The 57,671-nt window shown below is 55.7% G+C and carries 50 protein-coding genes (2 of these 50 running past the window's edge); 26 read left to right on the top strand and 24 right to left on the bottom strand.

The annotated features are described in order from the left end of the window. A protein-coding gene (locus QLG21_RS03975; protein ID WP_282483923.1) for an FdhF/YdeP family oxidoreductase crosses the window boundary here: on the bottom strand, positions 1-1,609 show its 5' portion. Its footprint begins 683 nt before the window's first position; the window shows 1,609 of its 2,292 coding nt (coding positions 1-1,609); it begins with the start codon at positions 1,607-1,609; its stop codon lies off the left edge, out of view. A 306-nt stretch (positions 1,610-1,915) separates the two neighbouring features. Between QLG21_RS03975 and QLG21_RS03970 the strand changes: the two genes are divergently transcribed. Further along, a complete protein-coding gene (locus QLG21_RS03970; RefSeq protein ID WP_006173625.1) occupies positions 1,916-2,305 on the top strand; it encodes a DUF3461 family protein in 390 nt (129 codons plus the stop codon). A gap of 66 nt (positions 2,306-2,371) precedes the next feature. Here the strand turns inward: QLG21_RS03970 and cdaR are convergent, their stop codons facing one another. The 3 genes from cdaR to dgt all read right to left on the bottom strand — a co-directional run bounded on the left by cdaR (position 2,372) and on the right by dgt (position 6,769). Continuing rightward, complete coding sequence (gene cdaR, locus QLG21_RS03965) at positions 2,372-3,529, bottom strand: DNA-binding transcriptional regulator CdaR (RefSeq protein ID WP_042319217.1); 1,158 nt, start codon at positions 3,527-3,529, stop codon at positions 2,372-2,374. A 154-nt stretch (positions 3,530-3,683) separates the two neighbouring features. Beyond that, a complete protein-coding gene (gene degP, locus QLG21_RS03960) occupies positions 3,684-5,123 on the bottom strand; it encodes a serine endoprotease DegP (RefSeq protein ID WP_006173627.1) in 1,440 nt (479 codons plus the stop codon). Between the two features lie 131 nt (positions 5,124-5,254). Then, positions 5,255-6,769 (bottom strand): dGTPase, encoded by a 1,515-nt coding sequence (gene dgt, locus QLG21_RS03955; RefSeq protein WP_006173628.1) that lies wholly within the window; start codon positions 6,767-6,769, stop codon positions 5,255-5,257. An 82-nt stretch (positions 6,770-6,851) separates the two neighbouring features. Between dgt and mtnN the strand changes: the two genes are divergently transcribed. From mtnN to QLG21_RS03940, 3 genes are read left to right on the top strand one after another with little or no spacing between them, the layout of a single operon-like run. Then, positions 6,852-7,550, top strand: coding sequence for a 5'-methylthioadenosine/S-adenosylhomocysteine nucleosidase (gene mtnN / locus QLG21_RS03950; RefSeq protein ID WP_058609716.1), 699 nt, complete (start codon positions 6,852-6,854; stop codon positions 7,548-7,550). Then, on the top strand, positions 7,543-8,343 hold the full coding sequence (btuF, locus tag QLG21_RS03945; RefSeq protein ID WP_282483922.1) for a vitamin B12 ABC transporter substrate-binding protein BtuF: 801 nt from the start codon (positions 7,543-7,545) through the stop codon (positions 8,341-8,343). The genes mtnN and btuF overlap by 8 nt, the downstream gene beginning before the upstream one ends. Positions 8,344-8,376: 33 nt before the next feature. Then, positions 8,377-9,000, top strand: a complete 624-nt coding sequence (locus tag QLG21_RS03940) for a TRIC cation channel family protein (RefSeq protein ID WP_006173631.1) — start codon at positions 8,377-8,379, stop codon at positions 8,998-9,000. Between the two features lie 57 nt (positions 9,001-9,057). On the opposite strand, the gene erpA is transcribed toward QLG21_RS03940, so the two are convergent. Together erpA and clcA are read right to left on the bottom strand one after the other, a co-directional pair. After that, positions 9,058-9,402: an iron-sulfur cluster insertion protein ErpA gene (gene erpA, locus QLG21_RS03935; protein WP_006173633.1), complete on the bottom strand. Its 345-nt coding sequence runs from the start codon at positions 9,400-9,402 to the stop codon at positions 9,058-9,060. An 86-nt stretch (positions 9,403-9,488) separates the two neighbouring features. Beyond that, positions 9,489-10,889, bottom strand: a complete 1,401-nt coding sequence (gene clcA / locus QLG21_RS03930) for a H(+)/Cl(-) exchange transporter ClcA (RefSeq protein ID WP_042320453.1) — start codon at positions 10,887-10,889, stop codon at positions 9,489-9,491. A gap of 178 nt (positions 10,890-11,067) precedes the next feature. Between clcA and hemL the strand changes: the two genes are divergently transcribed. Next, complete coding sequence (gene hemL / locus QLG21_RS03925) at positions 11,068-12,348, top strand: glutamate-1-semialdehyde 2,1-aminomutase (protein WP_282483921.1); 1,281 nt, start codon at positions 11,068-11,070, stop codon at positions 12,346-12,348. Positions 12,349-12,446: 98 nt separating this feature from the next. Here the strand turns inward: hemL and fhuB are convergent, their stop codons facing one another. The 10 genes from fhuB to hrpB all read right to left on the bottom strand — a co-directional run bounded on the left by fhuB (position 12,447) and on the right by hrpB (position 28,918). Further along, complete coding sequence (gene fhuB, locus QLG21_RS03920) at positions 12,447-14,429, bottom strand: Fe(3+)-hydroxamate ABC transporter permease FhuB (protein ID WP_282483920.1); 1,983 nt, start codon at positions 14,427-14,429, stop codon at positions 12,447-12,449. After that, positions 14,426-15,316 (bottom strand): Fe(3+)-hydroxamate ABC transporter substrate-binding protein FhuD, encoded by an 891-nt coding sequence (gene fhuD / locus QLG21_RS03915; RefSeq protein WP_282483919.1) that lies wholly within the window; start codon positions 15,314-15,316, stop codon positions 14,426-14,428. Before fhuD ends, fhuB begins: the two co-directional genes overlap by 4 nt. Then, positions 15,316-16,113, bottom strand: a complete 798-nt coding sequence (fhuC, locus tag QLG21_RS03910) for a Fe3+-hydroxamate ABC transporter ATP-binding protein FhuC (protein ID WP_006173646.1) — start codon at positions 16,111-16,113, stop codon at positions 15,316-15,318. Before fhuC ends, fhuD begins: the two co-directional genes overlap by 1 nt. Before the next feature lie 50 nt (positions 16,114-16,163). Further along, positions 16,164-18,419, bottom strand: coding sequence for a ferrichrome porin FhuA (fhuA, locus tag QLG21_RS03905; protein ID WP_282483918.1), 2,256 nt, complete (start codon positions 18,417-18,419; stop codon positions 16,164-16,166). 206 nt (positions 18,420-18,625) lie between these two features. Beyond that, the gene (locus QLG21_RS03900) at positions 18,626-19,606 is read right to left on the bottom strand and encodes a fimbrial protein (protein ID WP_282483917.1); all 981 of its coding nucleotides are present in this window, start codon (positions 19,604-19,606) and stop codon (positions 18,626-18,628) included. Positions 19,607-19,649: 43 nt separating this feature from the next. After that, positions 19,650-22,127: a fimbria/pilus outer membrane usher protein gene (locus tag QLG21_RS03895; RefSeq protein ID WP_282483916.1), complete on the bottom strand. Its 2,478-nt coding sequence runs from the start codon at positions 22,125-22,127 to the stop codon at positions 19,650-19,652. Between the two features lie 19 nt (positions 22,128-22,146). Further along, a complete protein-coding gene (locus QLG21_RS03890) occupies positions 22,147-22,860 on the bottom strand; it encodes a molecular chaperone (protein ID WP_137272821.1) in 714 nt (237 codons plus the stop codon). A 49-nt stretch (positions 22,861-22,909) separates the two neighbouring features. Beyond that, positions 22,910-23,479: a fimbrial protein gene (locus tag QLG21_RS03885; protein ID WP_282483915.1), complete on the bottom strand. Its 570-nt coding sequence runs from the start codon at positions 23,477-23,479 to the stop codon at positions 22,910-22,912. Positions 23,480-23,820: 341 nt separating this feature from the next. After that, the gene (mrcB, locus tag QLG21_RS03880) at positions 23,821-26,343 is read right to left on the bottom strand and encodes a bifunctional glycosyl transferase/transpeptidase (protein ID WP_042319225.1); all 2,523 of its coding nucleotides are present in this window, start codon (positions 26,341-26,343) and stop codon (positions 23,821-23,823) included. Positions 26,344-26,488: 145 nt separating this feature from the next. Beyond that, on the bottom strand, positions 26,489-28,918 hold the full coding sequence (hrpB, locus tag QLG21_RS03875; RefSeq protein WP_282483914.1) for an ATP-dependent helicase HrpB: 2,430 nt from the start codon (positions 28,916-28,918) through the stop codon (positions 26,489-26,491). Between the two features lie 73 nt (positions 28,919-28,991). Between hrpB and thpR the strand changes: the two genes are divergently transcribed. From thpR to QLG21_RS03795, 16 genes are all read left to right on the top strand, one after another. Beyond that, the gene (thpR, locus tag QLG21_RS03870) at positions 28,992-29,546 is read left to right on the top strand and encodes an RNA 2',3'-cyclic phosphodiesterase (protein WP_058609704.1); all 555 of its coding nucleotides are present in this window, start codon (positions 28,992-28,994) and stop codon (positions 29,544-29,546) included. Further along, the gene (gene sfsA, locus QLG21_RS03865) at positions 29,536-30,240 is read left to right on the top strand and encodes a DNA/RNA nuclease SfsA (protein ID WP_282483913.1); all 705 of its coding nucleotides are present in this window, start codon (positions 29,536-29,538) and stop codon (positions 30,238-30,240) included. Before thpR ends, sfsA begins: the two co-directional genes overlap by 11 nt. A 176-nt stretch (positions 30,241-30,416) precedes the next feature. Next, the gene (gene dksA, locus QLG21_RS03860) at positions 30,417-30,872 is read left to right on the top strand and encodes an RNA polymerase-binding protein DksA (protein ID WP_001155232.1); all 456 of its coding nucleotides are present in this window, start codon (positions 30,417-30,419) and stop codon (positions 30,870-30,872) included. 55 nt (positions 30,873-30,927) lie between these two features. Then, positions 30,928-31,818 (top strand): tRNA glutamyl-Q(34) synthetase GluQRS, encoded by an 891-nt coding sequence (gene gluQRS, locus QLG21_RS03855; protein ID WP_282483912.1) that lies wholly within the window; start codon positions 30,928-30,930, stop codon positions 31,816-31,818. A gap of 42 nt (positions 31,819-31,860) precedes the next feature. Next, complete coding sequence (pcnB, locus tag QLG21_RS03850) at positions 31,861-33,258, top strand: polynucleotide adenylyltransferase PcnB (protein ID WP_072208804.1); 1,398 nt, start codon at positions 31,861-31,863, stop codon at positions 33,256-33,258. Then, positions 33,255-33,734, top strand: a complete 480-nt coding sequence (gene folK, locus QLG21_RS03845; protein WP_006173746.1) for a 2-amino-4-hydroxy-6-hydroxymethyldihydropteridine diphosphokinase — start codon at positions 33,255-33,257, stop codon at positions 33,732-33,734. Before pcnB ends, folK begins: the two co-directional genes overlap by 4 nt. Before the next feature lie 122 nt (positions 33,735-33,856). Next, positions 33,857-34,648 (top strand): 3-methyl-2-oxobutanoate hydroxymethyltransferase, encoded by a 792-nt coding sequence (gene panB, locus QLG21_RS03840; RefSeq protein ID WP_282483911.1) that lies wholly within the window; start codon positions 33,857-33,859, stop codon positions 34,646-34,648. An 11-nt stretch (positions 34,649-34,659) separates the two neighbouring features. Further along, positions 34,660-35,511, top strand: a complete 852-nt coding sequence (panC, locus tag QLG21_RS03835) for a pantoate--beta-alanine ligase (RefSeq protein ID WP_282483910.1) — start codon at positions 34,660-34,662, stop codon at positions 35,509-35,511. A 58-nt stretch (positions 35,512-35,569) separates the two neighbouring features. Beyond that, positions 35,570-35,950, top strand: a complete 381-nt coding sequence (gene panD, locus QLG21_RS03830; RefSeq protein ID WP_006173750.1) for an aspartate 1-decarboxylase — start codon at positions 35,570-35,572, stop codon at positions 35,948-35,950. 398 nt (positions 35,951-36,348) lie between these two features. Next, positions 36,349-36,936, top strand: a complete 588-nt coding sequence (locus QLG21_RS03825; RefSeq protein WP_137849564.1) for a fimbrial protein — start codon at positions 36,349-36,351, stop codon at positions 36,934-36,936. A gap of 62 nt (positions 36,937-36,998) precedes the next feature. Further along, positions 36,999-37,736, top strand: a complete 738-nt coding sequence (locus QLG21_RS03820) for a fimbrial chaperone (RefSeq protein WP_137849565.1) — start codon at positions 36,999-37,001, stop codon at positions 37,734-37,736. Positions 37,737-37,801: 65 nt separating this feature from the next. Next, complete coding sequence (locus QLG21_RS03815; RefSeq protein ID WP_282483909.1) at positions 37,802-40,381, top strand: outer membrane usher protein; 2,580 nt, start codon at positions 37,802-37,804, stop codon at positions 40,379-40,381. 13 nt (positions 40,382-40,394) lie between these two features. Continuing rightward, a complete protein-coding gene (locus tag QLG21_RS03810) occupies positions 40,395-40,973 on the top strand; it encodes a fimbrial protein (RefSeq protein ID WP_282483908.1) in 579 nt (192 codons plus the stop codon). A 23-nt stretch (positions 40,974-40,996) separates the two neighbouring features. Further along, positions 40,997-41,554, top strand: coding sequence for a fimbrial protein (locus QLG21_RS03805; protein ID WP_282483907.1), 558 nt, complete (start codon positions 40,997-40,999; stop codon positions 41,552-41,554). Continuing rightward, on the top strand, positions 41,554-42,186 hold the full coding sequence (locus QLG21_RS03800) for a fimbrial-like protein (protein ID WP_348994629.1): 633 nt from the start codon (positions 41,554-41,556) through the stop codon (positions 42,184-42,186). Before QLG21_RS03805 ends, QLG21_RS03800 begins: the two co-directional genes overlap by 1 nt. Positions 42,187-42,219: 33 nt before the next feature. Continuing rightward, positions 42,220-43,302 (top strand): fimbrial protein StkG, encoded by a 1,083-nt coding sequence (locus tag QLG21_RS03795; protein ID WP_282483906.1) that lies wholly within the window; start codon positions 42,220-42,222, stop codon positions 43,300-43,302. On the opposite strand, the gene QLG21_RS03790 is transcribed toward QLG21_RS03795, so the two are convergent. The 4 genes from QLG21_RS03790 to QLG21_RS03775 form a co-directional block, all read right to left on the bottom strand. Beyond that, positions 43,303-44,550 carry a polysaccharide deacetylase family protein gene (locus tag QLG21_RS03790; protein ID WP_282483905.1) on the bottom strand — a complete coding sequence of 416 codons (1,248 nt, stop codon included), beginning with the start codon at positions 44,548-44,550 and terminating at the stop codon, positions 43,303-43,305. Positions 44,551-44,613: 63 nt separating this feature from the next. Then, complete coding sequence (locus tag QLG21_RS03785; protein WP_282483904.1) at positions 44,614-45,054, bottom strand: PTS sugar transporter subunit IIA; 441 nt, start codon at positions 45,052-45,054, stop codon at positions 44,614-44,616. A 107-nt stretch (positions 45,055-45,161) separates the two neighbouring features. Next, positions 45,162-45,932, bottom strand: coding sequence for an ABC transporter permease (locus QLG21_RS03780; RefSeq protein ID WP_137849571.1), 771 nt, complete (start codon positions 45,930-45,932; stop codon positions 45,162-45,164). Continuing rightward, positions 45,929-46,855 (bottom strand): ABC transporter ATP-binding protein, encoded by a 927-nt coding sequence (locus QLG21_RS03775; protein ID WP_006173776.1) that lies wholly within the window; start codon positions 46,853-46,855, stop codon positions 45,929-45,931. Before QLG21_RS03775 ends, QLG21_RS03780 begins: the two co-directional genes overlap by 4 nt. 107 nt (positions 46,856-46,962) lie before the next feature. Here QLG21_RS03775 and can point away from each other — a divergent pair, with 107 nt between their 5' ends. After that, entirely contained in the window at positions 46,963-47,625 is a 663-nt protein-coding gene (gene can / locus QLG21_RS03770; RefSeq protein WP_006173783.1) for a carbonate dehydratase, read from the top strand. A 102-nt stretch (positions 47,626-47,727) separates the two neighbouring features. On the opposite strand, the gene hpt is transcribed toward can, so the two are convergent. Then, entirely contained in the window at positions 47,728-48,264 is a 537-nt protein-coding gene (gene hpt / locus QLG21_RS03765; protein WP_058609693.1) for a hypoxanthine phosphoribosyltransferase, read from the bottom strand. Positions 48,265-48,470: 206 nt separating this feature from the next. Between hpt and QLG21_RS03760 the strand changes: the two genes are divergently transcribed. Continuing rightward, positions 48,471-50,861: a glucose/quinate/shikimate family membrane-bound PQQ-dependent dehydrogenase gene (locus tag QLG21_RS03760; protein WP_282483903.1), complete on the top strand. Its 2,391-nt coding sequence runs from the start codon at positions 48,471-48,473 to the stop codon at positions 50,859-50,861. 123 nt (positions 50,862-50,984) lie between these two features. Here the strand turns inward: QLG21_RS03760 and cueO are convergent, their stop codons facing one another. Further along, entirely contained in the window at positions 50,985-52,544 is a 1,560-nt protein-coding gene (gene cueO / locus QLG21_RS03755; RefSeq protein WP_282483902.1) for a multicopper oxidase CueO, read from the bottom strand. A 145-nt stretch (positions 52,545-52,689) separates the two neighbouring features. Here cueO and QLG21_RS03750 point away from each other — a divergent pair, with 145 nt between their 5' ends. From QLG21_RS03750 to speD, 3 genes are all read left to right on the top strand, one after another. Further along, positions 52,690-53,037, top strand: a complete 348-nt coding sequence (locus tag QLG21_RS03750; RefSeq protein WP_042320459.1) for a YacC family pilotin-like protein — start codon at positions 52,690-52,692, stop codon at positions 53,035-53,037. Between the two features lie 101 nt (positions 53,038-53,138). After that, entirely contained in the window at positions 53,139-54,008 is an 870-nt protein-coding gene (gene speE / locus QLG21_RS03745) for a polyamine aminopropyltransferase (protein ID WP_282483901.1), read from the top strand. Beyond that, complete coding sequence (gene speD / locus QLG21_RS03740; protein WP_006173795.1) at positions 54,009-54,803, top strand: adenosylmethionine decarboxylase; 795 nt, start codon at positions 54,009-54,011, stop codon at positions 54,801-54,803. It begins immediately after the preceding gene. Positions 54,804-54,831: 28 nt separating this feature from the next. Here speD and yacL read toward each other — a convergent pair whose 3' ends face one another. After that, a complete protein-coding gene (gene yacL / locus QLG21_RS03735; protein ID WP_006173797.1) occupies positions 54,832-55,194 on the bottom strand; it encodes a protein YacL in 363 nt (120 codons plus the stop codon). Positions 55,195-55,383: 189 nt separating this feature from the next. Then, positions 55,384-57,671: the 3' portion of a bifunctional aconitate hydratase 2/2-methylisocitrate dehydratase gene (gene acnB / locus QLG21_RS03730; protein WP_042319239.1), read on the bottom strand. 310 nt of this gene lie beyond the right edge of the window; the window shows 2,288 of its 2,598 coding nt (coding positions 311-2,598); its start codon lies off the right edge, out of view — the gene reads right to left on this strand; its stop codon occupies positions 55,384-55,386.

The raw sequence follows: 57,671 nt of genomic DNA, 5'->3' as shown, positions 1-57,671 counted from the left end.
CCATCGACATAGAATCTTCGACGGTCACGGACTGGATGCCCGTCGCCTGCATATCACGCTCGGTTCTGCCCAGCGCAGGTAACAGGTAGTTATGCTTCGCCAGCAGCAGGTGCGAGCGGTTAAGCTTTGTGGCTATGTGGACCTGCATATCCAGCTTTTTCATTGCCGCAAAGGTGCGCTGTGGTTCCGGCATGGCCACCGCCAGGTTGCCGCCCATGCAGATAAGCGATTTGGCATCGCCACGCTCGATCGCCCGGATACTCTCCACGCTGGAACGCCCGTGCTTGCGCGAAACCTGAATGGAAAAATGCTCTTCCAGGCGCTGCAGGAACGCTTCCGGCGCGGCTTCGTTGATCCCGACCGACCGGTCGCCCTGCACGTTAGAGTGACCGCGCAGCGGGCAGATCCCCGCGCCGGGTTTACCTATGTTTCCCTTGAGCAACAAAAGGTTAACGAGCTGCTGGACGTTTTCCGTGCCGTTTTTATGCTGGGTGATCCCAAGCCCATAACAGACGATCGTCGCGCGCGACTTGTTGTAGCTTTCCGCCAGGTCTTCCATCTGGCTGCGCGTCAGCCCGCTTGCCTGCTCCAGTTCAGCCCATTTGCACTGGCGCAAATCCTGATACAGCGCCGGATAGCCGTCGGTATGTTCTGCGATAAACGCATGGTCAAGGCAGGGCGACTGGTTAAGCAAGGCCCGGGCTTCATCCCTCTCAATGAGGGCTTTCATTATCCCTTTAAGCAGCGCCGCATCGCCGCCCATTTTGACCTGGTAATAACGATGGCTCAGCGTCGTTGCCTGCCCGGTAAGCATCTCTTTCGGGCTTTGCGGGAAACTGAAACGCTCAAGTCCCCGCTCAGTCAGCGGATTAATCGAGATAATTTTGGCGCCGCGTTTAGCCACCTCCCGCAGGGTAGTCAGCATTCTCGGATGGTTAGTCCCGGGGTTGTGCCCGATGCAGATCACCAGATCGCAGTGCTCAAAGTCGTCCAGTTCCACCGTCCCTTTTCCCAGGCCAATCGAGCGCGTCAGGCCTGCGCTGGTGGGGCCGTGGCACATGTTGGAACAATCCGGGAAGTTAGTGCTGCCGTATTCGCGCGCAAAAAGCTGGTACAGGAACGCCGCCTCGTTAGAGGTACGCCCGGAGGTATAAAACTCTACCTGTTCCGGGGAAGCGTAGCTGCGAAGGCGCTCGCCGATTTCCCGGAACGCCACGTCCCATTCCACCGCCTGCCAGCAGTCCGTCGCGGCGTCATACTTCATGGGATGGGTCAGACGCCCCACGTTTTCCAGCGCATAGTCGCTGTAATGCCAGAGGGCAGAAACCGGATGGCGGCTAAAAAAAGCAGGCGAGGCTTTCTTGCTGGTGGTCTCCCAGGAAACGGCCTTCACGCCGTTTTCACACAGCTCCATGGATGCCCGATGGCCTGGGTCAGGCCATGCGCACCCCGGACAATCAAAGCCCGAGACCTGGTTCATCTTAAACATGGCGATAATATCGCGGGCCACGGCACGCTGTGAAAACACCGACGCCGCGACGGCTTTTACCGCCCCCCAACCCCCTGCCGGGCCCTGATAGCCACCGATCCCCTGAACATCTTTTTTCATTGCGACTGCTTATTTACCGACAATTTCTGATGGTGGCTACGGTAGCAATTTCACTCTCATATTGATTTCCTCTTGACGAGGTAGCCAAAAACTACAATAAACGAGTTAGATTACTGTTCCCTCCCTGAGCGCAGGCAGGAGAATACTGAGTATGGATTTTCAAAGATGCGCCCGTTTCTGGCCTGCTCTTTTACGTGCAGTCGGGAAGCAATCAGGATCGACTCCGCGAATTTTGAATCGGAGAGTGGCAAAAAGGGATTTTTTCGTTAATTATTCAAAGGTTATGTTGAGATAAAGGGTACCGCTATGTACGACAATCTGAAAAGTCTGGGCATTACCAATCCTGATGAAATTGATCGTTACAGCCTTCGCCAGGAAGCCAACAACGATATTTTGAAAATCTATTTTCACAAGGACAAAGGAGAGTTTTTCGCCAAAAGCGTGAAGTTTAAATACCCGCGCCAGCGTAAGACCGTTGTAGCCGACGGGATCGGCCAGGGGTACAAAGAAGTTCAGGAGATCAGCCCTAACCTGCGCTACGTGATCGATGAACTTGATCAGATCTGCCAGCGCGATCGTACTGAAGTCGATCTTAAACGTAAGATCCTGGATGACCTCCGTCATCTGGAAAGCGTTGTCACCCATAAGATCAGCGAGATTGAAGCGGATCTTGAGAAGCTTACGCGCAATAAGTAACGGTGCGGCCCGATGCCCTCACCCCGGCCCTCTCCCACAGGGAGAGGGTGAAAACCGCGCACAGCATCATCTCTGTTCATCCAGCTGAAGCGCCACATACAGCAGCAGCCGGTCGTCGAAATTCCCCAGATCCAACCCCGTCAGCTCCGAAATTCGATTAAGCCGATACTCCAGCGTATTACGATGAATAAACAGCGCTTTTGACGTCGCCAGGGGCTGCACGTTATGGCGGAACCACGCCTGCAACGTCCGGCGCAGCAGGCCGTTATTATCCATCGCTTTCAGACGCACCAGCGGGCGCGCCAGCTCGTTGGCCTGCCAGCCGCCGCGCAGGCTGTCGAGAAGCACCGGCAGCATCAGATCCTGATAGAAATAGCTCCGGCTCTCCGGCATACGCTGCTTCCCCACCATCATGGTGGTACGCGCGGTGCGCCACGATCGGGCAATGCTTCCTGGTCCGGTGAAGTAATTTCCCAACGCCACGCGAAAACGCAGCTGACCGTTCTCTTTCATGCGCGCAATCAGCTGATCCACGCGACGGCGGTGGTCTTCCGCATCCCAGCGGCCAAACGCATTCAGCGCGGGCTTCAGCACCACCATTTCGGTCAGGGAGACGATCGCCACCAGGTTATTGCGCTCCGGCGTCGCCAGGGCATTTTGCAGCTGTTGCAGCTCCGCCATCGCGCTGTCCACGCCAAGCTGGCCGCTGTCCACTTCAATAACGGCTACCACGCGCGGCTGATTAAGATCGATACCCAGCCGCTGTGCCCACTCGCTCAGCGCCGGGGTGTGCTCCTCCGCCTGAATCAGGTTCATGACCAGCTCTTCACGCAGGCGGCTGTCCTGCGCCAGCAGGTGCATCAGGCGCGACTGCTCCAGCATCATCTCGGCGGTCATGCACACCAGTTCGCCGTATTTACGCAGGGATTCAGGTTCGCCGGTCAGGCCGATCACGCCAACGATTTCACCTTCAAGACGCAGCGGCAGGTTGATCCCCTGGCGCACGCCGTGCAGGTGTTTCGCCACCGCATCGTCGATATCCACCACGCGGCCCTGAGAGAGCACCAGCAGCGCCCCTTCGTGCAATTCACCAATCCGCTCACGGTCGCCGCTGCCAATAATGCGCCCGCGGGCATCCATTACGTTGATATTGGTATCAATGATGCGCATGGTGCGCGCCACGATATCCTGCGCCATTTTGGTATCAAGATGCCAGCCAGCCATGTAACCCTCCTGTGAGCAGAGCTCAAGCATAGGGGAGTACCGACAGCGCTGCATTGTGCAGATGCACAAACTCAGGGAGAGAAGTATGGACTTGTGGAAAGGGTCACAGAAAAGCGAAAAGCCCCTGCACGCAATGTGCAGGGGCTTGAGGGAATTACTGCATCAGCAGGTAGATAGAGGTATCACCACGCTGAATATTCAGCGCCAGCACGGAAGGTTTGCTGTCGAGAATTTTGCGCAGTTCAGCAATGTTTTTCACCGGCTGCTGGTTAGCGCCCATGATGACATCGCCTTTTTTCAGGCCGATACGAGCAGCCGGTGAATTCGCCTTCACGTTATTCACCACCACGCCTTTATCCTGGCCTTTGTTGCTCATCTCAGCCCCTTCGATACCGCTGAAGATAGTGCTGGAATCCACCTGATTCTGACTGCTCTGCTGCAGCTCCAGGCTCACGTTAACCGGCTTGCCGTCACGCAGCAGGCCAAGGGTCACTTTGCTGCCGATAGGCATGGAACCCACTTCGGCGCGCAGGGCGGCAAAGCTGCTGATCGGCTTACCGTTCAGGGAAGTGATCACATCACCCGCTTTGATGCCCGCTTTCGCTGCAGACGAGTTCGCCATGACCTGGCTTACGAATGCGCCGCGCTGAGCGTCAACTTTCATGGCTTTCGCCAGTTCGGAGTTCAGCTCGGTGCCCATAATCCCCAGCTCACCGCGTTTCACCTGGCCATACTGCACCATCTGCGCGGTCAGGTTTTTCACCATATTGCTTGGGATAGCAAAGCCGATCCCGATGTTGCCGCCGTCCGGGGCGAGGATCGCGGTGTTGATACCAATCAGCTCGCCGTTCAGGTTCACCAGCGCACCGCCGGAGTTACCACGGTTGATGGCCGCATCCGTCTGAATGAAGTTTTCGTAGTTTTCCGCGTTAAGGCCGCTACGGCCCAGCGCAGAAACGATACCGGAGGTCACGGTTTCACCCAGACCAAACGGGTTACCGATAGCGACCGTGTAGTCACCGACGCGCAGGGCATCAGAGTCAGCAAGCTTAATCGCCGTCAGGTTTTTCGGATCCTGAATCTGGATCAGCGCGATATCCGAGCGCGGATCTTTGCCGACGACTTTGGCGTCGAACTTACGGCCATCGCTCAGCTGCACTTTGATGGTGCTGGCGTTATCAACAACGTGGTTGTTGGTCACGACATAGCCTTTCGCGGCGTCAATGATAACGCCCGAACCGAGCGCCATGAATTTCTGCTGCTGGCCGCCACCGCCCTGACCGTCATCCCCTGGGCCACCGCCCTGACAGAATGGGGAGCTCTGGAATGGCGAACCGTCCTGGCAGAACGGTGAGTTATCACCAAAGAACTGCTGGAAGTTACGCGGCATACGCGGCGTATTGACGGTGGTGCTGCCCTCAACGTTGATACTCACCACCGATGGCATCACCTTCTCGAGCATCGGTGCCAGGCTTGGCATCTGCTGCGCGGTTGCTGCCGAAGACGCGGTCTCGGCTGCAGTAGCAGACAGAGGAGACAGCGCTAAACCTAAACTCAGAGCCAGTGCACTCATTGCTAACGTGGTTTTTTTCATGTTTCTCAATCTCAATTTACAGATAACGCAAAATTGCTGTGTAACTCAGATTCGTTTTATACCGCTTAGTTCCGGGATTAAGTTTATGGAAAAAGTAAAAATTTATTGGTCGTCTTTACAAAACTACGGGCTTATTCAACCGCCATCAGCTTGCGGTATTCATCCCAGGCATACAAATCTGTCATGCCGCTGATATAGTCCTGAATAAGGCGGCAGCGATAATAATATTCCATCACCGGCCATTGAGCAGCGTTCCGGTCCAGTTTACTGATGGCTTCGACATAGGCCAGACGATGGCGGGTCGACAGTTTTTGATACAGCCGGGATTCAATCGGAATTCGCCGCACGCGCTCGTTTTCCACCAGCTCGCTAAATTCATCGACGGATAATTGCAGCAGGGGTTGATAAATGTCGAGCAAACCGCTGATCACCCGGTATCCCTGCAGCTCCAGTTGCTCCACGTCCGGGTGGCTGAAAACGTGGCGCACCGCGACATTTTTATAGAGCTCAAGCAGTTGGCTATAGCTGCTGTCATCTTCCAGCAACGCGTGATTAAATTCGCCGCTGTAGACCATCGGCAGGTTATCAATAAAACGCGAGGCGGCATACGGCACCAGTTTATTTAATGTATTGACCCGCAAATACATAAAGAACTGATCTTCCGTGCTGCGGCTCAGCGTATTCGCACGCGATTTCTCCCAGGCATTTTCTACGACCTGCGCAAACAAAGACCCTTTTTCATGTTTACCCCAGGCGTCATAAAGATGCTGATAAAGTTCTTCGACGCTAAATATTCTTTTCTCTACGGCGTCTTCGAGGTCGGCCACGCAATAGGAGATATCGTCGGCAGCTTCCATAATCCACGTCAATGGAAAGCGCCCGTTCGGGGTCAATGACAGCGCATTACGCAACCGCGCTATATACTCTTCTTCGGATAAATAATACCCCGGTTTCTTCATCAGATAGCTGTGGCTCGCGGGCGTTTCCCCCATCCACCAGGCTGGCCGTGTATATTTGAGGATGCAGCCCACCTGTGCCCACGTCAGGTTCATGCGCATCAGGGTGTGCACCAGGCGGATGCCCTGAGCATTCCCTTCGAAATGACACAGATCCTGACGCACCTTGCGCCGCAGATCGTTTAGCCCCTCTTCCCCTTCGCGCAGGCGTAAATCCCGCACCACGCAGCGGTCGTCGCTGAGCGGCTGGCTGCTCGCGTCCGTGGGGAAGAGTCGCTGTTTAAACCAGTCATTGATGGCCGCCTCGCCGAAATGACCAAAAGGCGGATTGCCGATATCGTGCATCAGGCAGGCCATCTCGACGATGCTTTCGAAAGGCCCGGTCAGCTCGTCAAGGTGATAGGTCTCCAGCAGCCGCTGCTCTTTGAGGCGGCTCAGAATTTCTTTGGCGATGTAACGCCCCACCTGCTGAACTTCCATAGAGTGCGTCAGGCGCGTGCGCACCGCCGCGTTACGTTCCAGCGGGAACACCTGCGTTTTTTGCTGCAGACGGCGGATCGCCGGAGAGTTAATGATGCGCCCACGGTCGCTTTCGAAGATGCGCAAAATCTCATGTTCGCTCTTTTCGCCCTGCGGCGAACGGAAACGACGGTGCCAGTTAATTTTGGTTCGAAAATCGATTGGTGACATGTGCTCCCCCGCGTGAGAATGCGTTTCCTCTTAACCGCATGATAGACTATGCCCCTTAACAAGGCACATCGCGAGTAAATCTATGAAAATCGGCATTATTGGTGCAATGGAAGAAGAAGTTACGCTGCTGCGTGACAAAATCGAGAACCGTCAGACCCTTTCGCTGGGTGGTTGTGAGATCTATACCGGCCAGCTGAACGGCGTTGACGTTGCTCTGCTGAAATCAGGCATCGGTAAAGTGGCTGCGGCGCTGGGCGCAACGCTGCTGCTCGAACGCTGCAAACCGGACCTCATCATTAATACCGGTTCTGCGGGCGGTCTGGCGCCGACGCTGAAAGTGGGTGATATCGTCGTGTCTGACGAAGCGCGTTATCACGATGCGGACGTGACGGCCTTTGGCTACGAGTACGGCCAGCTTCCGGGCTGCCCGGCAGGCTTTAAAGCCGACGACAAACTGGTTGCCGCCGCGGAAAACTGCATCGCTGAGCTGAACCTCAACGCGGTTCGCGGGCTGATCGTCAGCGGTGATGCCTTTATCAACGGTTCTGTAGGCCTGGCGAAAATTCGCCATAACTTCCCGCAGGCCGTGGCCGTTGAGATGGAAGCCACCGCTATCGCCCACGTTTGCCATAACTTCAGCGTGCCGTTCGTGGTGGTTCGCGCCATCTCTGACGTGGCCGACCAGCAATCGCACCTGAGCTTCGACGAGTTCCTGGCCGTTGCGGCAAAACAGTCCACCGTGATGGTGGAAACCCTGGTGCAGAAACTGGCTCGTGGGTAAAGGGATCGTAAGGGCGCTGAGCGCCCTGCTTCTGCTCGCCCCGGCCTGGCTGTTCGCTGCGCCGCGCGTCATTACCCTCTCGCCGGCAAATACCGAGCTGGCCTTCGCGGCCGGGATCGTCCCCGTCGGCGTCAGCAGCTTTTCAGACTACCCGGCGCAGGCCGCGGGCATCGAACAGGTCGCCACCTGGCAGGGAATGAATCTGGAGCGCATTGTGGCGCTAAAGCCGGATCTGGTGCTGGCCTGGCGCGGCGGCAATGCCGAACGTCAGGTTAACCAGCTTGCGTCGCTTGGGATCAAGGTGATGTGGGTAGATGCGGTGAGCGTCGAGCAAGTTGCCCAGGCGCTGCGCGCCCTCGCCCCTTTTAGCCCTACGCCGATAAAAGCCGAACAGGCTGCACAGCAGATGCTCAGCGACTATGCGGCGCTGAAAGCCAGATACGACACTCCCGCTAAAAAACGGGTCTTCCTGCAGTTTGGCAGCCAGCCGCTGTTCACCACCGGCAAAGGCTCCATCCAGAACCAGGTGCTTGAACTCTGCGGTGGCGAAAATATCTTTGCCGCAAGCCGCGTGCCGTGGCCGCAGGTCAGTCGGGAACAGGTACTCGCCCGGCAGCCGCAGGCAATTGTGGTGGTCGGAAATGCGAGTGAGATTCCTAAAATAGAACAATTCTGGCAACGCCAGCTCAAAATTCCGGTAATCGCCCTAAACAGCGACTGGTTTGAACGCGCCAGCCCGCGTATTATCCTCGCCGCAAAACAACTCTGTGCCGCGCTGGCAGAGAGTCAATAACATCGTTACAGGCCCCCTTTCGAGGATTTCAGGATGCTCGTGTATTGGCTGGATATACTTGGCACAGCCGTTTTTGCTATCTCCGGCGTGTTACTCGCCGGGAAACTGCGCATGGATCCGTTTGGCGTGTTAGTCCTGGGCGTGGTCACGGCGGTTGGCGGTGGGACGATCCGCGACATGGCGCTGGCCAACGGTCCGGTATTTTGGGTCAAAGACCCAACCGATATGGTGGTGGCGATGGTCACCTGTCTGTTAACCATCGTTCTGGTGCGACAGCCCCGCAGGCTACCCAAATGGGTGCTTCCGGTGCTGGATGCCGTCGGCCTGGCCGTGTTTGTGGGCATCGGCGTAAACAAAGCATTTCTTGCCGGAACCGGCCCGATGGTGGCGATCTGTATGGGGGTGTTAACCGGCGTAGGCGGCGGCATCATTCGCGATATTCTGGCGCGTGAAGTCCCGATGATCCTGCGAACGGAAATCTACGCGACGGCCTGTATTATCGGCGGGATCGTTCATGCGACGGCGTATTACACCTTTGCCGTTCCGCTGGAGAATGCGGCGATGCTGGGGATGGTGGTGACGCTGGTGATACGTTTAGCGGCGATACGCTGGCACCTGAAACTGCCGACGTTTGCGCTGGATGAAAATGCCAGATAACTGTCGTTGATAAGCCCGGTGGCGCTACGCTAACCGGGCCTGTATGTGCATTCAGCTTTAAATGCTGAACGAAGAACCACACCCGCAGGTGCTTGTCGCATTTGGGTTGGTCACCACAAAACGCGAACCTTCCAGACCTTCGGTGTAGTCAACCGCACCGCCCACCAGATATTGCAGGCTCATCGGGTCAACCACCAGCGCGACGCCCTGCTTCTCGATAGTCATATCACCATCGTTCACCTGGTCGTCAAAGGTAAAACCGTACTGGAAGCCGCTACAGCCGCCGCCCGTAATATAGACACGCAGTTTCAGATCCGGATTGTCTTCGTCGGCAATCAGGGTTTTCACTTTGTTGGCTGCTGCTTCGGTAAATTGCAGCGGCAGCGCTACGTCATCACTCATCTTATGCTCCCATGAATACTGCTTACTGCGATTGGGTAAAAATCACCCAATTCTTTTGTTCATTATCTAATACCCTGGTAATTCATTCAAGTATTCTGCGTCGAGGCCTGTTCAGCCTCCTGTTTCGCCAGGGTACGGGCAAGAATGGTGGAGTATAGCGGTTTTCCACCGAGGAATTGGGCTAATAGTGTCGCGCCGAGGCAGGTAATGATCATTGGCAAAATGAGCTGATAATTGTCGGTCATCTCAAGAACCAGCACGATCCCGGTCAACGGGGCACGAAGCGAGGCCGCCAGCAGCGCCCCCATTCCCGCCACCGCAAAGGTCCCTGCCTCAAGATGATACGCCGGAAAACCCGAAGCCGCAGCCATGCCAAACGCGGTACCCAACAGCGTGCCAAGCGCCAGCATGGGAGCGAAAATGCCGCCAGGCGCGCCGGAGGAAAAGCACAGCACCGTGGTAATAACGCGCGAGATAAACATAAACAACAGCAGCCCAACGCTGAAATTGCCCGCCACCGCGATGGGGATCAGCCCGAACCCGCCGCCAACCGCATTCGGCTCGATAAACCCAAGGATGCCGCAGGCCCCACCCAGTAGTCCGCCCACCAGCACCCATTTGGTCGTATTGCCGCCGTGAATGCGCTGGAACATATCCTGCGCGCGCAAAATAAGCGTGTTGAAAAGCGGGCCGACGACGCCAAAAATCATCCCGAGCACCAGGTAAAGCCACAGGGTATTAACCGGCGCATTGGTCAGCTTACCGACTTCAATGACGGCTCCTTCGCCATTGAAAATCCGAAAGACAATGCTCGACATGATTACGCCGGTGAACACCGCTTTAATCGAAATCAGGTTATAGCGAAACTGGGCGCGCATCTCCTCGATAATAAACAGGATGCCCGCCAGCGGCGCATTAAACGCCGCGGAAAGCCCCGCCGCCGCACCGGTTGCCAGAAGCGTATGACGCGCCTCGGCGCTGCGCATGCGGAACAGATCGCCGATCATGCGCCCGACGTTACCCCCGAGCTGCACCGTCGGCCCTTCCCTGCCGAGAACCATGCCCGCCCCGAGCGTGCCCATGCCGCCGATGAATTTCACCGGGATTACGCGCCACCAGCGCACCGGACGCATCTCTTCGAGCGCCCCCTCAATTTCCGGGATACCGGATCCCCCCGCCTCCGGCGCGAATTTGCGCACCAGAAAATACCCCACCATCGCCAGCAGTGCCGACAGGCCAAACGCCCATACCCAGACCAGCCACTCGCGATCCGCATACCCGGCGATGGTGCCGATACGCCAGTTGAGGACGCTATTGACCGCCCTTTCGAACGCCACGCCCAGCAGCCCCGCAACGGTGCCTACCACGGCGGCGGCCAGCAAAATAGCCAGCGGAGTCTTATCGCGGTTAAGCAATCGACGAATGCTGATGCGTCGCTGCGCACGCGTAAACTGTTGTTCTTCAAAAGAAGGAGAGTCTGATTTCATGTCCGGTTCTTTTATCGTCATACAAATTGCCGCAAGGATTTTACCAGAGACTGCGCCATCGTCCTCTGAATAATCCTTAACAATTGTTTAGGCGTTATTAGGGCAAACATTTCATAACCCTCCGCGGATCACTTAGAATAGTGTGCTTAATCATTTTATACGAACCAGGAACCACGCCATGAGCAAGTCAGAAAACCTCTACAGTGCAGCCCGCGAGCTTATTCCAGGCGGCGTGAACTCGCCGGTTCGCGCCTTTACCGGCGTAGGTGGAACGCCGCTGTTTATTGAACGCGCTGACGGCGCGTACCTGTTTGATGTCGATGGCAAAGCCTATATCGATTATGTCGGTTCCTGGGGTCCGATGGTGCTGGGGCATAACCACCCGGCTATCCGTAACGCGGTGATTGAAGCGGCCCAGCGCGGTCTGAGCTTCGGCGCGCCAACCGAGATGGAAGTCAAAATGGCGGCGCTGGTGACCGAACTGGTGCCGACGATGGACATGGTGCGCATGGTGAACTCGGGCACGGAAGCGACCATGAGCGCGATCCGTCTGGCGCGCGGGTTTACCGGCCGCGACAAGATCATCAAATTTGAAGGCTGCTACCACGGCCACGCGGACTGCCTGCTGGTGAAAGCCGGCTCCGGCGCGCTGACCCTCGGCCAGCCAAACTCTCCGGGCGTACCTGCGGACTTCGCTAAGCACACCCTGACCTGCACCTATAACGATCTCAACACCGTTCGCGAAGCGTTCGAGCAGTATCCACAGGAGATCGCCTGCATTATCGTTGAACCGGTCGCGGGCAACATGAACTGTATTCCGCCTCAGCCCGAGTTCCTGCCGGGCCTGCGCGCCCTGTGCGACGAATTTGGCGCGCTGCTGATTATCGATGAAGTGATGACCGGCTTCCGCGTGGCGCTGGCGGGCGCGCAGTCTTACTACGACGTCGTCCCGGATCTGACCTGCCTTGGCAAAATCATCGGCGGCGGTATGCCGGTAGGTGCGTTTGGCGGGCGCAAAGAGGTGATGGAAGCGCTCGCGCCAACCGGCCCGGTGTACCAGGCGGGAACGCTCTCCGGTAACCCGATTGCCATGGCGGCGGGCTTTGCCTGTCTGACCGAGGTCGCGCAGCCGGGTATTCATAACACCCTCACCGACCTGACCACCCAGCTTGCCGACGGCCTGCTGGAGGCGGCTGAAGAAGCGGGTATTCCGCTGGTGGTGAACCACGTTGGCGGCATGTTCGGGATCTTCTTCACCGAGGCGAAAACCGTGACCTGCTATCAGGACGTGGTGAAGTGCGACGTGGAACGCTTCAAGCGCTTCTTCCACCTGATGCTGGAAGAAGGCGTGTATCTGGCACCGTCAGCGTTTGAGGCGGGCTTTATGTCCGTGGCGCACAGCAAAGACGATATCAATAAGACCATCGACGCAGCGCGTAAGGTGTTTGCGAAGCTGTAATGATGTGCGGCCTGATGCCCTCACCCCGGCCCTCTCCCACAGGGAGAGGGAGAAGGTAGGTAAACACCCTCTCCCGCAGGGAGAGGGTGAAATACATCCTACCGACTCTGCTTTCTCAGCAGATAAATAAAGTACGGCGCACCGATAAAGGTCGACAGCAGCCCGGCTGGGATCTGATACGGGAACAGCACCATTCTTCCGCACCAGTCAGCAAAGACCAGCATCACGCCGCCCGTCAGGGCAGACATGACGATGTGTGGCATCGTCCGGCGGAACCCCATCATTCTGGCGATATGCGGCGCCATTAACCCCACAAAGCTCAGCGGGCCGATGGTCATGGTCGCCGTGGCCGTCAGACATGCCGCCAGCAGCAGCAGTCCCACCCGCGTTGGCGTCAGCGCCATCCCCACCGCACGCGCGGTTTCACCGCCAAGCGGCAGGATAGTCATCCAGCGTCGACACAGCGGCACAATGGCCAACAGCACGATCATCACGATCCCGGTGTGAATCACCTGGCTGCCGGTGGCTCCATAGGTAGAGCCGGCGATCCAGGTCAGGATCTGCGCCATACGTGGATCACCGCTGGCCTGTAACATCATCAGCAGCATCGTAAACGCCGTACTGAGCGCCATCCCGGCCAGCAGCATACGGTGCGGGGAGAAGCCGCCGCGACCGGAGGCAATCAAAATGATCAGCAGCGTCACCGCCGCGCCGATACTCCCGGCAGGCATCAGCCAGCCAAAGGCATCTCCCGGCACGAGGAACAGCATTAGCACCACACCGAACGCAGCGCCGGAGCTGATCCCCAGCACTTCCGGGCTGGCCATCGGGTTACCGGTCAGACGCTGAATAATACAGCCCGCAACCGCCAGCATCACACCCGCAATCAGCGCGGAGAAGATCCGCGGCCAGCGCCATTGCAACAGTTCGTGGAGCAGGTCGCCCGTCGCCCAGTGCCAGCCTGTCGCATCACGTCCCAGAGAAAGCGCCGCGAAGGCGGCGATAATCAGCACCGCCAGCCCGGCCAGGCTAAACCACAGCACCGACTGCCGCTCTGCATGTATTTTATCCCCGGCATCCATGGCCGGTGCGCTGATGCTGCGCAGGCGTGGCAGCAGCCACAGCAGCAGCGGCGCGCCGATCAGCGCCGTCACCGAACCGGTCGAGACTTCCATCCACACGCGCGCCAGCCAGAGGATAAGCTGATCGGAAAGCCAGAGGATCAGCGCTCCGATGAGCGGGGCCAGCATCAGGCGCGCCAGCAGACGGCGCGCACCGAGCATTTTCGCCAGCAGCGGTGCAAATAGCCCGATAAAGCCGATGATGCCCACCGCGTTTACCAGCAGCGCACTGAGCACAATCGCCAGGGTCAGCGCGGCCAGACGCGCCAGCGACAGCGCCAGCCCGAGATTACGCGCGACGCCATCCTCTAGCCCCATCAGCGTCAGCGGGCGTAACAGCAGCAGCGTCAACACCACGCCGCCGATCAGCTGCGGCCACAGACGCTGCACCACGCTCCAGTCGGTTTGCGTGAGCGTGCCGGTACTCCACAGGAACATGCTTTGCAGCTGATCGTGATGGAACAGCACCAGCAGCTGGTTAATCGCCCCGCAGTAGAGGCTCACTACCAGACCGGCCAGAATCAAGGTGACCGGCGAGAGACGTTTACCCCAGGCGACGCCGAACACCAGCGCGCCGACCACACATGCTCCGGCAAGCGCGGCAAACTGCGTGGTTAACGCCCCAGGCAGCGCCCAAAGCGTCGTGATGGTGATCCCAAGCTGCGCGCCCGTCGCGACGCCGAGCGTCGTCGGTTCTGCCAGCGGGTTACGCAGCACCTGCTGGAACAAGACGCCGACAAGCCCCAGCCCGGCCCCCACCAGCAGCGAAATCGCCAGGCGCGGCAGCAGGCTGTAGTGAAACAGCATCTGTTGAATGTTATCGATATCCGGCGCGGCGAGGGCTGCGCCCCACTGGCTGCGGGGCAAAGCCGTCGACAGATTGAACCCGGTCAACGCCAGCGCTGCGATAAAAATCAGCGTCAGCAGCAGGGCCGGAAAACGTGCAATACGTGTACTCATGCTCTGCCTCCCAGCGCCGTGTCCAGCACGCGGGCAAAATGCATGGCCGACAGCGTTGCACCGTAGAACCACACCGCTGGCGCACGCAGGAAACGCTGGGCGCGCACAAACGGCATCGCCTGCCACAGCGGGGTAGTCATCAGGGTTTGCATCTCGCGCTCGTTGCCGTGGTCGAAGCACAGAACGTCAACATCACGAAACGCCGCCAGACGGTCGATACCCACGGTGGTGCTGCCCCAGAAGGTCATCTCCCCTTCCCAGGCATTGCGGATCCCAAAGCTGTCGAGCACTTCCTGGAACAGGCAGTTTTTACCAAAGACCAGCATATGACGGGCGTCCAGCAGCGTGACCATCAGCAAAGGCCGATCGCCACGGTGGGCAAAGCGCGGTTTGAGGGAGTCAATCAGGGCATCGAATTCGTCAAGATGGCGTTTCGCCGCCGCTTCGCGGTTCAGGAACTGCGCCATCTCGTTAATGGAATTTTTCGCCATTGTCAGCGGTTTTTTCCCGTCGCTAAAGGAAAAACCCCGGCCCGGCGCGATACGCGCCAGCGTCTCTTCCGACGGCCCATATCCCGCTGACCAGAACAGATATGATGGTTTCATCTGCGTGAGCAGTTCAAGATTCGGTTCGGTGCGCAGACCGATGTCGATCACCGAATCGGGTAATTTTGGCTCGTTCACCCACAGGGTATAGTTCGGAATATCGGCCACACCGTAGGGCGTGATGCCCAGCGCCAGCATCAACTCGACAGGCAGCCACTCCAGGGCAACGATGCGGTGCGGATCGATCGCAGCCGCCTGAGCCCTGTTCATGTTGAACAGCAGGGGTGAGAGCGCCATCGCCGTTAACAGACGGCGGCGGCTAAGTGAGATGGGATCCTGCATCAGTAGACGAAGCTCACCGGTGCGGCCCCGGCAGGGTGAGGTAAAATACCCATTGGAATACCGTAAATGTGCTCCAGAGTGTCGCTGCGCATCAGTTCAGAAGGTGTGCCCTGGGCAATCATCTCTCCGCCACGCAGCGCCACCAGATAGTCGCAGTAGCGCGCGGCCATATTAATATCATGCAGCACCGCGATCACCGTCAGGCCACGCTGCTGGCTTAAGCGATGCACCAGCGCAAGCACGTCAACCTGGTGGGCGATATCCAGCGCCGAGGTCGGTTCATCAAGCAGCAGGCAGCGGCTGTCCTGCGCCACCAGCATCGCAATCCACGCCCGCTGACGTTCGCCGCCGGACAGGCTATCCACCAGACGGTGCGCCAGCGGCTTTAAGCCTACCAGCGCAATCGCCTCGTCCACTTTCTCTCTGTCGGCGACACCAAAACGTCCGAGCGCACCGTGCCACGGATAACGCCCAATCGCCACCAGCTCGCGCACCGTCATCCCTTCTGCCTGCGGTAACTGCTGCGGCAGATACGCCACCTTGCGGGCAAAAGCTTTACTGCTCCAGCTCTCCAGCGGTTGACCGTCCAGCAGGATCTCGCCTTCCGACGGCGGTTGATGACGCCCCAGCATTTTGAGCAACGTTGATTTGCCTGAGCCGTTATGACCAATCAGGCCCGTCACTTTTCCGGCAGGGAACGTCAAAGAGAGCGGATGCAGTAGCGTGCGCCCGGGTACGCGAAAGGAGAGGTTGTTGAGAGCAAAGGTGGTGTCGGAGCGCGTTTTATTGTCCTGCATGTCAGCCAACTTTAATAAAAAGGGCACGGAAAACCGTGCCCGAAGAGAGATTAGAAGCGGAAGGTCGCAGTCGCGACAACCTGACGTTCAGCACCCCAGAAGCAACCGTAGGTGTTAAAGCAGCTGGCAACGTATTCACGATCGAACAGGTTGTTCACGTGCAGCGCCACGTTGGAACCCGCCAGGCCAACACGGGCCAGATCGTAACGGACCAGCGCATCCACCACGGTGTAGCTGCCCACGGTGAAGCTGTTCGCCGGGTCACCTTTGCTGGAGCCTGTGTAACGTACGCCGGTTCCCAGGGTCAGGCCGGACAGCGCGCCGTCAAACAGGGTGTAATCGCCCCATACGGACGCCATGTGTTTTGGCACCTGAGCCGGCGTGTTGCCTTTGTAATTGGTGTCGGTGGTGTATTCAGCGTCGGTGTAGGTGTAAGAACCGACAACGTTCACGCTGGCAGACAACGCCGCTTTCGCTTCAAGCTCGACGCCGCGAGCACGGATCTCGCCGCCTTCTACGGAGAAAATGCCCCCCGCCGGATCGGCCATCAGGTTGTTAGATTTGGTAAGCTGGTACAGCGCACCGGTCACGACGACAGGACGATCGCTTGGCACATATTTCACGCCCGCTTCGTACTGTTTGCCTTTAGACGGTGCAAAGATCTTACCGCCCTCACCTGCCTGAGAAGAAGGTTCAAAGGATTCGCTATAGCTGAAGTAAGGCGTTACCCCGTTATCGAACAGGTAGTTAACACCGCCACGCCAGGTAAACTCTTTGTCATTACGGGAATCCGTCGTGCCGGCAACGCGATTCAGGGAATCCTGTTTCGCCCAGTCATAACGTCCGCCCAGCGTCACCAGAACTTTATCCCACTCGATCTGATCCTGTGCGTATACCCCGGTCTGCTTCTGCTTGTTCAGCACCTGATAAGCCCCGGATGGGCCAGGGTGCGAACCGAAATCGAAGTCGCCGCGATCCAGATTGTAGATATCCGAAGGCGCAACGGAGCCGGCGTAACCGAACCAGGAGTCGATATCATTACGCATACGCATGAAATCAACGCCGGTCAGCAGGGTATGATCGACGGCACCCGTCGCGAACTTGCTCTGCAGTTGGGTATCGACAGTGAAGTTTTCCAGCTTCTCATTATCAATGACGTACTGACGCGTCAGCGTATGACCCCACTGGGACTGTGGAACGCTCGCACACGGGCTGGTTGCCGGATTGCTTGAATAGAGAGGATCGGAGCACATACCGTAGCCATACACGCTGTTCTGCGAGGTTTTATTCTGCGCATAACGCAGGTTCTGACGCACGGTAAAGGTGTCGTTGAAGGCGTGATCGAAGCTATATCCCACCATTTTCTGGTTACGGGAATAGGTGTTGTTCTTCGCACCTTCGTTGAAATTGGTCGGCAGACGGCTGCCGTTTGGCAGCGGATCAACCGTGCCCTCTTTTGGCAACCAGCCGTAGTAGCCCGTTTCCGGCTCGTTCTGGAAGTATGAGAGGAAAGTGAAGGTGGTTTTATCGTCCGGACGCCAGGAGAACGCTGGCGCGATGGCGTAACGCTGCTCACCTTTATCATCCTGCTGCGCATTGTTGGAACGCGCCACGCCGGTCAGACGGTAAGAGTAAACGCCGTCGTCATCGATCGCATCGCTGAAGTCGAAGCCGGTCTGGAACAGGTTGTCGGTGCCCATTTTGAACTGGATTTCGCGCAGCTGCTCCGTGGTTGGGCGCTTGCTTACCATGTTCAGCAGGCCGCCAGGGCTGCTTTTTCCGTACAGAACGGAAACCGGACCGCGCATGATTTCTGCGCGCTCCAGCATATAAGGGTCGATCACCGCGTCGTTATAGAAGTTGCCCTGCATCTTCAGGCCATCCAGATAGTTGTTCTGGCTTTGGCCGTCGGCAGCGAAACCACGGATGATCAGATAGTCATAGGTATTGGATGCACCACGCGTGCCCACCGCAACGCCCGGGGTATAGCTGAGGGCTTCTTTCACGGATTTAGGCTGATGCAGCGCCATCTCTTCTGCAGTGACCACTGAAATGGACTGCGGAACTTTTTGAATAGGGGTATCCGTTTTGGTCCCGGTGGCGGATTGTCTTGCGGCAATCGTCGCAGCAGGGCCCCAGGCACTCTCCTGTGCAGCCGGCGCGGCAGTAACGGTAATGGTATCTTCTTTTTTCGGGGTTTCAGCCGCCTGTGCATATGCAGACATGCCGGTAACCGCTGTGGCGACAACAACTGCGATTTTACGCAGCGTCGTGTTAATTGGCTGAGCAGTATTGGAAAGCGCCATGATGGTTCTCTGATGAAAGAGTGAATGATAACGTAAACGAGAATTATTATTATGACCGCAGAATAATATGCGAAACGCTGGCGGCATAGCAAGCAGTAAGCGGCCCTACGAGAATTAAGGGTTTAAGAAATAACCAGATGAAAAGAGAGGGTTAATGAGGTTAGAAAATTGATCGCACTTAACCCGCTGGCGCGGGTGTGGTGCATTTATCGGTAGAACACATCAAATGTGGCTACGGCATCGACTTTGCCAGGTCTCACGTCACCCGTTTTGATGTACCGCGCTTTCAGTGGGATATCCACGGCCTCTTTATCGCCCGTGCTGGTGGTGGCGGTGTAGTCCTGGTCGAACGTCAGCGGTGTATTGTTCTTATCCAGAATCTGGATACCTATCCCCGAGGCGGCCTGGGCGCTATCCGCAATATTCAGGGTGTGACCATTGGTTACCCCGGTAGAACCGCTACTGGTGAACCGGAAGTCCACACGGGTATCCGCCGAGCACTCGGTCAGGGAGATTTTGAAACGCTCATCAGTGAGAATGTCGGAATAGTTATTATCAAAATCCCCGGCATTTACCGTTTTCAGTGGAACATAGATATTTTTATCCACCAGATTGCAGGTATGCGATGCCGTTACGATTTGCACACTGCCGGGGGAGATTAGCATCTGTGCTACCACGTCCTGTCCCCACTTCTCTTCTGCTGTCAGCCTGGACGTATCCAGATACCCCTCTTTCACCTCTCCCGTGACGACCAACTGAAGCGCGCCATGGAAGGTGGTATCGATGATGCTCCATCCGCTGCCACCGTAACTGACAAAATGCATCGGCGTAATAATGTCTGAAGAGGTAAAGGTCGCGGTGCTGTCCCGGGCTTGTGCCATACGGATGCCGATACCCGGAACGTTAGTCTGGTAAACGCCCTCAATAACCCCGTTGCGCGCATCGCTGTCGGTTAACGCAACGTAGCCTTTGTATTTATTGCCGGTGTTTTGGCACTCCATCTCAACCCGACCGCTTTCAATACTGTCTTCATAGATAATGGAACCCACCGGGAGATCGGGGTCCACTCGGATAATGGCCGGAAGTTGAAAATTGAGTACCCCATTATCCAGCTGGTTGCCGACACAGGTTGTGTTGGCATACGCAGGCGACAACGCCCCCGCAGCAGCCAGCAACCCTATGCTCATCAGCGCACGCCTGAGTGTTAAATCATTGCCCATCGTTCCCCACCTAACGGCAATGCACCGTTGATTTTAAAATGTTTGCCGCGCGCTCAGCAGGCACGGTCAACGTCCCTTTGCACTGCTGTCCGGCGTCCTCTCCCCACTGCACGCTTAACGCGACAGTCCCCTGCAGGCCGGTTAGCCAGACTTCCCCGTCATCACCGACAATCGCGGAGGTGTTATCCAGCGTGACGATGGCCCCAAACGGCACGGGTTTACCGAGATAGAGCAGCGTAACCAGCGCGCGCTGGCCTGCACGCGCATCAAAATTCGCCATCATGGCCGCCCCTTTGGTTGGCACCACATCCTGTGTCGCGAGCTCGATATCCAGATCGTCACGATCCTCTGTGTTTACGGTGATGCCATTATGGCGATAGGCCGTCAGCGTCGGGACAATCGCATTGCCAAAAGCGTCGGTATAAATCCCGCGCACGTTCTGGACTTTCACGTTGCTGCCTTCTTTGATATGGACGATGGCAAAGGCGTCGCGCACAGACTGCCCGAGCGTCACCCCGTGTTCATGGGCCACCAGCGAGCCTTTCGCGTTGTAATTCCACTGCCTGTTGCTGCCGCCGTAGCTGTAACCCAGCCCGACCTCGCCAGCCGATCCTCTGTAGCGCCCTGAAAGACTGGCACCGTATCCGGCATTGTTGCTGGTATAGCTCTGCTGAAGGTTGTAGCTGAGCTTATTATCCTCCAGCGCCGTTCCGCCAATACCGGCCTGATGAGAGGTATACCCGCCGCTGGCGGTCGTCATGCTGTAGCTTGCCCATGAATTTGGCAGCCAGCGTGAGAAAGGGATGTTGACCATCAGCGCCAGCTGCCTGTCGTTGTCGGCATCCGGGGTGCGGGTCAGGTTGTAGCTGACAGACCAGGTTATATCGCGCCAGCTTGAGCTAAACCCGGCGCTCACGCTGCGTTCGCTGCCGCTCATATCCCAGTAGTTTTGCTGATAAGCGTTAACATAGGTGGAGCCCCAGTCCCCCAGTCGCTGAGAGAGGTTAACCTGCATGCGGCTGCGACGGTTATTTACCCGTCGGTAGGTGTAGATCCCGTCGTCAATGTTGCTGTCGCGTTGGTCGATAGCCTCCTGAAAGGTATAAAACCCGGCGGTGGAATAGCGATAGCTCGCCAGGGTGACCGTGGTGTCCGTATCAGGATTGTCTTTCGAATACTGCGCGCGCCATGACAAGCCGCTGGCGGGATCGCGGCCATCGTCAAACAGGGTATGGGCGGCGGTCACGTCAACCGATGCCGAGCCGAAACGCCCCAAATCCGCGCCGACCCCGGCCAGAAACGCATGATAAAGGGATGCTCCCAGCGCACCGGAGTAGACCGTCACGCCGTAAGGCAGGCCATAAATCGCCGTTCCTTGCGCAAAAGCAGGTTCTTCCTCCCCTTCATTACCGCGAAACGTTCCTGCTGCGAGGGAATATTTAAACGCCCCTTCCCGCTGAAGAATGGGTACCGAGGCGCTGGCCTGAATAAAGCTGTGTTCACTGCCATCCGCTTCTTCTACGGTGACTTCGAGATCGGCACCGGAGGTCACCTGACTTAAGTCATGAATTTCAAACGGACCGGGGGCGACGTTGGTCTGGTAGAGGGTATAGCCATTTTGTTTGATGGTGACCTTCGCATCGCTATTGGCAATACCGCGAACCACAGGCGCAAACCCCTGCTGACTGGTTGGCAACATGGAGATATCGGTTTCAAGCTTTACGCCCGTCATCTGAACGCTATCAAATAACTCGCCGCTGGTGGCAGTCTGGCCAATCTCCAGCTGGCTTCGTAAGGCTTTAATGTCGCGTTGCAGGCTGGTACTGATGGCATCCCAGCCGGCGGTGTCGCTCCAGGTGCTGTTATTACGCAGTCGCCACGCGCCGAGGTTAATGCCCGAATCCAGACCCAGCCAGGTGGAGGTATTTTTACCGGAATCTGATTCCTGCTGCGAGCCACTGACCTGGTAGCTGGCCCAGGCGGCCGATGCTCCGTCGTCCCAGTATTTTGGGTTTATCGTCCCTGACGCCGTTTGGTCGCGGTAAATCTGCGGGATCGCCAGACTCAGGGTTTGATCGTCCTGATTAAAGTCGTACTGCGCCCCTTCAATGAAATGCGAGATATCCTCTACCCGGGCGCTATCAGCCAGATCTTTCATGTCCGGCAGGGTATCTACCTTGAGGCCAAAATCACGGAGGTCGGCCTTGGTCAGTTCGGGCAGCAGCCTTTGCTTGTCGTCTGACAGTATAAAGGACACGGTCCGTTTATCGATGATGTCCCGCCCCCACATAATGGTCACGGGGTAGCTTCCGGCCAGTAAGCTGTTATTCCCGATGAAATTTTTAAGGGTAGCGGTATTTTCCAGCGGAGTGTCCAGCTCAAGGATGCGCAGGTTGAATTCGTCGTCCGCATTTGCAGGCTGGAATAACGCCAGCATGGCTAACGCGACCCCCTTCAGGATCGGCCTGTAATTTGAGAACGAAGACATACGCTACCAACATGATGTGTTATAGGGCCTGCTGCTTCTGCGGCGTTTGTGCACCATGGTCGTTAATGGCTGTCCATGTAACGGCACCCTTTGCGCCTGCGGGCAAGGTGAAAGTCTGTTCGCTGTAAGGCGCAACCATCATCGCCACCGCACCGGGGGTGGATTTGGTTTCAATAACGGGCACGGCTTTGCCCCCGACGGCCAGTTCGCCAAAGGAGACATAGAAAGGCGTAGGGTTTTTCGCAATAAGCTGCGTCCCCTGGCGGCGGAAAGCGATCTTTTCCCATGCCTGAAGCGCATCAGCTTCTTTTAACTGCGACGGTCGCCAGAACAGCTTAAGCCGCGTCTTCATGGCAAACTGCAATGTATTTTTATCTTTCAATTCTGGCGCAAGCGCCGAAACGGACTTAACGTTCGCCACAAAGAATGTTTCCCGGTCGTTGGGAAGCGCATTTTTATCGCCCGTATAAATAATATGTAAAAGCGTCTGGCGGTTTTCCTGCAATTTGTAAACCGGAGGGGTAACAACAAATGGCGCTTTGGTATCGTCTGGATTACTAACCCAACTCTGCACTAAATAACGCGTATGCGGATCTTTATTTTTTAACGCAATCTGCACTTCAGATTTATTCGATGGATAAATAACGCGGGTGCCACCTAATACAATACTGGCCTGTGCTGAACAGCAACCAATGACTATGCATCCGCATAATACTTTTAATAACGCTTTCATAATATTTAAATCCGAAAGGGGCAGCGATTTAACACTGCCCCGAAAAGAGTTAGCGATACATCACTTCAAATGTTGCGGAAGCCGAGTAGTGGCCTGCGGTTGGCACAGTATCACCGACCTGGATGACATTCGCGGTATAGTTAAAAACAGAGGCAGCCGTGCCCTCAGGGTCGTTCGTGACATCCGTTGTGCCGTCAGGAACAGAACCGTTAAACAGCACATCGCTTTTACCACCGTTATTATTGGTGACGGTAATCCCTACATGGGTCGCATTACCGGCACCCGTCAGATCGTTTTGCAGACGTTTATACGCCGCATCCGTCGTGGTACCGCTAAATTTCAGGTTCAGTTTAGAGACCAGGGGATCACAGCCTGACACTGAAATTTTGAAATTTTTCGAGGTGCCCACTTTGCCATCTGAGCCATAGTCAGACGGATACGTGTCTGCAAAGGTAACGGTTGATACCGTTGAGTTGGAATCATCAACGTTAACGACACAGGTATCAGCAACAATTTTACCGGCGAAATTCACGGTACCGGAATCACTCGCCAACGCAGGCAGTGATGATACAACCAAAATACTGGCCGCGAAAAAAGAGTACACAATTTTATTTTTCATCGAATATTCCTTATATGAGATAAAAAGATGATTCCATTCCTGACAAAACAAATGAGTAGAGACGAATGAAAGGTAAATATTCTGACCCACTCAATGAATAACATTTCAAACTGAACAAGATTAAATCAGAATCGCCTCAAGTGCGTCTACCGGGTAAAACCGCCTCCCTCACCCTATTCTTATTAACTCACTGATTTGTCTGAAAGAAAGCAATCGTTATTATTTCTAAAAGAAATATTCATTATTTTTAAATGAAGTGAGATCTTATCGAATAAAGTAAGCGGCTCTGTTACCAAAAAAAAGCCGCTTCGTCAGGAAGCGGCTTTTTATCATGGGGAAAATCAGTTTCCGCCAAACATGTCCTTGATCCAGCCTGCGACGCCGTCGCTGTCTTTCTTCTCATTCTGCTGCTGCGGCTGTTGCTGCGGCTGTTGAGGTTGAGAAGACTGATCGAACGGGTTGCCCGTCGGCTGTTCCGGCTGGCTCTGCTGGCACAGGGAATCCGGATTCGTCGTCCAGACCGGCAGCATGCGCACGCCGCCGCCACAGATGAAGTTACCCGCGTCATCCACGCCCATATCGACGATATCTTCCGGTGCCACCAGGTTCAGCGGGACCGGGGACTGATTGGCAAGATAACGCTGGTAAATCGACATCGCGCCGCTCGCACCATACAGTTTGGTCGGCTGGTTGTTATCGCGGCCTACCCAGGTGATCACCACTTCACGACCATCGATACCGGCGAACCAGGTATCAACGTTGTTGTTGGTGGTCCCGGTTTTACCCGCCAGATGCAGGCCTGGATACTTCGCCCCCAGCTGACGCCCGGTGCCACGTTGTACAACCTGCTGCATGGTCCACAGGGTCATATAGGCCGCCTGGGCCGGAACCGCGCGTTCTGCCTGCGGGAAGCTCTGATACAGCACTGAACCGTCTTCGGCAATGACCGAACGCAGGGCTGACAATGGCGCACGGTTACCGCCGCTGGCGATCGTCTGGAACGCCTGCGCGACTTCAATTGGCGTCAGGTTCAGCGCCCCGAGGATCATCGCCGGTACCGGATGCAGCTGATCTTTCGGCACGCCCAGCTTCTGCCAGGTATCGGTGATCGCCGGCAGACCCAGTGCCATACCGAGGTTAACCGTTGGCACGTTCATGGAGCGCGTCAGCGCATCCACCAGCATAACCTGGCCGCTGAACTGTCTGTCATCGTTCTGCGGGGACCATACCTGGCCGTTAGGCTGGCGCAGGGAAATTGGCGCATCGGCAATCCAGGTGTTCAGGCGGTACTGGTTCGGCTGGCTCAGCGCGGTGAGATAGGTCGCCGGTTTTGCCAGAGAACCAATCGAACGACGCGCCTGCATTGCACGGTTGTAGCCCGCGAACTGCGGCTCAGCACCGCCCACCATGGCGCGCACTTCACCGGTGTTACGGTCAACCACCACCATCGCCGTTTCAAGATCGCTCAGCTTGCGCTGTTTCTTCAGCACCGGAATGCCTTCAACGGCCGCCTTTTCTGCCGCATCCTGCGCGACGGAATCGAAGGTGGTGAAGATTTTCACGCCGGAGAGATCTTTCACCTTGTCACCGAGCTTGCTCTGAAGCTCCTGACGCACCATTTGCATAAACGCAGGCTGCGGAGAGATCACCCCACCACGCGGCTGCACGCCCAGCGGACGCGCGCTCAGCATGTCGTAAAGCTCCTGGTCAATGACCTGCTGCTGTTGCAGCAGACGCAGCACCAGGTTACGACGCTCCAGCGCCAGTTTCGGGTTGCGCCACGGGTTATAGATGGACGCCCCTTTCACCATGCCCACCAGCAGCGCCTGCTGGTCAAGGCTCAGCTCTTCCACCGGGCGGCCAAAGTAGTACAGGCTCGCCAGCGGGAAGCCGCGAATTTCGTTATCGCCGCTCTGGCCGAGATAGACCTCGTTCATATACAACTCAAGGATGCGATCCTTGCTGTAGCGCGCGTCCATCAGCACTGCCATGTACGCTTCGTTGGCCTTACGCCAGTAGGAGCGTTCGCTGGAGAGGAACAGGTTCTTCACCAGCTGCTGGGTCAGGGTACTCGCCCCCTGCACCGTGCGCCCTGCCGTCAGGTTCGCCAGCACCGCACGACCGATGGAGTAAAGGCTGATACCGTCGTGCTCGTAGAAGTGACGGTCTTCGGTTGCCAGCAGGGTATCCACCAGCAGGTCCGGGAAGCCGTTACGCGCCACGAACAGGCGTTGCTCGCCGTTCGCCGACGACAGCATGGTGATCAAACGCGGATCGAGACGGAAGAAACCGAACTGACGGTTGTTATCCATGTTCTCGATGGTTTCAAGACGATCGCCGTCAAAGGTCAGACGCGCGCGCACCTGCCCCTCTTTGCTGTCCGGGAAGTCGAACGGACGGCGGATCATCTCAATGCTTTTCGCCTGTACAGTAAACTCGCCAGGACGCGTCATCTTCGTCACCTGACGATACTGCGTCGCCTGCAGCAGCTTGACCATCTCGTTCTTGCTGATGGACATATCCGGCTCGAGGTTGACCATACGGCCATACACCGCCGCGGGTAACTGCCAGACTTTGCCATCGATTCGGCTGCGGATCTTCTGATCCAGATACACGCCGTAAATCGCAATCAGCACGACAAAAACAATGAACAGCTTCAGCAGCAGCCAGAACCAGCCGCGCTTACCACGAGGCCTGCGTCCTTTGCCCTTTCCTTTGCGTGGCATGGATCCTTTATCCTCATAATCGTCTTCATAGTCATCGTCATACTCCTCATCTCTGAGTCGACGACGGCTCACTTTTTCTTTCGCCGGACGCGTGGGTTTTCCCTTACGTCCTATTGGCTCGCGGTCATTCCCCGCCATGCTTTTTCTCCGCAACATTCAGGCGCAAAGGCCAGATTCTCTTGTCTTCCACATCAGCGTGATAGAAGAAATCTCTCAAATTTATGTCTTTTCTCCCTCTTCCCGTGGGAGAGGGCCGGGGTGAGGGCATCAGCCCGCACTTACCCTACGAATACTTCTTCGTCCGCCGCGTCGGTGCGGTGTTCGCCGGATCGTCCGGCCAGACGTGTTTCGGGTAGCGCCCCTTCATCTCTTTCTGCACGTCACGGTAGCTCCCCGCCCAAAACGCGCCCAGATCACGGGTGATCTGCAGCGGACGATGCGCGGGTGAGAGCAGCTCCAGCACCAGCGGCACACGCCCTTCGGCAATGGACGGCGTGCTCGCCTCACCGAACATTTCCTGCATACGCACCGCCAGCGCAGGCGGATTATCGTCATGATAACGAATGGCAATCCGGCTCCCGGTCGGCACAGTGTAATGCCCAGGCAGTTCACTATCCAGACGTTGACGTAATGACCAGTCCAGTAAATTCTGTAACGCGGCCTTAACATCGAGCGCTTTCAGCGCCCGCAGCGAGTGTACGCCCGCCATTTGCGGCAAGAGCCACCCTTCCAGCGACGCCAGCAGCGTGTCGTCATCTACCGCAGGCCAGTTGTATTCCGGCAACCAGCGCGCGGCACACAGCAGACGAAGACGATACTGCTCGGCCTCCGGCGTCCAGTTCAGGACGCCCAGCCCCTTCTCACGGATGCCGTTCAGCATCGCCTGATGCAGCTCCTCTTCCGAGGGCTTCGCCAGCGGTTTCGTCCCCAGCGTCAGCCTGCCAATCTGGCTGCGGCGAAACGCCTTCAGCGTACCCTGGGCTTCATCCCATTCCACACTGTCAGACTGCTGAAGCAGCTGCGGGCAGGCGCGGGTGAGCGCGTCGATATCAACGGCAATCGCCTGCAGAATGCGCGCATCCGGCGAGTGACTGCCCTGCAACAGCAGCGGCGCAATCAGCCATTCATGCCGCGTCAGGGCGTCGTCGACGTCGAGCATGGCCCCCATGCCGTTCGCCAGCTGGTAGCGTCCGTCGAGGCCACGACGACGTGCGATCCGGTCCGGAAAAGCCCGCGCCAGCAGGGGAACGATACGGTCACTGTCGGGCGCGCCACCGTGGCTGTTGAGCCGTCGGCACAGCTGCTGCGCGCGCTGCTGCCAGTGCCCCTGACGACGGGAAAAAGCCTGCGCCAGATCGCTGCTGCCACCTCGCGGCGGCTCCTCAAGGATAGCCGCCAGTTTCGCGGCCGTGGCAATTTCGTCATCCCCTTCTGCCGCCACCAGCATGACCGCCAGACGCGGATCGTTGCCGATGGCCGCCATTTTCCGCCCGCGCGACGACAGCCGTTCGCCGTCCAGCGCACCGAGCTGGGCCAGCAGTGTACGGGCAGCGGCAAGATTGACCACCGGCGGCGGGTTGAGCCAGACCAGTTGCTCCGGATCCGGACAACCCCACTGAAGCAGATCCATCGTCAGCCCCGAAAGGTCGCTTTGCAGAATTTCCGGCGTACCGTGCAGCGCCGCCCGTTCGGCCTGCTCGGCGCCGATCAGGTGTAAACAGATCCCCGGCTCAAGACGCCCCGCACGCCCTGCGCGTTGCACCATCGACGCCTGGCTGATGCGTTGCGTAATCAGTCGGGTAAGCCCGGTCCGCGGATCAAAGCTCGCCACCCTCTCCTGCGCGCAATCGACCACCAGGCGAATGCCTTCGATGGTTAAGCTGGTTTCGGCAATATTGGTTGCCAGCACCACCTTACGCTGACCGGCAGGCGCAGGCAGAATCGCTTTGCGCTGCTCACTGAGCGGCAGCGCGCCGTAGAGCGGGCAAAGCATGACGTCACCGCCCACGCGGGTGGCGAGCTGCTCCTGTACGCGCTGGATTTCCCCCACGCCGGGTAAAAACAGCAGCAGCGAACCGGGTTCCTGACGCAGCAGCTCTGCCGTTGCTATCGCCACGGCGTCGTCAAAACGCTGATGCGCAGGCAGCGATTGGTATCGGCGCTCAACCGGGAACGCTCGGCCTTCGGATGAGATCACCGGCGCGTCGGGCAGCGCCTGGCGCAGCAGAGCATTGTCCAGCGTCGCCGACATGATCAGCAGCCGGAGATCGTCGCGCAGCCCCTGCTGCACGTCCAGCAGCAGCGCCAGCGCCAGATCCGCCTGCAGGCTACGCTCGTGGAATTCATCCAGAATCACCAGCCCGACGCCGTTAAGCTCAGGATCGTTTTGCAGCATGCGGGTGAGGATACCCTCGGTCACCACCTCCAGGCGCGTCGTTGGCCCCACACAGGTGTCAGCCCGCATCCGGTAGCCTACCGTTTCACCCGGTTTCTCGTTCAGCAGCTCCGCCAGACGCTGCGCCACATTGCGCGCGGCCAGCCTGCGCGGCTCCAGCAGGATAATTTTCCCGGAGATAACGCCCGATGTCAGGATCTGCAGCGGCAGCCAGGTGGACTTCCCCGCGCCCGTGGGGGCATTGAGCAAGACCTGAGGGGCATATTTTAAGGCAGTGAGAAGCTCAGGAAGGACGACGGCGACCGGCAAAGAGGACACGAACAGCTCCAGAGGGTTAACTTTAGTCGGCGTACATTGTAGCATCGGCGCATATCATTACCGAGTCCCCTGTATGTCTGAGTCGAAACGACTGTTTTTCGCCCTGGAGTTGCCCGCCAACGTGCAGCGGCAAATTGTGCGCTGGCGCGCCAGCCACTTTCCGCCGGAAGCGGGCCGTCCGATTGCGGCGGCAAACCTGCACCTGACGCTGGCATTTCTGGGCGACGTGAGTGCCGAAAAGCAGCGTGCGCTGGCGGCCATGGCCGGGCGAATTTCCCAGCCGGGGTTTACGCTACACCTTGACGATGCCGGGCAGTGGTTGCGCTCCCGCGTCGTCTGGCTGGGTACGCGTCAGCCGCCGCGCGGGCTGTTACAGCTTGCCAGTATGCTGCGCGCACAGGCGGCACGCAGCGGGTGCTACCAAAGCCCGCAGCCGTTTCATCCGCATATCACGCTGCTGCGCGATGCGGGACACGCCGTCGCCATCCCGCCGCCGGGTTTTCACTGGTCTTTTCCGGTGAACGGCTTCGCGCTGTACGAATCGGTTTTTGCACGAGGACGCACCCGCTATACCCCGCTCCAGCGCTGGACGCTGGGCGACACGATAAGGAATTCTGATGAAGTTTAGTCCTGCCCTGCAGCACGCCACGCTTATCCAACGCTACAAACGCTTTCTTGCTGACGTGGTGACTCCCGAGGGAGAACACTTTACCCTGCACTGCCCCAATACCGGGGCCATGACGGGCTGTGCCACGCCGGGGGACACCGTCTGGTATTCCACTTCAGAAAATACTAAACGCAAATACCCGCATACCTGGGAAATGACGCAGACGCAAAATGGCGCATTTATTTGCGTCAACACCCTGCGGGCAAACCAATTAGTGAAGGAAGCGCTCACAAATGATTTGCTCCCGGAACTTACCGGTTACAGTATGCTGAAAGGCGAAGTGAAATATGGCGATGAGGGCAGCAGAATTGACTTCATGTTACAGGCGGAAGATCGTCCTGAGTGCTATATTGAAGTCAAATCAGTGACGTTAGCAGAGCAGGAAAATGGCTACTTTCCGGATGCGGTAACGCTACGTGGCCAGAAGCATCTGCGAGAGCTAATGAGTGTTGCGGCGGCGGGCAAGCGCGCCGTATTGCTGTTTGCCATTTTGCACTCAGCCATCGAACGTTTCTCTCCCGCCAGCCATATTGATCTTAAATACGCGCAATTGTTGCATGAGGCACAAAAGCAGGGGGTAGAGATTTTCGCTTATAAAGCGGAACTTTCGGCCAAAAATATGACTCTGAGATCCTCTCTTCCCATTGTCTTATAAGGGATTAGACGATTGGTTATTATGTGTTCTGGCCGCGTGCGCAAATACGCTTTTCCTCACAGGCTTGTCAAGTGTTACGTTTAGATAATTGCCTTACGGAAAAGCATCTGCTATTTATAGCGACCTGATTTTTCCCCCGACACGGGGATCGATAGTGCGTGTTAAGGAGAAGCAACATGCAAGAAGGGCAAAACCGTAAAACATCGTCCCTGAGTATTCTCGCCATCGCTGGGGTGGAGCCATACCAGGAGAAGCCGGGCGAAGAGTATATGAACGAAGCCCAGCTGTCGCACTTCAAGCGTATTCTTGAAGCATGGCGTAATCAACTCAGGGATGAAGTCGATCGCACCGTTACTCATATGCAGGATGAAGCTGCTAACTTCCCGGATCCGGTAGACCGTGCCGCTCAGGAAGAAGAGTTCAGCCTCGAACTGCGTAACCGTGACCGCGAACGCAAACTGATCAAAAAGATCGAAAAAACGCTGAAAAAGGTTGAGGACGAAGATTTTGGCTACTGCGAATCCTGCGGTGTTGAAATCGGAATTCGCCGCCTCGAAGCGCGTCCAACCGCCGATCTGTGTATCGACTGTAAAACGCTGGCAGAAATTCGCGAAAAACAGATGGCCGGTTAATCCGCCCTCTAAACACACCGTAAAGGCGGGAGTCTCTCCCGCCTTATTAGTTGATATGTCTGAATCACATTATATTGGGCGCTTCGCGCCATCCCCTTCCGGTGAATTGCATTTCGGCTCATTGATAGCCGCCCTTGGCAGCTACCTGCAGGCTCGCGCCCATCAGGGTACCTGGCTCGTTCGTATTGAAGATATCGATCCTCCGCGTGAAGTTCCCGGTGCGGCAGACACCATTCTGCATCAGCTGGAACATTACGGTCTTCACTGGGACGGCGACGTTCTCTGGCAATCAACACGCCACGATGCCTATCGTGAACGGCTGGCCTGGCTTCACGAGCAAGGGCTTTCCTACAATTGTACCTGCACCCGCGCCCGCATTCAGAGCGTAGGGGGCGTCTATGACGGCCATTGCCGCACGCTCAACAACGGCCCGGAAAACGCGGCTGTTCGTCTGCGTCAGCGCGACCCCGTGACCCGTTTTAACGATCTGCTATCCGGTGAGATACAGGCGGATGCGCGTCTGGCGCAGGAGGATTTCATCATCCACCGCCGCGATGGCCTGTTCGCCTACAACCTGGCAGTGGTCGTGGATGACCATTTCCAGGGCGTCACGGAAATTGTGCGCGGCGCCGATCTGGTGGAACCCACCGTGCGCCATATTTCGCTGTATCGTCAGTTTGGCTGGGCAACGCCGGATTACATTCATCTCCCGCTGGCGGTCACCGCGTCGGGCCTGAAGTTGTCCAAACAAAACCATGCGCCAGCCCTGCCGGGCAGCGATCCGCGCCCGGTTTTAATCGACGCGCTGCGGTTTCTCAACCAAACTGTCATCGACGGCTGGCAGGATCTTCACACTGAAGAACTGCTGAAAATGGCGATTGCCAACTGGTCACTTGAGGCCGTGCCTAAAATCCAGCATTCTCAAATGCGCTGCGCTGAGCTATGATTAGCCGCTTTTTTCATAACAAAACACACTACGAGGTGTACCATTTTTACCCGAGTCGCTAATTTTTGCCGTAAAGTGCTGAGCCGCGAAGAGAGCATGGCGAATGATGCTATTGCACAAAACCGCATGTCGGTTGTTCCCCGTGAGCAGCACAATATTTCCCGCAAAGATATCAGTGAAAATGCCCTCAAGGTGCTCTATCGTCTGAACAAAGCGGGCTACGAGGCCTATCTCGTTGGCGGTGGAGTGCGTGATTTACTGCTGGGCAAAAAGCCAAAAGATTTCGATGTGACCACCAGCGCCACACCTGAGCAGGTGCGTAAGTTATTCCGCAACTGCCGCCTGGTTGGCCGCCGCTTCCGTCTTGCCCACGTCATGTTTGGCCCGGAAATTATCGAGGTGGCCACCTTCCGCGGTCATCACGAAGCGAGCGCAGCCGATCGTACCACCTCCCAGCGCGGCCAGAACGGCATGCTGCTGCGTGACAACATCTTTGGCTCTATCGAAGAAGATGCCCAGCGTCGCGATTTCACGATTAACAGCCTTTACTACAGCGTGGCCGATTTCACTGTGCGTGATTATGTCGGCGGCATGCAGGACCTGAAAGACGGCCTGATTCGCCTGATCGGTACGCCAGAGACGCGCTATCGCGAAGACCCGGTGCGCATGCTGCGTGCCGTGCGCTTTGCCGCCAAGCTCAATATGCGCATCAGCCCGGAGACGGCGGAGCCTATTCCCCGTCTGGCCACGCTCATTAACGACGTGCCGCCGGCCCGTCTGTTCGAAGAAGCGCTGAAGCTGCTGCAGGCCGGTTACGGGTTCGAAACCTACAACCTGCTGCGTGAGTACAGCCTGTTCCAGCCGCTGTTCCCGACCATCACGCGTTACTTCACCGAAAACGGCGACAGCCCGATGGAGCGCATGATTGCGCAGGTGCTGAAGAACACCGATACCCGCATCCACAACGATATGCGCGTGAACCCGGCGTTCCTGTTCTCGGCGATGTTCTGGTATCCCTTGCTGGAAACGGCTCAGCGGATCACCCAGGAAAGCGGTCTGGCCTATTACGATGCCTTTGCCCTGGCGGCTAACGACGTGCTTGATGAAGCCTGCCGGACGCTGGCCATTCCAAAACGCATTACCACGCTGGTGCGCGATATCTGGCAGCTTCAGCTGCGCATGTCCCGTCGTCAGGGTAAACGCGCCTGGAAGCTGATGGAGCATCCAAAATTCCGCGCCGCGTTCGACCTGCTCTCTCTGCGGGCCGAAATCGAGAAGAACCAGGAGCTGCAGCGTCTGGCGCAGTGGTGGGGAGAATTCCAGGTTTCCGCCCCGCCGGAGCAGAAAGATATGCTGACCGATCTCGATGATGATCCGGCCCCGCGTCGTCGTCACCGCCGCCCGCGCAAACGCGCGCCGCGTCGTGAAGGATCAGCGTGACCCTCGCGTACATCGCCCTTGGCAGCAATCTGGCCTCTCCGCTGGAGCAGGTCAATGCTGCCGTACGGGCGCTGGGGGAGATCCCGCACAGCCACATTGTTGCAGTCTCCTCTTTCTACCGCACGCCGCCGCTGGGTCCTCAGGATCAGCCTGATTACCTGAATGCCGCCGTGGTGCTGGACACCGCGCTTGATGCCGACACGCTGCTCGATAACACCCAGCGCATCGAATTACAGCAGGGGCGCGTGCGTAAAGCCGAACGCTGGGGGCCGCGTACGCTGGACCTCGACATCATGCTGTTTGGCGACAGCGTTATCCATACCGAGCGCCTTACCGTGCCGCATTACGACATGAAAAACCGCGGCTTTATGCTCTGGCCGCTGTTTGAAGTCGCCCCCGATTTGACCTTCCCTGACGGTACCTCGCTGAAGTCCGTGCTTGACGTTCTCAACGCGGAAAAACCGGCCCGCTGGTAATACGCTTTTTTATCGGTTAACCATTAAATATTTGTGGTTAATCGATTGCCTAAAATCATTGTTCCCTTAAATGTTACTGTTAGAATGCGCAAAGATTCGTTTTTGGGTTATCAGGAAACAGTATGAAACCAACCACCATCTCCTTACTGCAGAAATGCAAACAGGAAAAAAAACGCTTCGCCACCATCACCGCGTATGACTACAGCTTCGCCAAATTGTTTGCCGAAGAAGGGATCAACGTGATGCTGGTGGGGGATTCGTTAGGGATGACGGTACAAGGACATGATTCCACTCTGCCAGTGACGGTTGAGGATATTGCTTACCATACGCGCGCCGTGCGGCGTGGTGCACCAGCCTGCCTGCTTCTTGCCGATCTGCCGTTTATGGCATATGCCACCCCCGAACAGGCGTTCGACAATGCGGCTGCGGTTATGCGCGCCGGGGCAAACATGGTCAAAATCGAAGGCGGCGCCTGGCTTGTCGACACCGTGAAAATGCTCACCGAGCGCGCAGTGCCGGTATGCGGACACCTGGGGCTTACGCCGCAGTCCGTAAACATCTTTGGCGGCTATAAGGTGCAGGGCCGTGGCGATGCCGGGCAGACGCTGCTTGATGATGCCCTCGCCCTCGAAGCGGCAGGCGCACAGCTGCTGGTGCTGGAGTGCGTGCCGGTCGAACTGGCAAAACGGGTGACCGACGCGCTTTCTATTCCGGTGATCGGCATCGGGGCGGGTAACGTCACCGACGGTCAGATTCTGGTGATGCACGACGCCTTCGGCATAACCGGCGGGCACATTCCAAAATTTGCCAAAAATTTCCTGACCGGGGCGGGCGACTTGCGCGCCGCGGTACGGCAGTATATCGCTGAGGTAGAGTCCGGCGTTTATCCGGGCGAAGAACACAGTTTCCATTGAGGAGTCAAGGTGTGCTAATCATTGAAACCCTGCCGCTGCTGCGCCAGCATATTCGCCGGGCGCGTCAGGAAGGTAAACGTATCGCCCTGGTGCCGACCATGGGCAACCTGCACGACGGCCATATGAAGCTGGTCGACGAAGCGAGAGCGCGTGCCGATATTGTGGTGGTCAGTATCTTCGTTAACCCAATGCAGTTCGACCGCGCCGATGACCTCGCCCGCTATCCGCGCACGCTGCAGGAAGATTGCGAAAAGCTGAAAAAACGCCATGTGGATATCGTCTTCTCCCCTGCGCCAGCGGATATCTATCCTCAGGGTACCGACGAAGCGACCTTCGTGGACGTACCGGGCATATCGACCATGCTGGAAGGGGCCAGCCGACCGGGCCATTTCCGCGGCGTCTCCACCATCGTCAGCAAGCTGTTTAACCTGGTTCAACCGGACATTGCCTGCTTCGGCGAGAAGGACTTCCAGCAGCTGGCATTGATCCGCAAAATGGTTGCCGACATGGGGTACGATATCGAGATTGTGGGCGTGCCGATTGTGCGTGCCAAAGACGGCCTGGCGCTCAGCTCCCGCAACGGCTATCTGACCGCCGATCAGCGTAAAATTGCGCCGGGATTAAGCAAAGTCATGAATACCATGGCAGAGCAACTGCTGGCGAAAGAGTTAACCGCAGAAGAGATCGTTGCGCTGGCTGAACAGGCGCTGAACGACAAAGGTCTTCGTGCTGACGACGTTCAAATTCGGGATGCCGATACACTCCTGCCGCTAACGGATTCCAGCAAGCGTGCGGTTATTCTGGTGGCAGCGTGGCTCGGTCAGGCGCGCCTGATCGATAACACCGTGGTAGAACTGGCGTAATGTCTTAGCCTCCCCTCCTGCGGGAGGGGTTATTGCTTGATGAATAAAGGTAAACGTAATGATTCGCAAAATGCTGCAAGGTAAGCTTCACCGTGTCAAAGTTACCCAGGCCGACCTGCACTATGAAGGTTCCTGCGCCATCGACCAGGATTTTCTCGACGCGGCGGGCATCCTCGAAAACGAAGCCATTGATATCTGGAATGTGAATAACGGAAAACGTTTCTCGACGTACGCAATCGCCGCCGAGCGCGGATCGAAGATCATCTCCGTCAACGGCGCGGCTGCGCACTGCGCGGACGTTGGCGATATCGTGATTATCGCCAGCTTCGTAATGATGTCTGATGAAGAAGCCCGTCGCTGGCAGCCTAAAGTGGCTTATTTTGAAGGCGAAAATGAGATGAAACGTACCGCGAAGGCGATTCCGGTACAGGTTGCCTGATTCCGACAAGGCGCGGAGCTCTCTGGCTCCGCGCCTTGAAGGGTAAAAAAATATTACATTCATAATTGTGCAAATAGCGCCTTCCCATTCGTTTTTTCCTATTTTAGCTTCTCTTCCCGTGACGCCTTTCAGAAACAAACATTCCCCTGAATGATATAAAAAAGGGGAACGATCTTTACCATTTATAATTTAAGTCCGCAAATAGTATATAAACACATTAAAAAAATGCTTTATATGTTTATTTAAAACCATTTTAAAGATCATTTTCAATAACTTATCAATGCTTAATTTTTTCTAACGATTCCTTTTAGCAATTTTAAATATCCAATACATACAGAGACCCCTATCATCATTTTGCTTGAATTAACTCGGTAGAATATTTAAATGGAATTTTAATTATGTTAAAGAAAACGTTTTTAGCGTCAGCGGTAGCTTTGTTTGCAATAGGTTCTTTTTCAGCAATCGCAGATACGGATCTCGGTCTAATCACTTTTGATGGTGCGGTAACAGACACAACATGTAATATTTCCACCTCTAACGGTGCGCAACAAAATAATATTACTATTACCTTACCCGTTGTTAAAAAATCTGAAGTTGAATCCACAACCATTGATGCCGGCGTCGGTTCCAAAAATTTTGAACTGCTGCTCACCGACTGCCCTCAGACATTAACTAAAGCCTCTGCAAGCTTTATGTCAAAAAATATGGGCGCTATTGCGAACGGTACCATTGACCCCGATGCTAGCGTAGCAGGCTCTGCAAGCAACGTTGCACTTGCCCTGTATAACAATGCACCAACCGTTTCATCTCGTATTATGGTGGGTCAGCCTGACAATAATACGCAGAAAACAGCCCTGACTGCCGGCTCGGGTAAACTGTTCTACCGCGTTGCTTATGTTCCTGGCTCCAACTGGGTGAAAGACACTAACCCTGTGCAGTCTGGTAAAGTTAGCGCCAACGCTTACTTCACCATGAGCTACGAATAATTTTATCCGTCCTGTTAATGTGCCCTGCAGGGCACATTTTTTCGTATTATTTGAGAGTTTACATGTACGTACTGAATATTAAGAGCGGATTAAAAGCCCTGCTGCTGGCCTCGGTGAGCGTTTTTGCTCTTAACGCCAGTGCAGATATTGTCATTTCCGGCACCCGTGTCATTTATCCTGAATCGGAAAAAGACGTAACGGTGTCTATGGATAACCGTGGCACCCGGCCTTTACTGGTGCAAACCTGGCTTGATGACGGCAGAGATACCACTAATCCTCAGGAGCTGAAACTTCCTTTTATTGTCACGCCCCCTGTTTCGCGTGTTGAACCGCAAAAAGGGCAAACAGTCAGAATCACCTGGCTTGGTCAGTCATTGCCAAAAGATAAAGAATCCCTGTTCTGGTTTAACGTTCTGGAAGTTCCGCCTAAGGCAAAGGATAGCGATACACAAAGCATGCTTCAGCTTGCATTCCGAACCCGCATAAAACTCTTTTTCCGGCCTACAGGTTTGAAAGGAGAACCGACAGACGCGGCTAAAAATCTTAAATGGACGCAAATCCGGCAAGGACAAAAAATCGTTTTAAGTGCGAAGAATGATTCACCTTATTATGTATCACTGGCGGGTGCAACGCTTATTGCAGGTGCTAAAAGCTACGATATTGAAACGCATTATATTGAGCCATTCTCAAGCCAGACTATGAACGTAAAAAATTACACCTCTTTCGGAAATAACAAAATAATCTGGCAAGCCATCAATGATTACGGTGGAATTGATAAGTATGAGTCTATACAAAATTAATGCCATATCCGCTTTGTATCATTCGTAAGAATTATAATTAGCTTAGTTCTGGGAAAGAGTTCATCATGCGGTTTAGACGTTCGCTACTCTATTTATCAATAAGTGCGGTATTGCCGTTTTGTGCATTTGCTGCTGAAAATAGTCAAGAAGAAGACGTTCAGTTTAACGATCAGTTTCTTTATAACACCGGCACATCAATTGATGTCAGCCGTTTTTCAAAAGGCAACCCTGTTCTTGCCGGAACGTATAAAGTGAAGGTGATTATTAATGGGAAACCTTCCATAACCACGGAGCTTGTGTTTAAGGACAATGGCACATCGCGCGCCACTCCCTGCATCACTCGTAAACTGCTCACCCAGACAAATGTAACAACCGGGCAACTTAAACTGGCCGGGGATGACGCTGAAGAAACCTGTATCCCGGTGTCGGATGCCTATCCCGGCTCTCGTGTGGCTTACGACCCGTCCACACAGGAACTGGATCTTTCTATTCCCCAGGCTTTCGTCATTCAGCGCCCGGCGGGATTTGTCGATCCTTCACTTTGGGAAGACGGGATCCCGGCGGCGATGCTCTCCTGGGATCTTAACGGCTGGCACGCGGACACGCCTGATTACAGCACCGATACGGCCTATGCGGGGTTACGCTATGGCGCAAACCTGGGGCCGTGGCGACTGCGTGCGCGAGGTAATCTGAACTGGGATCAGGATGCTGGTACCCATTACGCCAGCCAGGATATTTATCTTCAGCGTGACATCACACCGCTGAAAGCACAGTTTATCGCGGGAGATTCTTATACCCGTGGAGATGCTTTCGATTCCATTAGTCTACGCGGGGCACGTTTATATAACGATGATCGTATGCTTCCTAATGGCATATCGACTTATGCGCCAGTGATTCGGGGTGTGGCAAACAGCAACGCCAAAGTCACGATCGCCCAAAGCGGAAACACAATTTACGAAACCTCCGTGCCGCCGGGTCCCTTTGAAATCTCGGATCTCAGTACAACGGGTTACGGTAGCGATCTTATCGTCACTGTAGAAGAAACGGATGGTAGCAAGCGTTCGTTCTCGGTCGCGTATTCCTCGGTCGCGCAAATGCTTCGCCCTGGCTACTCCCGATGGGATGTCGGCGTAGGGGAGCTGCGTGACGATAGCCTACGCGACAAGCCAAGGGTAGGTTACGCCACGGGCTATTATGGATTATCCAATACCTTTACAGGTTATACGGGTGTGGAATACACCGATAGCGATTTTTACGCCGGATTATTGGGTTTGGCTATGAACACCCGAATTGGCGCATTCGCCTTTGACGTCACGCATTCTGATGCCCGTATTGAGGGCTTAAGACATCTTACGGGCGAGAGTTATCGCATTTCCTACAGCAAACTCATGGAAGCCACGAATACCTCTTTCAACGTCGCAGCATACCGGTTTTCGACGTCTGACTATCTCAGCCTGAGCGATGCGGCCTCCTTGACCAACGAGATCAAATACCGTGACAGAGAGCGTACCCCTGACCGTAATAACAGCGATGTGTATCAGACTTTCCAGCGCATGAAGAACCAGATCCAGGTGAATATCAGCCAGCCGCTGGCCTTCGACGACCTTGATTTGGGGTCGCTGTATGTCAACTCAACCTGGCAGGACTACTGGAATGAAAGCAGCTCATCAGCGCAATACTCCGTTGGCCACAGTCAGTCTTTACGCTGGGGAAGTTACAGCCTCTCAGTGCAGCGCACCTACAACGAGTTCGGGGAAAAAGACGACAGTGTCTATCTGAACCTCACTATTCCTTTCGACACGATGATGGGTAACGGCAAGCGTGCAGGCGGGTTCTCATCACTCACTACGGGCATCGGCAGCGATCTAAAAGGCGGCGGCAGTTTTAACGCCAGCGCCAACGGCAACTCAGAAGATAATCGTTTCAGTTACAGCATCACCGAAAGCACCACGCGTAACGACGATACGTTAAACCAGCTAAGCGGTTACGGCAGTTATAACGGCCCGCATGGACCGGTGAGTCTTTCCGCCTCCGCATCCGATGACGATACGCGACAATATTCCGCCAGCTATAGCGGCGGGATGATTCTGCACTCAGGTGGCATAACACTCGCGCCTGGCAGCATTAGCGAAAGCGATACGCTTGCGTTGATTAAAGCAGAGGGAGCAGAAGGGGCCCGTGTCTCCATCGGTAACGGTGAAATCGGATCGTCAGGCTATGCCCTGATGCCCTATCTGTCTGCCTACCGTGAAAACAACGTAGGTCTTGATATCAGCGATATGCGCTCTGACGTTGAAGTTAAAAATACCCGCTCCACCACCGTCCCCCGTAGCGGTGCCGTTGTGCTGGTTAACTTTGAGACCGACCAGGGGCGTTCAGTACTCATGGAACTGACGCGTGACGACGGAGGCTTTATTCCGCTGGGTGCCGATGTTCAAACTGAGCAAGGCGTATCGGTAGGTAGCGTAGGCCAGGCCGGGCAAGCCTGGATACGCGGAATTGAAGATAAAGGGGTGTTAAACATCGTCTGGGGAAGTGAGCCCGGCACATCCTGTACCGTCTCTTATCTGATTCCGCCTAATGCGAAAAAGATTGGTCCAACAACGTTGCTGACAGGCCAGACCTGCCACATCACAGTCTTATAAAGGGAGTTAGAGCATGCTTTTTAAACCTGGGAAAAAAACAGGATTATGGGTGTTAAGTGTGGGGCTGATGGCACTGTCGCTCGGAACATACGCCGATAATCTCGATATCACCTTTACCGCTAATATCCGTGACACCACCTGCGATATGAAAATTGAAGGTGGCAGCGGTGATGGCTCCAGCAATGTTATTCCCATCGGTACAGACGGCAAGGTGCGCCTGGATTACATCATCCTTAAAAATGCCAAAGCAACGACAAATTTCAAACTCAAAATGGTCTCTTGCCCGTCAAGTCTGACAACGCTGAACACAACCATTAGCGGTAGTGCCAGCCCACTTACTACGGCAATTAAAAATTCACTCTCCGGCGAGGGTAGTGCGGAGAATATTGGCGTGGCGATTTCCCGCACCGCCACTCCGGACGCCCCCTTTGTCATTAATTCATCCACGGATACTCAGCGCCTTGTCTGGTCGAGCGGAGAGATAAGTGCGGGTGAAGTTTCACTCCTGGCGACGCTGGTGGAAACCGCAAGCGGGCAAGGCACGACCGGCAACTTTAGCGGTATCGCTACGTTTAATTTCACCTATGAATAACTGGCGCAATACGGAGCGTTAATATGAAAAAGACAATGACATCACTGGTGCTTGCGATGACTGCCATCCTGCCTTCCGTTTCTTTAAGCGCCATTACGGGTACGACAAGCGTTCAGGCCACGTTTACGTCCACCATTGAGGCAGGTACCTGTAATGCCGAAATTCAGGATGCGAGCGGGGCCCCCATAAGCATGTTGCCGTTTGGCGATGTGTTTAAGTCCGATCTGGTGAACCAGAACCGAAGAGAGTCATTCAAAATCGCGTTCACCAACTGTGCCGGGGTAAAAAATGCCACCATTCAGGCCACGCCGGGTGCAGGTGGGTCCTGTACTGGCAATGCCAGAAATGGAACCTCGTATGAAGCCGGACATAACGTTGGTTTTGAAATCTGGAAAGGTTCTGTCGACTCAGGTTCCCTGCTGAACTGTGCCACGGCCCCGGCGTCTATCGTCAACCTGTCTAACGGGACGGGGAAATTTGAAATGGATGCACGCATCGTTACTGCTAAAGATAAAACCATTTCTGACGTGACCACAGGTTCGGTCAGCGCCCCTGTGACATTTATCGTGACCTATCAATAATGTTTATTAAGACAGGTAGCTTAAACAGGATGTTCCACTCCCGGATAATCTTTAAAAGTGCGGTGCCATGGCTCGCCTTCTGTCTGGGGTTTCCCGCAGCAGGTTTTGCCTCGAGCCTGGAGATGGAGATGACCGCAAACATCATCAACAATACCTGCCAGGTGAGTATTCCGGATAATGGCAAAGTCATTTTACCGATCGTTGGCAGAGATTGGTTTTATAACTCAGACGGCAGCCCGCGACTCCAGCCCGGTGACGCAGCCGGGGGGACTCGCTTCGAAATACAGCTGAAAAGCTGTGCGGAAAGTGAATCAGGGCTGGCTAAAACCCTGCATTTTGAGTTTAAACCTCAAAGTGGAAAATTTACCGAAAGCTCTCAGCAGGTGTTCGCCAATGAAATCCCCGACGCTGGGGGGGGAGCAGAGAATGTAGGCATTGTAATTTTTTCAGAAAAAGACAATACCAACGTGGTAAATACGTCAGGAACGTCAAATGTTATTTTTGATGTATCTGACCAAACCGAAAGTCAGTATTTAACAAACTATAATTTCTATGCCCGTTATCAAAGCACAGGGATCGTCAGTGCGGGAAAAGTTATCACAAGCGTACTGGTGAATGTTATTTACAATTAAAATATATCAAGTATTGGATATAAGGATTATTGAATGTTTTATACAGCAGGGACCGGAAAAAGTCATTTCTTTATAAAAGGTGCAGGCCTTGCTTTGTCTATTCTTGCAATAACTTTTTCTGCATCGGCAGATTTGCGCGAATGTAAATTTAATGGATACAGTGTTCAGCCTATTTCGGATATCAAGGGTGCAAAGCCCACTCTCGTTCCCCTGGAGCACGTCAGCGCGCCAACTAAGATAAGTGGCCTTATTGAGTTGCAGGTGACTCCGGGGCTCTGTAGCTGGTGCGAATTAGGTAATGATGGAGAGCGCGTCTATCAGAAAACGGACAGCGCACTGGTTATCGGTAGCGTGGACGGTAAAGCACTCTTTAAAACTAACGTAACGGGGATTGCCTACACGCTGGCCATGTACCCAAGCAGCAATGCTTTCAATGCATTTTTTCCTGCAACGACAGGAAGTTATGTAGAGACAGCCAATCAGGCAGATAATTCAGATGTGGTTGACGCAAAATGGTGGTATGCCCGTATGGAATTTTATCAATTACCCTCATATGCTGGCGTGCCCGCGAGCGTCACAAAGATTGGCCCAGTGGCCGGAAATATTGGCAATATTGTCGTAGGTAACCCCTGGACCTCAGATGAAAAAGACCATCCACGTCCGTTAATCACGGTACCCGATATGGGCTTCAGTGTTCCTGTTGAAAAACCGACCTGCACGCTTACGGCGCCAAAAACCGTAGACCTGGGGGAATATGATGCTTCCGATGTCGAAAACGATAACACGCAAAAAGTCTCTGCTATGGTGTCGGGGAACTGCACTAACACACGTAGAATCACGATGAAGTTGACCACCAGCAAGACAACCGGGACTGATGGCTCATTACTCGCCAATACCGCATCGTCGAATGCGGCAAAAGGCGTGGGCGTGTTACTGAAGTGGCCGGACAACAGCCTGGCGGTGCCTAATTCAACGAACAGCTATACAACAACAGGGAACACCGTCATTCCGTCATTCAGCGCGTCTCTCACGGCTCAGTTGGTTAAGTCGGGTACAGAAAAAGTCACTTCAGGCTCGTTCAGCGCCATCGGCACGTTGCAGATCACCTACGAATAATTATCCCTGCGGCTGGTTGCTCACCAGCCGCGACATCGTCTCCAGCGAATCCGTTCTTAAGATATACAAACGTTTGAGCAAGAACGGATTATCCCCCGGCTTCACCTTCCCTTTTACCGTCGTCACCGCCAGGTGAAAACCGGCGTCATTTGCGGCCTTTATCGCTTTATTGTCGTAGCCGCCAAACGGATAGGAGAGATACAAAACATGCGGGTTAAACTGCGTCAGCGCCCGTCGGGAACGCTCAAAATCAAACAGGATCACGTGGTAAGAACGGCTCAGCAGGATAGGATGTTTGTAACCATCAACCCGATGCAGGAAATGGGTGTGGGACTGGATATCAAACACGTCCTGAATAGCTTTCAGCTCTGACACGCTCATAAACTGCAGCGATTTTGGGTCCCATTTCTGCGGATGTCTTTTTATCCGGGAAGAGATAACAAACGCCGTTGCCTTAAACCCGTATGCCTTGAGAATCGGCCAGGCATAGCGGCTCACCGATTTCAGGCCATCGTCAAAGGTGATCGCCACCGCTTTGGCGGGCAGATTGATTTTGTTACGCACGTACCCTTCCAGCTGGTACATCGTGAGGGTGGTATAGCCCTGATCGCGCAGCCAGGTCATCTGGTTACTGAAGGCGCGTACGCTGGTGGTCGTTGAGGTGTGACGAAAGCGCGTGTTCTCTTCGTCACGCAGAATATGGTGGTACGTCAGCACCGGAATGCCGTTGTCTTCCTGCGCATCCAGGCTGCTTACCCATGCCAGACGGTTACCGATGCGGATCTGAAACCAGGTCTGGTTGAGGCGATCCTTGAGTTTGCTGAGGATCGGGTAGCGAAGGTTACTGCTCAGGGTACCGAATGGCGCGCTGCCGCTGCTGGGCGCGTTATAGACCGGGGTGTCCTTCCAGGTGACGAGGTTTTGATTGCTCAGCGGTTTATTCAGATCGCCCAGGCTGTCTTCGACACGCTGCTTGCCCTGCACCGGCTCCAGGTGCTCTTTGTCGATAAAGCCCGTCCCAAACCCGAAGCGGAACTCGTAATAATCTGCCGCCGCAGGCACCACGGCCAGAATTTGTCCGGCGCGCACATTGCCCACGTTAATGACGTCATTACCCACCTGCGCCCAAATCGCCGCATCTTCGGTGGTTTGCATATACTGCGCAGGCACGCTTTGTTGGCTTAATAAACTGGCGGAACAGACGCCGGAGACGATTAATAACAGCAAGGCTAGAAGACGCGTAAACATGGGTTCTTTATCGGTACGAAAAAACGGACGTCATTGTATCAAAAGCGACATCAATACCAATGTTTAATTCTTATACAGATCGTGCAGGAGGACGAAAGGCGGGTTTTTCTGCTGCTGATGCCACAAACTGCTGACCCCTGGCGTGCCTTGCGCCACTATTGCCTGGCGAAACTCGTCGCTGCTCATTGATTCACGGAATGGATACATTATTTCCAGCAGCGGCAGGCTGATCCCGGAGATCACTTCGCAATTGTCATGCTTATGGCTCATCAACGCGGCTGAACGGTAAGGCGCTGCGCCGGATTTGTCGGTCAGGAAAATGACGCCATCGCCGGAGTCGGTTTCATGCAACGCATCGCACATCATACGGCTCAGCATATTGGTGCTTAAGCCCCGCCAGTAATTTACCGCACGACACTGAACAAGCGGACCAAACCGGGCTTCCAGTTTCAGCAGCATATCCTGCGCGTGTTCATCGTGGCAGGTGATAACCCATCCCAGCATAACTCTCCCTCCTTAGCAGGCGAGTAGTTTAGCGGAGTGAAGATTTGTTTACGGTGATAACTGTCAAAGAAAAGCGCCCGGCGAGCGGAGAGCTGCCGGGCGGAAGGTTAGCTGCGAAGGCCGCGCCCGCGCTGGATCAGATACCAGCAGAGCACGTAAAACGCGACGATAAAGACCACCAGCACCGCCACCGTCGTAAACAGCGGCACGTCGGAGATGCCAAGGAAGCCAAAGCGGAAGCCGCTGATCATGTAGACGATCGGGTTGAGGTGCGACAGCGCCTGCCAGAACGGCGGCAGCAGCGTCAGCGAGTAAAACACCCCGCCGAGGTAGGTCAGCGGCGTCAGAACGAAGGTCGGGATCAGGCTGATGTCGTCAAAGGTTTTGGCGAAAACGGCGTTCAGCAACCCGGCCAGCGAGAACAGGATCGCCGTCAGCAGCAGCGTCAGCGCCACAAACAGCCAGGAGTGCACCTGGAACGGCACGAAGAACAGCGAAATCGCGGTAACCAGAATACCCACGCAAAGGCCACGCGCCACGCCGCCGCCTACGTAACCGGCGATGATGACGTGCGTGGGCACCGGTGCCACCAGCAGTTCTTCAATGTTGCGCTGAAACTTAGCGCTAAAGAACGACGACGCCACGTTAGCGTAGGCGTTGGTGATCACCGCCATCATGATTAAGCCCGGCACGATAAACTGCATATAGCTAAAGCCGTGCATTTCACCGATCCGGGAGCCGATCAGGTTGCCGAAAATGATGAAGTAGAGCGTCATGGTGATCACCGGCGGCACCAGGGTTTGCACCCAGATGCGCATAAAGCGGTTGATCTCTTTCGCCCAGATGCTTTTCAGCGCGACCCAGAAAAGATGCGTCATGCTTTGTCTCCTTGTTTTTCATGCACCAGAGAGACAAACAGCTCTTCCAGTCGGTTCGCTTTGTTACGCATACTTAATACCTGCACGCCCTGCGCGCTCAGCTGTGCGAACACGCTGTTAACGCCCTGCTCGCGCAGCACTTCCACTTCAAGCGTGGAGGTGTCGACCAGGCGGTAGTTGTACCCTTCCAGCTTCGGCAGCGGGCTTTTCGCCGCAAGGTCGAGAATAAAGGTCTCAGACTTGAGCTTGGAGAGCAGATTTTTCATTGAGGTGTTTTCCACCAGCTCCCCGTGCTGAATGATGCCGATGTTACGGCACAGCATTTCCGCCTCTTCGAGGTAGTGCGTGGTCAGGATAATGGTGGTGCCTTTGTCGTTGAGATCCTTCAGGAAGCCCCACATTGAGCGACGCAGTTCGATATCCACGCCCGCCGTCGGCTCATCAAGGATCAGCAGCTTCGGCTCGTGCATCAGCGCGCGGGCAATCATCAGGCGGCGCTTCATGCCACCGGATAACATCCGCGCACGCTCGTTACGCTTTTCCCACAGGTCGAGCTGTTTGAGGTACTTTTCCCCGCGCTCGACGGCCTCTTTACGCTCCACGCCGTAGTAACCCGCCTGGTTAACCACGATCTGCTGCACCGTCTCAAACGGGTTAAAGTTAAACTCCTGCGGCACAAGCCCCAGCTGACGCTTGGCGTTGACCACATCTTTTTGCAGATCGTAGCCAAACACGCTCACCCGCCCAGAGGTCTTGTTCACCAGCGAGCTGATAATGCCGATGGTGGTGGATTTCCCCGCGCCGTTTGGCCCCAGAAGTGCGTAGAAGTCTCCCGCCTCTACTTTAAGGTCTATCCCGCGTAGCGCCTGAACGCCGCCCGGATAGGTTTTTTTAAGCTGTTCAAGCTCAAGTGCAATCGCCATGAATTAAACTTACCTATAGTTCTGACACACGTTGTGTGGTTTCATTAAAAGTCGGGTTACCCTATAGTAGCGCAACGCAATCACTCGGTTACAGGCCGTCACCCTCCATGAACGACATAGATACACTCATCAGCAACAATGCACTATGGTCAAAAATGCTGGTGGAAGACGATCCCGGATTTTTTGAAAAACTGGCGCACGCGCAAAAACCGCGTTTTTTATGGATTGGATGCTCCGACAGCCGTGTACCTGCAGAACGCCTGACCGGTCTCGAACCGGGCGAACTCTTTGTTCACCGTAACGTTGCTAACCTGGTTATCCACACCGATCTCAACTGCCTTTCTGTTGTTCAGTATGCCGTGGATGTGCTTGAAGTCGAGCATATCATTATTTGCGGCCACTACGGTTGCGGCGGCGTTCAGGCCGCGGTGGAAAACACCGAACTGGGGTTAATCGACAACTGGCTGCTGCACATCCGCGATATCTGGTTCAAACATAGCTCACTGCTGGGCGAAATGCCGCAGGAGCGTCGCCTCGACACGCTGTGTGAGTTGAACGTGATGGAGCAAGTCTATAACCTGGGGCATTCAACCATCATGCAGTCCGCCTGGAAGCGCGGGCAGAAGGTCTCCGTTCACGGCTGGGCATACGGCATTCATGACGGATTACTGCGTAACCTGGAAGTGACCGCGACGAACCGCGAAACGCTGGAACAGCGCTACCGTTCGGGGATTGCTAACCTCAAGCTTAAGCACGTCAATCATAAATAAACGCCTGTAAAAAAGCCGGGTGGCGGCTTCGCCTTACCCGGCCTACACATGTGCGCTTTGTAGCGCCCGGTAAGCGTAGTGCCACCGGGCAACAGACGCAGGCTACTCGTCCAGAATCACCACTTTCCCGACATAGGGCAGATGACGATAACGCTGCGCGTAATCAATACCGTAACCCACCACGAATTCATCCGGGATGGAGAAGCCCACGTATTCCACCGGCACCTGAACTTCACGGCGGGACGGTTTATCCAGCAGGGTACAAATCGCCAGCGATTTCGGCTCGCGCAGGCTCAGGATCTCGCGCACTTTCGAGAGAGTGTTACCGGAGTCGATGATGTCCTCAACGATCAACACATCTTTGCCACGAATATCTTCATCCAGGTCTTTCAGGATTTTCACATCACGGGTTGTGGACATGCCGCTGCCGTAGCTGGAGGCGGTCATAAAATCGACCTCATGGGACACCTGCACTTCACGGCACAGGTCTGCCATGAACATGAAAGAGCCACGTAACAGTCCGACCAGCACCATTTCGCTGCCGCTGTCCTTGTAATGTTCGGTGATTTGACGACCCAGTTCGGCGATACGCGCTTTGATCTCGGCTTCCGGGATCATCACTTCAACAGTATGTTTCATATTACTAACCATATGATTTTAATGAAAATCTCTCAATGCAGGTGAATCTTACTCCGGCATCGATACGCAAGCCAGCCATTATACCAGTAAATGGATAACCCTGGCGTATGAGTTATAAAAAGCAAATTTTGTGATTCCGATCACAGTTGTTAATACCTATAATTAATTGCTAGCAAATAATTAACAAACTGACGAGTACACTTTCTATGGCTGAAATAAAAACTCAACAGCCGCGTCTACTGGTGACATTAACAGCAGCGTTCGCAGCCTTCTGCGCGTTGTATTTGTTAATCGGTGGCGTTTGGCTGGTCGCGCTTGGCGGCTCCTGGTATTACCCGATTGCGGGTCTGGTTATGGTTGCCGTAACCGTCCTGCTTCTCCGCAGGAAGCAATCTGCACTGTGGCTTTACGCTGCATTACTCCTCGCAACGATGATCTGGGGCGTCTGGGAAGTCGGGTTCGACTTCTGGGCACTGACGCCGCGCAGTGACATTCTGGTGTTCTTCGGCATCTGGCTGATCCTGCCGTTTGTCTGGCGTCGCCTGATTGTGCCTTCCAGCGGTGCCGTTGCGGCGCTGGTCGTGGCGCTGCTGATCAGCGGCGGTATCCTGACCTGGGCCGGCTTTAACGACCCGCAGGAGATCAACGGTACGCTGAACACGGAAGCCACCCCTGCTGCGGCCATTTCTCAGGTTGCGGATGGCGACTGGCCAGCCTACGGGCGTAACCAGGAAGGCCAACGCTACTCTCCACTCAAGCAGATCAACGCCGACAACGTTAAAAATCTGAAGGAAGCCTGGGTATTCCGCACCGGCGACCTGAAGATGCCAAACGATCCGGGCGAACTGACCAACGAAGTGACGCCAATTAAAGTGGGCAACATGCTCTACCTGTGTACGGCGCACCAGCGCCTGTTCGCGCTCGACGCGGCCACCGGTAAAGAGAAATGGCACTTCGATCCACAGCTGAACTCCAACCCGTCGTTCCAGCACGTTACCTGCCGCGGTGTCTCTTACCATGAAGCGCGTGCCGATAATGCCAGCCCGGAAGTCATTGCCGACTGTCCGCGCCGCATTATGCTGCCGGTCAACGATGGTCGTCTGTTCGCCATCAACGCCGAAACGGGCAAGCTGTGCGAAACCTTCGCCAACAAGGGTATCCTGAATCTGCAGACCAACATGCCGAACACCACGCCGGGTCTGTATGAACCGACCTCTCCGCCTATCATCACCGATAAAACCATCGTGATTGCCGGTTCGGTAACGGATAACTTCTCTACCCGCGAAACGTCGGGCGTTATCCGTGGTTTTGACGTGAACACCGGTAAACTGCTGTGGGCCTTCGACCCGGGCGCGAAAGATCCAAACGCGATCCCGTCAGACGAACACACCTTTACCTTTAACTCGCCAAACTCCTGGGCCCCTGCCGCGTATGACGCGAAGCTGGACCTGGTCTACCTGCCAATGGGCGTATCCACGCCGGATATCTGGGGCGGTAACCGCACGCCAGAGCAGGAGCGTTACGCGAGCGCCATCGTGGCGCTGAACGCCACCACCGGTAAGCTGGCATGGAGCTATCAGACCGTTCACCACGACCTGTGGGATATGGATATGCCGTCCCAGCCGACGCTGGCGGACATTACCGTTAACGGTAAAACCGTTCCGGTGATTTACGCCCCGGCGAAAACCGGCAACATCTTCGTGCTGGATCGCAGCAACGGTAAGCTGGTTGTCCCTGCACCGGAAAAACCGGTTCCACAGGGTGCCGCGAAAGGCGACTACGTCAGCAAAACGCAGCCGTTCTCTGACCTGAGCTTCCGTCCGAAGAAAGACCTCAGCGGAGCAGACATGTGGGGCGCCACCATGTTTGACCAGCTGGTGTGCCGCGTGATGTTCCACCAGCTGCGCTACGAAGGGATCTTCACGCCGCCGTCCGAACAGGGCACGCTGGTCTTCCCGGGTAACCTGGGGATGTTCGAATGGGGCGGGATCTCCGTTGACCCTAACCGTCAGGTGGCGATTGCCAACCCGATGGCGCTGCCGTTCGTTTCCCGTCTGATCCCACGCGGACCGGGCAACCCAATGGAACAGCCGAAAGATGCCAAAGGCAGCGGTACCGAAGCGGGTATTCAGCCGCAGTACGGCGTGCCATATGGCGTGACGCTGAACCCGTTCCTGTCGCCTTTCGGTCTGCCGTGTAAACAGCCTGCCTGGGGGTATATCTCCGGTCTGGATCTGAAAACCAATCAGATTGTGTGGAAGAAACGTATTGGTACGCCACAGGACAGCATGCCGTTCCCGATGCCGGTTCCGGTGCCGTTCAATATGGGTATGCCAATGCTGGGTGGCCCAATCTCCACCGCCGGTAACGTGCTGTTCATCGCGGCAACCGCAGATAACTACCTGCGCGCGTACAACATGACCAACGGTGAGAAACTGTGGCAGGGCCGTCTGCCAGCGGGCGGACAGGCCACGCCGATGACCTATGAAGTGAATGGCAAGCAGTACGTTGTCATCTCTGCGGGCGGTCACGGTTCGTTTGGCACTAAGATGGGCGACTATATTGTCGCGTATGCACTGCCTGACGACGCTAAGTAACAACAAAGCCCGGTGGCGCTAACGCTTACCGGGCCTACGGAAAGATGCTAAAACGGCAACCTCGGTTGCCGTTTTAGCGTTTGTTCCCTCTCCCCGTGGGTGCGGGCATCAGGCCACACTGCTTTAAACAGTAAAACCCAGCATCATCCCTGTATCTTCATGTTCCAGCAGATGACAGTGCGCCATATAGGCAAACTCCTTCGGCGCGTCGTGGTCGAACTTCACCAGCACCTCACTTACGCCCCCTTCTACCTTCACCGTATCTTTCCAGCCTGAACGATGCGCGGCAGGCGCGTTGCCGTTTTCAGAGAGAATGCGGAACTGCGTGCCGTGGATGTGGAACGGGTGCAGCATCATGTCGCCTTCGCCAGAAATCACCCAGCGCTCAAACTGCCCTTTTGTGGCGGCAAACATCGGCGTGTTCATGTCGAAGGCTTTGCCGTTGATCTTGTTAGCATTGTGGAAATCAAAACCGTGGCCGCCATGATCCATCCCGCCCATCTTGCCGTGGTCCATATTCATGTGGCCCATCATCTGCCCGTGGTGCATGCCCGCCATCGCCTGCTCACCGTATTTCTCCATTAACGCCTGCATGCCCATCATGTCGAGCATGGGGTCCATCGAAAGCTGTAGCTTACGCAGCGTAAGCCCCTCAAGGGCTGGCACAGCAGGCAGCGTGGTTAAGGTCTCCGGCAGTATGCCCGAGGCGGTAATTTGCAGCGGCTGAATGCGCAGCACCGGATGAGGTTTATCAAACGGCGCAACGGCCATCCCCATCTGGCTGACCGGCAGGGTTACGAGGTCAAACGCTTTACCGTCGCTGATATCCACCAGCACCTCGAAGCGCTCGCCCATCAGCATTGGCAGCTCGCTTACCTTAACCGGCTCTGGCAGCAGGCCGCCGTCGCTCGCCACCACATACAGCGGACGCTTGTCGCTGGCGGCAAAGTTGAGAGAACGGGCGTTACACCCGTTGAGCAGGCGTAAACGCAACCAGCCTTTCGGCGCGGCGTGCTGCGGGTAAATCGCGCCGTTGATCAGCAGCGTATCGCCAAACCAGCCTACGGCCGCGGTCATGACGTCCAGCTGATAATCAATCTGCCCGTCTGCGGTAAATTTCTTGTCCTGCACGATCACCGGCACATCGTCGATGCCCCACTGTTTTGGCAGACGCAGCAGGCGGCTTTCGTCATCGTCAATCAGCACCAGCCCCGCCAGCCCCATCGCGACCTGGTGGCCGGTTTTGCCGTGCTGATGCGGGTGGAACCAGCAGGTCGCGGCGCGCTGGTCCGGGGTAAAGGTAACGCTACGTTTGCCACCCGCTTTTATAACGCCCTGCGGCCCGCCGTCGACCTCGCCGGGCACTTCCAGCCCGTGCCAGTGCACGGTGGTCTCTTGCGTCAGCGTGTTGTGGATATCAACGGTTACGGCCTTGCCTTTGCGCAACTGCAGCGCGGGGCCGAGCAGATTGCCGTTGTAGCCCCACGTGGTTGCAGTGTGTTTGCCAAAGGTTGTTTTACCCGCCTGGACGACGAGCTGAATACGGCCGCGGGCATCAGCGGTCAGTAAATCCGGGATCGGCAGTGCAGGCCTGTCGGCGGCAAACACCGCCCGGCTCCAGAGCGGTAAAGCGCTGGCAGCACCCAGCGCAACTGAATATTTTAAAAAATCACGACGTTGCATGTTCATTTCCTTATTTCCAGCAGGCGATCTTTTGAGCATAAACCCTCCCCTTACCGGAAGGTCAAGCACAGCGGCGATAATAAAGATCGTCGGCCTGGCACCAAGTATGCTAACGTTAATTTTCCGTGACGCAGTGGTAGAAGCAATGAAGACGTTTTTCAGAACAATTCTGTTCGGTGGCCTGATGGCGATGTGTGCAAACAGTTATGCGCTGAGTGAAAATGAAGCAGAAGATATGGCCGATCTGACGGCTGTTTTTGTGTTTCTGAAAAACGATTGTGGTTACCAGAATTTACCCAACGGGCAAATTCGTCGCGCACTGGTCTTTTTTGCCCAGCAGAACCAATGGGATCTCAGCAACTACGACAGCTTCGACATGAAAGCGCTCGGTGAAGACAGCTACCGCGATTTAAGCGGCATTGGCATTCCTACGGCCAAAAAATGCAAAGCACTGGCACGCGATTCACTCAGCCTGCTCGCCTACGTGAAGTAACCTTCCCGACGCACCTTGTTGACTCTGGCCGCGCACGCGCGGTGTTGTGTTGCGCCCATTCCGCTGGAAGTAATGGATGTTAACGAAGAAGGTGACACCCCATGACCGAAAAAACGGTTTGGCAAGAAACGCTGCATGACCAGTTTGGTCAGTATTTTGCCGTTGATAACGTGCTTTATCATGAGAAAACCGATCATCAGGATTTGATAATCTTCGAGAACGCCGCCTTTGGCCGCGTGATGGCGCTGGACGGAGTGGTGCAAACCACCGAGCGCGACGAGTTTATCTATCACGAGATGATGACCCACGTTCCCCTGCTGGCGCACGGCCACGCAAAACACGTGCTGATTATCGGCGGCGGCGACGGTGCCATGCTGCGCGAAGTGTCCCGCCATCAGACTGTCGAAACCATCACCATGGTGGAAATCGACGCAGGCGTCGTCTCTTTCTGCCGCCAGTATCTGCCTAACCACAACGCCGGGAGCTACGACGACCCGCGCTTCAATCTGGTTATCGACGACGGCGTCAATTTTGTTAACCAGACCACGCAAACGTTTGATGTGATCATTTCAGACTGCACCGACCCGATCGGCCCGGGCGCATCGCTGTTTACCTCATCCTTCTACGAAGGCTGCAAGCGCTGCCTGAAACCGGGCGGCATTTTTGTGGCTCAAAACGGCGTCTGCTTCCTGCAGCAGGATGAAGCCCTCGACAGCCATCGCAAGCTGAGCACGTATTTCAATGACGTGAGCTTCTATCAGGCTGCCATCCCGACCTACTACGGCGGGATCATGACCTTTGCCTGGGCGACGGATAACGAAGCGCTGCGCCATCTCTCCACCGAAATTATTCAGGCCCGTTTCCATCAGACCCATCTTCAGTGCCGTTACTACAATCCGGCGATCCATACCGCAGCCTTTGCCTTGCCACAGTATCTGCAAGACGCGCTGTCCTCTAAGGGGGTGAACTAATTGAAAAAGCTTAAACTGCATGGCTTTAACAACCTGACCAAAAGCCTGAGTTTTTGTATTTACGATATCTGCTACGCCAAGACGGCAGAAGAGCGCGATGGTTATATCGCCTATATCGATGAACTCTATAACGCCAACCGCCTGACGGAAATTTTGTCGGAAACCTGCTCAATCATCGGCGCCAACATCCTGAACATCGCCCGTCAGGATTACGAGCCGCAGGGCGCAAGCGTCACCATTCTGGTCAGCGAAGAGCCGGTTGACCCTCAGCTTATCGACAAAACCGAGCACCCCGGCCCGCTGCCGGAAGTGGTCGTCGCGCATTTAGACAAGAGCCATATCTGCGTTCACACCTATCCGGAGAGCCACCCGGAAGGCGGGCTGTGTACCTTCCGTGCCGATATCGAGGTGTCGACCTGCGGCGTAATCTCCCCGCTGAACGCGCTGAACTATTTAATCCACCAGCTGGAATCCGATATCGTGACCGTTGATTACCGCGTGCGCGGCTTTACCCGTGATATCAACGGTATGAAGCACTTTATCGATCATGAAATTAACTCCATTCAGAACTTCATGTCCGAGGATATGAAAGCGCTGTATGACATGATGGACGTCAACGTCTATCAGGAGAATATCTTCCACACCAAGATGTTGCTTAAGGAGTTCGACCTTAAGCACTACATGTTCCACACCAAACCGGAAGATTTAAGCGAAGACGAGCGCAAGGCCATTACCGACCTGCTCTGGAAAGAGATGCGCGAAATCTACTACGGCCGCAACATTCCAGCCGTGTAGGTATTGCCGGGGCAGGGATGCTCCACCGTTATTTCTGTTTCATGAACTCGCGATACGCGGCAACTACCTGCAAAAAGTCCTCAACGCCGCACAGCGACAGGCTCTCTTCGTCGTAGTAGTTCATCCCCTCTTCCATCTCATCGCCCGAGAACTCAAGCTGGTTGGCGCGCACCATCACCTCTTCGCCATCCATCCACAGGGTGTATTCATGCCCACCGCGTTGCCAGGAGCGCTCGCTGCCTTTGACCGTGTTCGCGGCCTGTTCCACTTCATCCAGCAGCGCGAGGTTGTCTTTAACCTCTTCATTAAACCAGTGCCCTACGGCTTCGTGGCCCATCGACATACGCACCTTCACCACGCCGGTGATGTCGCGCAGAAATTCGTAATCCATAGCGTTTTCCTCTGCAAAGCCATTAGGGTAATTATCGCAGCGTAGAGGAAGAAAAAAAGCGGGAGAGGCGGGAGGAATGAAAATAAAAAAGTGAGAGCCAGACCCTGCGGCCTGATGCCCTCACCCGTCCCTCTCCCACGGGAGAGGGTGCAAACACTAAAAACCGTCTCGCGGAGACGGTTTTGCTGTTTATACTGCCGTCTGGAAGATAACCCCGTCCGCCTTCTCGGTGTACTGAGAAAGCTGGTCGAAGTTCAGATAGCGATAGGTATCCACCGCCGTCTTATCAACCTGAGCAACAAAGGTCTGGTACTCTTCCGGCGTTGGCAGCTTGCCAATCAGCGCCGCAACCGCCGCCAGCTCCGCAGAGGCCAGGAAGACGTTAGCCCCCGTACCTAAACGGTTAGGGAAGTTACGGGTAGAGGTAGAGACCACCGTCGCACCGTCCGCCACGCGCGCCTGGTTACCCATGCACAGGGAACAGCCAGGGATTTCAATACGCGCGCCGCTCTTACCAAACACGCTGTAGTAGCCCTCTTCGGTCAGCTGTGCCGCGTCCATACGGGTTGGCGGTGCCACCCACAGACGCGTCGGCAGCTGGCCTTTGTGAGTATCCAGCAGCTTGCCCGCTGCGCGGAAGTGGCCGATGTTGGTCATGCACGAGCCGATAAACACTTCGTCGATCTTCTCGCCCTGCACCTCGGACAGCGGACGAGCGTCGTCCGGATCGTTTGGCGCACACAGGATTGGCTCTTTGATATCCGCCAGATCGATGTCGATCACTGCCGCATACTCTGCGTCAGCGTCGGCTTCCAGCAGCTGCGGATCGGCCAGCCATTTTTCCATGCCCTGAATACGACGCTCCAGCGTACGACGGTCGCCGTAGCCTTCAGCAATCATCCACTTCAGCAGCACGATGTTCGACGTCAGGTACTCTTCAATTGGCGCTTTGTTCAGCTTGATGGTACAGCCCGCGGCGGAACGCTCGGCGGAGGCATCGGTCAGCTCGAAAGCCTGCTCCACTTTCAGATCCGGCAGCCCTTCAATCTCGAGGATGCGGCCAGAGAAGATGTTTTTCTTGCCCTTCTTCTCTACGGTCAGCAGGCCCTGCTTAATGGCATACAGCGGGATAGCGTGAACCAGGTCGCGCAGGGTGATACCCGGCTGCATTTTGCCTTTGAAGCGCACCAGCACGGACTCCGGCATATCCAGCGGCATTACGCCGGTCGCTGCGGCAAACGCCACCAGACCTGACCCGGCCGGGAAGGAGATACCGATTGGGAAACGGGTATGGGAGTCACCACCGGTACCGACGGTATCCGGCAGCAGCATGCGGTTCAGCCAGGAGTGGATCACGCCGTCGCCCGGACGCAGGGAAACGCCGCCACGGTTCATGATGAAGTCCGGCAGCGTGTGGTGCGTGGTGACGTCAACCGGCTTCGGATAGGCCGCGGTGTGGCAGAAGGACTGCATCACCAGATCGGAAGAGAAGCCCAGGCACGCCAGGTCTTTCAGTTCGTCACGCGTCATTGGGCCGGTGGTATCCTGAGACCCCACAGAGGTCATCTTAGGTTCGCAGTAAGCGCCCGGACGGACACCCGCTACGCCGCAGGCGCGGCCAACCATTTTCTGCGCCAGGGAGTAGCCGCGGCTGCTTTCCGCCACGTCTTTCGCCTGACGGAACACGTCTGAGTGCGGCAGACCGAGCGCTTCACGCGCTTTGGTGGTCAGGCCACGGCCAATAATCAGCGGAATACGGCCACCGGCGCGGACTTCGTCGATCAGCACGTCGGTTTTCAGCGTGAAGCTTGCCAGCAGTTCGTTGGTTTCGTGGTTACGCACTTCACCCTTGAACGGGTAAACGTCAATCACGTCGCCCATGTTCAGGTTAGAAACATCCACTTCGATCGGCAGCGCGCCCGCATCTTCCATGGTGTTAAAGAAGATAGGCGCAATTTTGCCACCGAGGCACAGGCCGCCGCCGCGTTTGTTCGGCACATGAGGGATATCATCGCCCATGAACCACAGCACGGAGTTGGTTGCAGATTTACGCGAAGAGCCGGTACCCACAACGTCACCGACGTAGGCCAGCGGGAAACCTTTTTGCTGCAGGGCCTCGATCTGTTTGATCGGGCCAACGCTGCCAGGCTGATCCGGCTCGATGCCTTCGCGGGCGTTTTTCAGCATCGCCAGCGCGTGCAGAGGGATATCCGGGCGAGACCACGCGTCCGGTGCCGGGGAGAGGTCATCGGTGTTAGTTTCACCGGTCACTTTGAAGACGGTAACCGTGATTTTTTCGGCCAGGGCAGGACGGTTCAGGAACCATTCGGCATCGGCCCAGGACTGCATCACCTGCTTCGCGTAGACGTTACCCGCTTTGGCTTTCTCTTCCACATCGTAGAAGTTATCGAACATCAGCAGCGTTGAAGAGAGCGCTTTGGCAGCAATCGGTGCCAGCTTTTCGTTGTCCAGCGCGT

It is taken from the genome of Enterobacter sp. V87_3, assembly GCF_029967835.1.
In the GTDB taxonomy this organism is placed as follows: domain Bacteria; phylum Pseudomonadota; class Gammaproteobacteria; order Enterobacterales; family Enterobacteriaceae; genus Enterobacter; species Enterobacter cancerogenus.
The sequence above is the reverse complement of the archived record's forward strand: the minus strand, read 5'-3'. Positions and strand labels throughout refer to the sequence as shown.

Coding starts and splice junctions, on each gene's coding strand:
- QLG21_RS03970 (WP_006173625.1), top strand. CDS start 1,916: ATGTACGACAATCTGAAAAGTCTGGGCATTACCAATCCTGATGAAATT.
- cdaR (WP_042319217.1), bottom strand. CDS start 3,529: ATGGCTGGCTGGCATCTTGATACCAAAATGGCGCAGGATATCGTGGCG.
- degP (WP_006173627.1), bottom strand. CDS start 5,123: ATGAAAAAAACCACGTTAGCAATGAGTGCACTGGCTCTGAGTTTAGGT.
- dgt (WP_006173628.1), bottom strand. CDS start 6,769: ATGTCACCAATCGATTTTCGAACCAAAATTAACTGGCACCGTCGTTTC.
- mtnN (WP_058609716.1), top strand. CDS start 6,852: ATGAAAATCGGCATTATTGGTGCAATGGAAGAAGAAGTTACGCTGCTG.
- QLG21_RS03940 (WP_006173631.1), top strand. CDS start 8,377: ATGCTCGTGTATTGGCTGGATATACTTGGCACAGCCGTTTTTGCTATC.
- erpA (WP_006173633.1), bottom strand. CDS start 9,402: ATGAGTGATGACGTAGCGCTGCCGCTGCAATTTACCGAAGCAGCAGCC.
- clcA (WP_042320453.1), bottom strand. CDS start 10,889: ATGAAATCAGACTCTCCTTCTTTTGAAGAACAACAGTTTACGCGTGCG.
- hemL (WP_282483921.1), top strand. CDS start 11,068: ATGAGCAAGTCAGAAAACCTCTACAGTGCAGCCCGCGAGCTTATTCCA.
- fhuB (WP_282483920.1), bottom strand. CDS start 14,429: ATGAGTACACGTATTGCACGTTTTCCGGCCCTGCTGCTGACGCTGATT.
- fhuD (WP_282483919.1), bottom strand. CDS start 15,316: ATGCAGGATCCCATCTCACTTAGCCGCCGCCGTCTGTTAACGGCGATG.
- fhuC (WP_006173646.1), bottom strand. CDS start 16,113: ATGCAGGACAATAAAACGCGCTCCGACACCACCTTTGCTCTCAACAAC.
- fhuA (WP_282483918.1), bottom strand. CDS start 18,419: ATGGCGCTTTCCAATACTGCTCAGCCAATTAACACGACGCTGCGTAAA.
- QLG21_RS03900 (WP_282483917.1), bottom strand. CDS start 19,606: ATGAGCATAGGGTTGCTGGCTGCTGCGGGGGCGTTGTCGCCTGCGTAT.
- QLG21_RS03895 (WP_282483916.1), bottom strand. CDS start 22,127: ATGTCTTCGTTCTCAAATTACAGGCCGATCCTGAAGGGGGTCGCGTTA.
- QLG21_RS03890 (WP_137272821.1), bottom strand. CDS start 22,860: ATGAAAGCGTTATTAAAAGTATTATGCGGATGCATAGTCATTGGTTGC.
- QLG21_RS03885 (WP_282483915.1), bottom strand. CDS start 23,479: ATGAAAAATAAAATTGTGTACTCTTTTTTCGCGGCCAGTATTTTGGTT.
- mrcB (WP_042319225.1), bottom strand. CDS start 26,343: ATGGCGGGGAATGACCGCGAGCCAATAGGACGTAAGGGAAAACCCACG.
- thpR (WP_058609704.1), top strand. CDS start 28,992: ATGTCTGAGTCGAAACGACTGTTTTTCGCCCTGGAGTTGCCCGCCAAC.
- sfsA (WP_282483913.1), top strand. CDS start 29,536: ATGAAGTTTAGTCCTGCCCTGCAGCACGCCACGCTTATCCAACGCTAC.
- dksA (WP_001155232.1), top strand. CDS start 30,417: ATGCAAGAAGGGCAAAACCGTAAAACATCGTCCCTGAGTATTCTCGCC.
- gluQRS (WP_282483912.1), top strand. CDS start 30,928: ATGTCTGAATCACATTATATTGGGCGCTTCGCGCCATCCCCTTCCGGT.
- panB (WP_282483911.1), top strand. CDS start 33,857: ATGAAACCAACCACCATCTCCTTACTGCAGAAATGCAAACAGGAAAAA.
- panD (WP_006173750.1), top strand. CDS start 35,570: ATGATTCGCAAAATGCTGCAAGGTAAGCTTCACCGTGTCAAAGTTACC.
- QLG21_RS03825 (WP_137849564.1), top strand. CDS start 36,349: ATGTTAAAGAAAACGTTTTTAGCGTCAGCGGTAGCTTTGTTTGCAATA.
- QLG21_RS03820 (WP_137849565.1), top strand. CDS start 36,999: ATGTACGTACTGAATATTAAGAGCGGATTAAAAGCCCTGCTGCTGGCC.
- QLG21_RS03815 (WP_282483909.1), top strand. CDS start 37,802: ATGCGGTTTAGACGTTCGCTACTCTATTTATCAATAAGTGCGGTATTG.
- QLG21_RS03810 (WP_282483908.1), top strand. CDS start 40,395: ATGCTTTTTAAACCTGGGAAAAAAACAGGATTATGGGTGTTAAGTGTG.
- QLG21_RS03805 (WP_282483907.1), top strand. CDS start 40,997: ATGAAAAAGACAATGACATCACTGGTGCTTGCGATGACTGCCATCCTG.
- QLG21_RS03800 (WP_348994629.1), top strand. CDS start 41,554: ATGTTTATTAAGACAGGTAGCTTAAACAGGATGTTCCACTCCCGGATA.
- QLG21_RS03795 (WP_282483906.1), top strand. CDS start 42,220: ATGTTTTATACAGCAGGGACCGGAAAAAGTCATTTCTTTATAAAAGGT.
- QLG21_RS03790 (WP_282483905.1), bottom strand. CDS start 44,550: ATGTTTACGCGTCTTCTAGCCTTGCTGTTATTAATCGTCTCCGGCGTC.
- QLG21_RS03785 (WP_282483904.1), bottom strand. CDS start 45,054: ATGCTGGGATGGGTTATCACCTGCCACGATGAACACGCGCAGGATATG.
- QLG21_RS03780 (WP_137849571.1), bottom strand. CDS start 45,932: ATGACGCATCTTTTCTGGGTCGCGCTGAAAAGCATCTGGGCGAAAGAG.
- QLG21_RS03775 (WP_006173776.1), bottom strand. CDS start 46,855: ATGGCGATTGCACTTGAGCTTGAACAGCTTAAAAAAACCTATCCGGGC.
- can (WP_006173783.1), top strand. CDS start 46,963: ATGAACGACATAGATACACTCATCAGCAACAATGCACTATGGTCAAAA.
- hpt (WP_058609693.1), bottom strand. CDS start 48,264: ATGAAACATACTGTTGAAGTGATGATCCCGGAAGCCGAGATCAAAGCG.
- QLG21_RS03760 (WP_282483903.1), top strand. CDS start 48,471: ATGGCTGAAATAAAAACTCAACAGCCGCGTCTACTGGTGACATTAACA.
- cueO (WP_282483902.1), bottom strand. CDS start 52,544: ATGCAACGTCGTGATTTTTTAAAATATTCAGTTGCGCTGGGTGCTGCC.
- QLG21_RS03750 (WP_042320459.1), top strand. CDS start 52,690: ATGAAGACGTTTTTCAGAACAATTCTGTTCGGTGGCCTGATGGCGATG.
- speE (WP_282483901.1), top strand. CDS start 53,139: ATGACCGAAAAAACGGTTTGGCAAGAAACGCTGCATGACCAGTTTGGT.
- yacL (WP_006173797.1), bottom strand. CDS start 55,194: ATGGATTACGAATTTCTGCGCGACATCACCGGCGTGGTGAAGGTGCGT.